This window comes from Kribbella sp. NBC_00382 (assembly GCF_036067295.1).
In the GTDB taxonomy this organism is placed as follows: domain Bacteria; phylum Actinomycetota; class Actinomycetes; order Propionibacteriales; family Kribbellaceae; genus Kribbella.
Genome location: NZ_CP107954.1, coordinates 842664 through 899630 on the forward strand (window position 1 = coordinate 842664; position 56967 = coordinate 899630).

The window sequence follows — 56967 nt, forward strand, 5'->3', positions numbered from 1 at the left end:
TGCGAACGGGCCCGACGCTCTGGGGGAGGGAGCGCGCGGGCCCGTTCGGGGCGGTTCGTCGACGGGAGGGTGTCGGCGGACCGGGTCGGTGGTCGGCTAGGAGGTTGTCAGCAGACCGGGTGGGTGGTTGGTTCGGTGGGTGTCAGCGGACCGGGCCGGTGGTTAGTTCGATGGTTTTGGTGTGTTGGGTGCCGGACTGGTCGGTCCAGGTGACTGAGACCTTGTCGCCGGGGTGGTGGGAGTTGAGGGCGGTGGAGAGGGCGTCGGGCGAGTCGATCGTCTTGTCGTCGAACTTGGTGATCACGTCGCCGGCTACCAAGCCCGCCTCGGCGGCCTTGCCGTTGGCGATCACGTCGCTGATCACCGCGCCGGCGGTGCCGTTGGCGTTCGAGAGGACCGAGACACCGAGCATCGCGGAGCTGCCGATGTGGACGTTCGCTGACTCCTTGCCGGACTCGATCTGCTTGACGACGTCCATCGCCTGGTTGATCGGTACCGCGTATCCGGTGGTGGTCTGTCCCTGACCCTGCCCCTGACCTTCACCGCCCTGGCCCTGGTCGCCCTGGCCCTGGTCGCCCTGGCCGTTGCCGAAGCCCTGGCCGGGGAGGCCGCTGCCGTCGCCGAACGGTCCGTTCCCGTCACCGAAGCCGGAGCCATTGCCATTGCCATTGCCATTGCCGTAGTCGGTCAGCGTTGCGATCGCGGTGCTGGGAGTCTTGCTGTTGTTGACGTTCGGGTTGTAGCCGGTCTGGGATCCGCTGCCCGGGTTGCTGGTGCCGCCCGCGGTGTCGACGCCGATCACCTCGCCGGCCGAGTTGGCCAGCGGTCCACCCGAGTCGCCGGGCTGGATGTTCGCGTTGGTCTGGATCAGTCCGGCCAGGTTCTCCGGGTTGGTACCGGACTCATCCGTCGCGGTGATCGCCTGGTCCAGCGCGGTCACGGCGCCTGCCGCGTAGCTCGGCGTACCGCCCTTGCCGCCCGCGTTGCCGATGCCGACGACCTGGTCGCCGACCTTCACCTTGGACGAGTCGCCGATCTTCGCCGTCTCCAGCCCGGACGCGTCCTTCAGCTTCAGTACCGCGATGTCGTGCGCCGTGTCGTAGCCGACCACGGTCGCCGTGTACGTCTTGCCGTTGCCCTTGTCGACGACGGAGATCTCGGTCGCACCGGCGATCACGTGGTGGTTGGTGAGGATCTCACCGTCGGACGTCAGCACGATCCCGGTACCGGCCGCCCGAGCGCCCTGGTAACCGAGCACGGTGTTGATGTCGACCAGCCCGGGCGTCACCTTCGCCGCCACCGCAGACGGAGTCATCACCTGCGACATGGTCGAGCTGTTCGCGTTGGAGTGCTGATCGATGCCCCAGGCAACAGACCCCGCGGCGACGACCGCCGCCAGGCCGAGCGCCCCGATCACCATCGGCAGCCGCTTGTGCTTCTTCGGCGCAGTCGCCTGCGGCCCCCACTGCGGCCCGTACGCCGGCGGCCCGTACTGCTGCCCGTACTGCGCCGGCCCGAACTGCCCGTTCCCATAAGGCGCCCCGAAAGGCATCTGCCCGTGATTAGCCTGCACATGAGGCGCCGGGCCGTGTGGTGCCGGCCCCTGAGGCGCATGCCCCTGCGGTGCCTGGCCGCGGGGGGCTTGGCCGTACTGCGGCTGGCCCTGCGGTCCGTTGCCCAGGTATGCCGGGCCGTAGTGCGGCTGCCCGTCCGGCATCCATCCCTGCTGCGGGTACCCCTGTCCTGGCTGGGGATTCGCCGAAGGCTGCGCCGGCCCAGGCGTATGCGCCTGCGGTGCGGGCGGCTGCGGCGCCGGCCCACCGGCCGCCTGCGCGGCACCCTCCGGCTGTACGCCCTCTGTTTGCGCCGGCTGCCGGTTGTCCTGGTTGTCCGGCTCCTGCTGTCCTTCGGTGGTGTTCATTGTCCCGTTGCCTCCTCAGCCCTTCCTGCCTGACAACGAGTAGACATCGGCAGTCTGAGAACTCCATCGACTGAACCGATGAATCACCTGAGAATCCGAAGTGACCTGGCACACGCCCGTGAATTACCGATGAAGAAGCAGTTCGACCACCTTCACAACCGCCTACCGACGGGCTGCCCGACCCGGCTCCACCATGAATGACCTACCTCCGTATCGCGGCGATGGCGTCGGCGAGCAGGTCGATGCCCTCGGCAACATCTCGCTCGGTCAGGCTGCCATAGCCGAAGACCAGACCCTCAGGACCCGCATTCTGCATCCAGTACGGCCGGAGCCCATAGACCCCGACGCCCCGCTCGCGTGCGGCCTGCATCACGTCGCGCTCGGTCAGGTCCGGCGGCAGCCACGTCATCACATGCAGCCCCGCCGACACCCCGATCGGCCGCAGATCCGGTACCTTCTCAGCCAGCTGCCCGACGAGCGCGTCACGCAATGCCCGGTACCGCGGCCGCATCCGTCGCAAATGCCGGTCGAACTCACCCCGGGCCACGAAGTCCGCGAAGGTCAACTGGTCCAGTACCGACGACCCGCGATCGTCCACGAACTTCGCCGCCGCCATCGGTTCGACCAAACGCTCCGGCAGGATCAGCCAGCCCAACCGCAGCCCCGGCGCCAGCGTCTTGCTCGCCGTCCCCGCATACGCCACCCGGTCCGGCGCCAGCCCCTGCATAGCCCCGATCGGCTCCCGGTCATACCGGTACTCCGCGTCGTAGTCGTCCTCGATGATCAAGGCCTCCCGCCGCGTCGCCCACTCGATGAGCGCCGCCCGCGTCGCCGCCGATGTCACCGCCCCAGTCGGGAACTGATGCGCCGCCGTCACCAGTACGACGTCCGCCCCGGACCGCTCGAGCGCCTCGACATCAAGCCCGGCCTCCAGCACCGGTACGCCGACCGCCTCCAACCCAGCCGCAGCTGCAACACCGCGAAGCTCGTCATCCGACGGGTCCTCGACCGCCAACCGCTTGTACCCGGCAGCGGCGAGCACTTGGAGCAGCAACCGCGATCCTTGCGCAAACCCGTTGCAAACAAGCATGTTCTCGGCCCGGGCCGAGGTCCCGCGAACCCGGTTGAGATAGTCGGCCATCGCCTCGCGCAATTGAAGAGCGCCTTGCCCGTCCAGGTAGGCCAGCGACCGGTGCGGCGCCTCGTTCAGCACCTTCCGGATCGACCGCAACCAGGCAGCCCGCGGAAACTGCGTGACGTCCGGCCGGCTGTACCGAAAGTCGATCCGCGGCTGTCCATCAACCTGCTGGGAAACAGCACCTTCCGTCCTGGTTCTAGAAGAAGGTGACGCTAGCTGCTCGCGGACAGCGGCCGGCGCGACCTGGGTGTACCCACCCGCCCGACTGACCAGATAGCCCTCGGCTACCAACTGCTGGTACGCCTCAACCACTACACCTCGCGACAGCCCGAGGTCAGCGGCGAGCGCCCGCGTCGCCGGCATCACCGTATCGGCGCGCAGCAGCCCCTGCCGGATCCGCTCCCGGATCCCACTCTCCAACTGCTGGTGCAACGGTACGGAACCGTCCCGGCGGAGCTCCACCAACAGCTCCCCGGCACCGGAATTGGTCCTGGATCGGCTCATACAACTGGACCTTATCCGGGTACCGCTTCGCTGTCAGGGTGGAGACAACAGCAAATCCACGCAGAGGAGCAGCACGATGACCGCCACCGACACCCTGACCCTGCTGCACCCAGGCGACTCCGGGTACGACGAGGCGCGCACCGTCTGGAACGCCATGGTCGACCGGCGCCCAGCCGCGATCGCCCGCTGCCGTAGTACGGACGAAGTCGCTGCCGCGGTCCGGTACGCCCGGGCCAACGACCTGGAGATCGCCGTCCGCTGCGGCGGGCACAACATCGCCGGGCTCGCGGTCCCCGAGGGCGGCCTGATGATCGACCTCACCCCGATGGGCGACGTCGAGGTCGACCCGGATGCCAAGGTCGCCCGGGTCCAGGGCGGCGCGCTGCTCGGCGAGCTCGACCGCGCCGCTCAGCAGTACGGGCTGGCGACGACGGCCGGCAATGTCTCGCACACCGGCGTTGGCGGACTCACGCTCGGCGGCGGCATGGGCTGGCTGGCCCGGCAGTACGGGCTCGCGTGCGACAACGTCACGGAGTACGAGCTGGTCACCGCCGACGGCGACGTGGTGACAGCCTCTGCACATGAAAACCCGCAGCTGTTCTGGGGGCTGCGCGGCGGTGGCGGCAACTTCGGCATCGTCACCGAGTTCGTCTTCCGGCTGCACCAGATCGGCACCCGCGCACTCGTTGCCGAGTTCACCTATCCCACTACCGAGGCCTTCGAGGTACTCCGGGCCTGGCGCGACCTGAACGCCACGGCCCCACGGCAAGCGACCTTCACCGCGTACGTCAACGGCGACCAGGTCACCATCGGCTTCGTCTGGGTCGGTGCCCCCGGCAACCCGGACGAACTGCTCGCAGCCTTCCGGGCGCTGGGCAACGCGACCAGCGAGTCCGTCGAAGAGATGTCCTACCTCACGCTGCAGACTCGGGACGACAGCATCCAGGGCCACCGCTTCCGCCGGTACTGGAAAGGCCACTACTTCAAGAGCCTGCCGGACGAGGCGATCCGTACGCTCCTCCGCAACCCCGGCATCGGCGCGAGCCTGCAGGCCTACGGCGGCGCGATCTCCGAAGTACCGGATGAGGATGCGGCCTTCAGCCAGCGGGACACGCTGTTCGAGTTCGTCACCGCCACGCGCTGGGAGGACGCCGAGGACGACGCCGAACGCATCGCCACCATCCGCGCGTACGCCGCGACCCTCGACCAGTACGCCGGTGGTGCTTACCTCAACACCTTGAACGGCGAGACCGTGAGCCGCGCCTTCCCGCCCGCCAAGCTGGCCCGCCTGACCACCCTGAAGACCGTCTGGGACCAGGCGAACATCTTCCACCTGAACCAGAACATCAAGCCGGCTTGCTAGTGGTCGCCGCTGTCAGCCGCGCAGCCAGCAGATGCGAGCGCTCGATCAGTTCTGGTGGGTGCTGGATCGTGAAGTCATAGCCGAGCGACCCGGTGTGCATCAGGATCTCGTCGAGGGAGTTGGCGCCGACCTTCAGCAGGCAACTGGTGGCGTCGATCGACTCGACTGTGCCTACGGTGCTGGGGATTCGGTCGGCGATCTGGTCTGCGGGGGCCTGGATGATGAACTCGGCGTGGTACCGGTAGCCGCCTGAAGCGACGCCCTGCATCGTCCGGTCCAACTCGGGTGCTTCGCGGGGAGTGAAGCGTGGGCCGGTGGGGATGCGGGGTTCCAGGCGGTCGAGGCGGAAGGTTCGCCAGTCGTCGCGGTCCAGGTCCCAGGCGACCAGGTACCACCTTCGCCCGGTATGGACGAGGCGGTGCGGCTCCGTAGTACGGACTGTGGAGGTGCCGTCGTGGCTGCGGTAGTCGAAGCGGAGTCGCTGGTGGTCGCGGGAAGCCGTTGCGACGGCCATCACGACCTCGGGCGAGACCGACGCCATGCCAGACGGGGCCACCGCGACCGACTGCAGCAGCCGGACCCGATGGCGCAGTCGCGACGGCAGCACCTGTTCGAGCTTGGTCAGCGCACGGACCGACGACTCCTCGATCCCGGCCACGCTCCCGGACGCGGCCGCGCGCAACCCGATGGCGACGGCGACCGCCTCCTCGTCGTCGAGCAAGAGCGGTGGCAGGGCGGCGCCCGCGCCGAGTCGATAGCCGGCCACACCCGGCAGGGCGTCGACCGGGTAGCCGAGGTTGCGGAGCTTGTCGACGTCGCGGCGTACGGTCCGTACGCCGACGCCCAGCTCCTCGGCGAGCGCGGCGCCGCTCCAGTCGCGCGGGGACTGCAGCAAGGAGAGCAGCTTGAGGAGCCGGGCCGAGGTTTCCAACATGTCCTGCAGTCTGCCATCCAGCTAGGACACAAGCTGTCCTAACTGGGTGACAGAGTCGGAGACATGAAGCCTTTCACCATCGACATCCCGCAGAGTGCCCTCGACGACCTCAAGTACCGGCTCGACCACAGTCGGCTGCCTGCGCCGCTGCCCGGCGACGGCTGGGACACCGGCGTACCGGTCGGCTGGCTGAGTGAGCTGGTCGAGTACTGGCGGAGCGAGTACGACTGGCGTGCGGCGGAGAAGCAGCTGAACAGCTTCCCGCAGTACACGACCGAGATCGACGGTCAACGGATCCACTTCCTGCACGTGAAGTCGCCCAACCCGGATGCTCTTCCGTTGATCCTCACCCATGGCTGGCCGGGCTCGATCGCGGAGTTCCTGGACATCATCGGACCGCTGACCGATCCCGCTGCGCACGGTGGCGATGCGGCCGATGCCTTTCACCTGGTGATTCCTTCGCTCCCTGGATTCGGCTTCTCGGGGCCGGTCTCCGAGAGCGGCTGGACTCGCGCTGGGATCGGGCGGGCGTGGGCGAAGTTGATGGCCGAACTCGGGTACGAGCGGTACGGCGTACAGGGTGGGGACATCGGTGGAGCAGTGTCGCCGGAGGTCGCCCGGTCGGCGCCGGAGCATGTCGTCGGCGTCCACACGAACGGTGGGCCGAACCTGCCGCCGATGCAGATGTCGGACGAGGAGATCGCGTCGCTGACTCCGCTGGAGCAGGACCGAGTGGCGCGGATCAAGGCGTTCCAGCGCGAAGAGTTCGGCTACATCCAGATCCAGATGACCCGGCCGCAGACGATCGGGTACGGGCTGGTCGACTCACCGGTCGGGCAGCTGGCCTGGATCATGGACAAGTTCCGCGAGTGGACGCATCCGCGCGGCACCCTGCCCGACGCGATCATCGACCGGGACCGGTTGCTCACCAACGTGATGATCTACTGGCTGACCGGTACGGCGAGCTCGGCGGCGTACGTCGGGTACGCGCAGAACTCGTGGGGCGAGCAGCCGGTGAACTCCGGCGTACCGACGGCTGTGCTCGCCTTCGCGCACGACGTCTGCATCCGGAAGTACTGCGAGGACGCGAACAACATCACCCGCTGGACCGATGTGGACCGTGGTGGGCACTTCGCGGCGCTGGAGGAGCCGGAGATCCTGGTCAGCGACGTGCGCGAGTTCTTCCATTCGCTGCGCTGACGCTTGCGCTCGAGCAGTCAGGCGGCCGGGTCGGGATCGATGCCGAGGGCACGCAAGATGTAGGTGCCCTCGGCAAGCTGTTGCCGGCCGCGCCGCTGGTCTCCCAGCGCCAGCGCGGCCTGGCCGAGCGCCCGATGGCTGTAGCCCTGCGACATCCAGTCCCCGAGCCGGACCGCCATCGCGAGCGCAGCCTTCTCCCGGGCGACCACGCCGAGCCAGTCGACGGCCGCCGGCTCGGCCGTCTCGACCCGGGGCTCCAGAACACTCAGTGACACGGTCACATCTTAGAGCGACCGCATCCCAGCCGGATCACAAACTACTGACGTTCGAGGATCACGATCGGGATGACCCGGTCGGTCTTCTTGGTGTACTCGTTGTAGTCCGGCCAGACCTCGGCCATCTTCGGCCAGATCTTGGCGCGCTCCTCGTCGGAGGCGACCCGGGCCTTGGCGGCGAACTTGTCGGCCTTGATCTGGACCTTCACGTTCGGGTCGGCCTCGAGGTTGAAGTGCCAGCCCGGGTGCGCCGGAGCGCCGCCGGCGGAGGACACGATCGCGTAGCCACCGTCGACCTCGCGGAAGATCAGCGCGTTCTTGCGCTCCTCGCCCGACTTGCGGCCGACCGTGGTCAGAATGAGGATCTCCGCGCCGTGGTCGCCGAAGTCGTAACCTTCCGCGCCGTCAGTCGCCTCGTAGCGCTCGATGTGCTCTGCTCCGTACAGCATTCGTTCTCCTTGCTTACGCGGGTTATAAAACCTAGAACCATCATCGGGCACCCGTTGTTCCCGGTCCGCCACCGGGGGTCAGCGGCGGGTCGGGACCGGCGTACGGGCCAGATCGGTGGCGACGACGATCTCGCCGTCGAACTCCTCGGCCGCCTCGGCGTGGAACGGGGTGAGGTCGGTGTAGCGCTGGGAGAAATGGGTCAGGACGAGCTTGCGTACGCCGCACTCCTGCGCGATCCGGGCTGCCTGGCGGGCGGTCAGGTGGCCGAAGTTCCTGGCCAGCTGGGCCTCCGAGGACAGGTACGTCGACTCGATCACCAGCAGGTCGGCCTGATCCGCGAGCTTGAAGATGCCGTCGCAGAGGCGGGTGTCCATCACGAACGCGAAGCGCTGGCCTCTTCGCGGCTCGCTGACCTGCTCGATGGTGACTGTCCGTCCGTCGACGACCAGCGACCCGGCCTGTTGCAGGCGGCCGACGGCGGGTCCGCTGACGCCGTACCGGCTGAGTTCGTCGGGGAGCATCCGGCGGCCGTCGGGTTCGATCAGTTGGTAGCCGAAGGACTCGACCGGGTGCTCCAGTCTGCGCGCCCAGAGTTGGCCGAAGCTGCCGACGGAGAGCAGGCCGTCCTCTTCCACTGGCTCCTCACGCAACTCGGCCCGCTCGTAGAACGAAGCGGCGTACCGGAGCCTGGTGAAGTACTCCTGACCGGACTGCGGGTAGTGCGCGTGGACGGGGTGCTGCACGTCGTCGAGTGAGAGCCGCTGGATGACACCCGGTACGCCGAGGCAGTGATCGCCATGGAAATGGGTGATGCAGAGTCGCGTGATCGCGGTCGCGGGGACTCCGGCGTACAGCATCTGCCGTTGCGTACCCTCGCCCGGATCGAACAGGAAGCCTTCGTTGTCCCAGCGTAGGAAGTAGCCGTTCTGGTTGCGCTCGCGCGACGCGACCTGGCTACTGGTGCCTAGTACAACCAGTTCTCGCACCTGGTCAGGCTAGTGCCTTGGCCAGGGTTGTCGAGGAGATATTTCCGCCGCAGCTGACGATCGCTACTCGCTTGCCTTGGAGTTCCTTGTGTCGGGCGCGGGCGGCGGCGAAGGCCATTGCGGCGGAGCCTTCGATCAATTGGTGTTCTGTGTCGATGACTGTTCGGAGGGCTTGTTTGATGGCGTCCTCGCTGACCAGGACCCAGTCGTCGACGAGTTGGCGGCACAGGTCGAAGGTGATGCTGCCCGGTTCGATGCTGCCCGCCGTGCCGTCCGAGAGGGTTTCCTGGCCTTCGATCGCGATGATCTGGCCGGCGGCAATCGACGCTGCCATCGCGGCGTCACGCTCGGGGGAAGCGCCGTAGACCTTGAGGTCTGGTCGGTGTTCTTTGAGCACGGCCGCGATGCCGCTGATGAGGCCGCCGCCGCCTACTGCGACAACTACTGCGTCGAGGTCGTTGCCTTGTAGCTGCTCAAGGATCTCGACCGCGGCTGTGCCCTGGCCGGCGATGATGTCGGGGTCGTTGTAGGGCGAGATATAGGTCAGGTCGTGCTCGGCGGCGTAGGCGCGGGCCTTCGGTTCCAGTACGCCGGAATCGGTGCCTTCGGCGCGGATCTCGAGGCCGAACCGCTTGAGCGCGGCCACCTTGCTGGGCGACGCGTTCTCCGGCAGGTACACGATGCCGCGACCGCCGAGCGTTGCCAGCGCATTGCCGACGCCCAAGGCGTGATTGCCGGTCGATGCGGTCACCACGCCGCGCTCGCGTTCTTCTGCTGTGAGGGTGAGGAGCTTGGCCATCGACCCGCGCGCCTTGAACGAGCCGGTGCGCTGGCGGTGCTCGCTTTTCACCAGTACGTCGGCGTCGAGCTCCTCGCCGAATGCGGCGTACCTCTCCAGCGGTGTTGGCGGGAGGTGCTGCCTCAGCTTCGGCGCTGTTTGCTCGGACCTGGCTGCGATCTCGGTGGGGGATGGAGCCTTGCTCATCCGGTTCTCCTCACGTCGGTCCCAGCAGGCTATCCGTCGGCTGGCGAGGCGGCTCCGGGTGAATCTGTCGGTGGCGTCCGCAAGGATGAATTGATGAGTGGTTCATTGCGTATCGGACTCGTGTTCCCACCGTCGTTGCGGCCGGAGACGCTGCGGTCGGTCGCGGCGTCGGTCGACGCTGCCGGGCTGGACGACTTCTGGCTGTCGGAGGACTGCTTCAAGGAGAGCGCCGTCGCCAGCGCAGTGGTCGCCTTGGCTGCCACCGAGCGGGTGCGGGTGGGGATCGGGCTGCTGCCGGTGGCGCTGCGCTCGGTGGCGCAGGCGGCGATGGAGTTCGCGACGATCGACCGGCTGTTCCCGGGGCGGTTCGCGGGTGGGATTGGGCACGGCGTACAGATGTGGATGGGGCAAGCCGGCGTACGGGCCGAGGCGCCGCTCACCTTGCTGCGTGAGTTCGCTACCGCGCTGCGACGACTGCTGGACGGGGAGACCGTCACGGTGTCGGGGCGGTACGTCACCCTCGACGAAGTCGCGCTGGCCTATCCCCCACTGCAACCACCGCCGTTGTTGATCGGTGCCGCTGGTCCGCGATCGCTCGCCGCCGCCGGCGAACTCGGCACCGGTACCCTGCTCTCCCTCGGCTTGCCCGTCTCCGCCGTGAAAGAGTCGGTCGCGACTGTCCTGGCCGGCGCTGGTGATCAGCCGCACGAGGTGTACGCCAGCCTGCCGGCAGCAACAGGCCCGGATGCTCGCGCCCGCGTCGATGCAGAGCTGGCCGCGTACAGAATCCCAGGCGGCCCGGACACAGGCGCCGCCGGCGACGCCCGCGCAATCGCCGACCGCTTCCTGGAACTAGCCGACGCCGGCGTCACCGGCATCTCGGTCCAACCCTGCACCGACGAACCGGACATCGGCGCCTTCGCCCACTTCCTCGCCCAAGAAGTCAGACCACTCCTCAACTGATCCTGCCCGGATAGGCGAGAATGCGGGGACTTGTCGGTTTTGAGTAGAGGTGGTGCGCGGTGGGCAATGATCCGCTTTGGACCGGCTACCGGCATCGCGTCGTGGACGCAGACGGCTGGCAAACCTTCTGGCGCCTCGACCCACGGGAGCAGCCCTTCGAACTCCACGACTGGCTAGGCCGCCCAGACCGCCCCGGCCACCGCCTCTGGTTGCGCGCAGCAACCCCCGCCGGAGTACGAGCCACTTGGCGTACAACGGCATCCTCGGTAACCCTGGAAATCCGATCCGAGCCAACCATCTACTCGGAATCCGCCCCCGTCGACTTCCTCGTCAACGGCAAACTCCACCACCGCCACCCCGTCGACCTCGGCGAACAACAATTCACCGTCGCCCTACCCAGTACCGGCGAGCCGGTCGGGTTGGCCGGTGCCGGCGAGCCGGTTGAGTTGGAGATCTGGTTGCCGCAGGCGGGCGCGATCGGCGTACGGGACGTGACGTTCGAGGGCGAAGCCGAGCCGCTCCCCCCGACCGGCCCGCGCTGGATCACCTACGGCAGCTCAATCACCCAATGCGCCGGCGCCTACGGCCCCTCCGAAACCTGGCCCGCCCTAGTCGCCCGCCAACACGGCTGGGACCTAGTAGCCCTAGGCCTCGCAGGCGAATGCCACCTAGACCCAATCGCCGCCCGAACCATCCGCGACACCCCCGCCCGCCTGATCTCCCTCTGCCTAGGCATCAACATCTACGGCGGCGAAACCTTCAACGGCCGAACCCTCCCCGGCCAGGTAGAAGCCTTCCTCCGCACAGTCCGAGAAGGCCACCCCCACACCCCCATCGTCGTCATCACCCCGCTGGTCGCCCCCAACATCGAAGGCAAACCCAACGCCGTAGGCCTAACCCTCGACGACATCCGAGCCTGCGTAGAACTAGGCGCCCGAACCCTCGCCGACCCAGACCTCCAACTAATCGACGGCCGCACAATCCTCACCCCCGAAGAAGCCCAATCCCACTACACCGACGACGTCCACCCCAACCCCGACGGCTACCGCCTTATAGCCCAACGCCTAGCCCCACTCCTAACTCTCCCGCTCTAACCCACCAGCGAAAGCAGCGTGACCTCCCTCGGCCCTTATCGTGCGGACGAGTGCGGCTTCGCAGGGAAGCACCGCACCAGCGAAGGGGGCTTCATGCTTACTCGGAACGGAATCGGCCGGCTGACGCGGACGGTGGGCGCGCTCGGCGTCGCCACCATGCTCGCCACCGGCGGCACAGTGACCGCGAGCGCCGCCTTGCCGAAGGTCACCGGTCCGACCCTGGCGGGGACCGCCAAACCGACCTCGGCCAAGTACACGGCGCTCAACGGCGGTGTCACCGATGGCACGTACTGGTACAGCGTCGTGTCGGAGCACGCCAAGTCCGGCACCAAGGTCTACGACTCCACCCAGCTGATCAAGACCAAGCTGTACGCGTCCACGCCGACCAAGATCGCGACCTTCCGGATCCGTTCCGGTCACGCCACGAATCTGCTCGGGCACGGCAACGACATGGCCTACAACGCCGACACCAAGCGGTTGATGATCCCGGCCTGGACCAACGACGACTCGGTCCAGGGTGCCACCCAGGCACGAGCCATTCGGATCATCAACCCCAGCACACTCGCGATCGAGAAGACCGTGCTGTTGCCGCACACAACGACCGGCCTGTGCTACGACGCGGTCAACAACCGGTACGCCGGCGGCACGCTGAACCAGTACTACGCCTACAACAGTGCGTTCAAGGAGACCGGGAAGTCGGCGAAGCTGACGATGACCGGCCTCGGGCAGGGTATCGACTGCGACCAGAGCTACGTCTACGTGATCACCAGCCCGAAGGGCACGCAGAAGACCAACCGGATCTTCGTCTACGACTGGTCCTTCAAGCTGGTGCGCACCTACGAGCACGCCTCCGGCTCCGAGAGCGAACACCTCACCCACCAGCGCGGCACCTACTACCTGGGCTTCAACATCGGCGCCGGCCGGCTCTACCGCCTGGACAACTTCCAGTTCACGGTGACGTACGCCGCCGCGGGTGGTACCGGCTCGATGTCGTCCACCGTGGTGCTCTACGACCGGTCGACGGCCCTGCGGAAGAACGCCTTCACCCGCTCCGGCTACACCTTCGCGGGCTGGACCGCGAAGCGTTCCTACGACGACAAGACCCGCTACCAGAACCCGAAGGACACCAGCAAGACCGGCTGGTACGCGGCCGGCCACCAGCCGAGCGGCTGGAAGCCGTACCTCTACAAGAACGGCGCGACCGTGCTGCACACCACCCCCCGCGGAGCCGTCGCCCTCACCGCGGTCTGGCGCGCGGCGTAACACCAGCCCCACCAAGAAACTAGAGCGATCAGCCGCCCAGGTGTGTGCGCAGAACGGGCCGATAGTGCGCGCGCACATCTGGGCGGGGATCGGCGCCGGGATCGTTCAGGAGCCTGGCGAACGCAACTATTGCCTCTAACTGGGCAACCCCGCATCTCCCAAGCGCTGCCACAAGCTGCAACTCGATACTGATAACCGCCCAGGCGGGGCACTGTGCACTCCATGCGCACCTGGCTCACCGGGATCCTGTCCAGCCTTCTGTACGGCGTGCTGTTTGCGCTGGGCACGCACTATCTGATGCACCTCAGCTGGACCGCGGCGCTGGTCGCCGGCGCGGTGAGCGGTCCGCCCTTCGGCGTCTTGATGGCGATCATGCAACGGCGAACGGACCGTCTTTTCTCGTCGCTGCCCGGCGACCTGTCCCGGCAGCAGGGCCGGGCCGCCGCGCGAGCTTCTCGCCGTGGCTCAGTTCCGACCGATCCGGCGGTCCGGGCGGCAGCGCTGGATTTTGCTCGCCGGCAACTGGAGCGGTATCAGTCTCGCTGGATGCGCCTGCTGCTGATCGTGGTGCCGATCCTGTTCGTGCTGATTGCGGTGTCGACGCTCCTCGACGACGATCGGCCATGGTGGAGAGCAGTCCCGCAGCTCCTCGGTGCTGCCACGTTCGGATTCATCGCCTTCGAGCCTCGCCGCCTCCGCCGCCGCGTCGCTGTGCTGTCGGCTGCCGACAACACCGACCGGCGGGTACTACCAGGTGAGTCCATCTAGATGGTTGTGGCCGGAAAGCAGGCGGGCGATGCGGTACTGCGCCGCTTCGCGGATGTCAGCCTGCGGGTGGTGTGCGTACAGAGCGAGCTCCCCGTACATGTCGTAGAAGTTCGACCGCTCGCGCAGCTGCTCGCGCTCGAACAGCTCCGGGTACGCGCCGCGCAGCCATCCGGGGACCTCTGCGAGCGTGGTCTCGTCGAGCCCTTGTTCATCGGGTGTGGGTGGGAACTCCCGCGCCCTCGCACACCAGCGCAGGATGGTGTCGAGCTCGACATCCGCCGGCTGAGCCAACGCCTCCGCGAAGTCGATAAGACCGCTGACGCGTCCGTGGTCCACGATCACATTGGATCCATGTAAATCACCATGGACCAGGACGGGTACGTCGGCGGCGAACAACGGCAGCCGTTCCTGGATCCAATCGGAGACGTCCGCGAGCAGACGCGAGTCATGACCGGGCACTCGACTGGCCGCCTCGACCTGCTGAAGCGTCGCACTCACCACGGGCGGGTGGAACGCAGGCCACGGCTTGCCGGCGAGCGCGTCGACCAGCCAGGGCGGGAGCAGGTCCGCCGGTACAGGAACGCGGTGAAGTGCGCGCAACGCAGCGCCGAGGCTCTCGATCATCGCTTGACGCGTACGCGAGTCCGCCGCCGGCCATGCGTCGTACAGGGTTCGGCCAGGCAGACGCTCGGAGACGTACCACGGCCCGTCCGGCCCGTCGCCGTGAGCGAGATGCTGGGCATGCGGCACCTCACTGCCGGCAAGCAACTCGACAACTGCAGCCTCGTGCCGATACGCGCCACGGAACTGCCCGTTGTTGTTCAGCCGTACGACGTACTCATCGCCAACCCACACACGACTAACCCAGCCCGCCTTGGGAACAAAGCGCCCGGTCGCCGACAGACCAGCCGCCGCCAGCGTCCTCCGCAACGCCGGATCGTCATCTCTCCAGTCGCCGTCGGTCATGAGCGCGAGCCTATTCGCCAGGTGGCTGCGGCGACACGGGTTTCGGTCAGCAGGGTGCGGCTACGCCGGTGGAGGGGACTCGGACGGACTTCTTGAGGGTGCGGATGCGGTCGATCATCGCCTTGGTGGCCGGGTCCTGTTCGAGTTCGGCGTACAGGGGCTCGACGGCCTTGTCGAAGGCTTGGAGGTTCGCAGGCGTCGCACTGATGATCTTGCCGCCGCGGTTGTAGTACACCGCTGCGGTGGCGGCCCCAACCCAACTGCCAGACGAGTCCGTCTAGATGGTTACGGCCCGACAGCGGGTTGCCCTGGCAAAACCATTGGTGAGCCGGCTTGCTCCGCTGATGTACTGATGTGCGACCGTGAGTCTGCCCCGTGTCGGAGGTAGTAGTTGTGACGAGCTATAACGCGCTTGCCGAGGTGTACGAGTGGCTCATCTCGGATGCGAAGCTGGCCCCGGCCGAGTTCGCTGCGTCGTTCGACGACGTCCTCGGTCTCCTGCCGCCGAACGCTCACGTCCTCGACTGTTCATGCGGAACCGGACAGTTGGCGGTCGGCCTCGCCGGTCGTGGCATGCAGGTCGTCGCAACGGACGCCAGCGAAGCGATGGTTCGTCGGACTGCAGAGTTGGCCGAGGAATTCAGGGCACCTGTCCGGACAGTACGGGCGGACTGGCAAGAGTTGCCCGACCATTTCGAGGACAACACCTTCGACATGGTGTTCTGCGTTGGCAACTCGCTGCACCATGCCGCGGGCGCGACAGGCAGGATTGCTGCCCTGGAGTCGATGTCACGCCTTCTGCGCCCGGGCGGGCGCTTGGTACTCACCTCCCGCACCTGGGAACTCGTGAGGGCCAGAGGTTCCCGGCTCGACATCAGTGACCGACTAGTCCGCCGGAACGGGCGCAATGCCGTCGTGATCTACCGCTGGGAGATTGCGTCACAGTGGGAGGAAGAGCACCACATCGAGATTGCGATCGCGCAAGTCGATGCGACTGAGTCGGTTCTTGTCCGCTCAGAACTCCTGTCCTGCTGGCCCTACCGACACGACCAACTCACAGCCGAGTTGCACCAGGTCGGACTCCGGACGGAAAGAAGCACGTACAACCCCGAGGCCGAGAACTACCTGGTGGTGGCGAGCAAGATATAGAAACAGGCTCACGGACAGGTGGCTACCTATCAAGCACACCGGAGCGCCTCGAGAACTCTAAAAGTAACTGTTGGCTGTTACTATTGAAGTATCGAGGAGGTGATCGTGGTGCGCGCAGTCGACGTGTTGGAGTCGTTGGAGCTTCTGGGGTCCAGCCAGTGGGGCCTGGTGACCACGGTCCAGGCGGCTGCCGCGGGTGTCTCCAAGATGCAGCTGTCCCGCCTCGCCGAGCGTGGCACTTTGCAGCGTGTACGTCATGGCGTCTACGCACTCCCTTCCGCCGACACCGGACCGTCGCAAGGCCTGCGTGCAGCTTGGCTCGCCACCGGCAGCCAGCCAGCGGGAAACCAGTCGCTGGCTGTCGTGTCTGGTGAGTCCGCGGCGGCCGTCCACGGGTTCGGTGACCTGCTGCCTTCCAAGTACGAATTCACGACAGCAGTACGTCGGCAGACCACGCAACCCGACATTCGGTACCGCAAGCGCGATCTGCCGGATGGAGATGTCACCCGAGTCAACGGACTACCGGTGACCACCGCCGCCCGCACCATCAGAGATCTGGCCACCGGCGGCACTGACTTCGATCATCTTGCCGCCGTGGTCCGTGATGCGGTCACCAGCACAGACGTCACTTCCGCAGCCCTCGTTCAAGCGCTGGAGCCCGCCGCAGAGCGGCTCGGATCTCCAGACGGGAACACCCTGCTCACCGCAGTACTGAAAGCTTCTGGGTACCAACCTGATACCCGGGCCCTGGAACTGCTGTCTCCGGCTTTGCGAGACAGCTTCCTCCGAACACTCGAGCCTCAACTCAAGAACGCCGTCAGCCAGGCCGTCGCCGAGCACCTCCGCCAACTGGCACCGAAACCGCGCCGCCCAGTGACGCATGAACACGAACCACGAAATGCCGCGCGTCGGCTGAACAGAAAGGCCGACGGTGGCAGAACGACTCACCCAGCTGGATGCGAACCGCCTGCGGAGGTCTCTGGGCACCAAGCTGGCCGCTGAGGCCAAGAGCCGCGGCGTCGCGGCCGACCCGGTCCGCCGCGGGGTTCGCAGAGTACTCGCGGGATTTCTGGAATCTGGACGCAGCACTCACGTTCTGCGGTACCTGCCTGGACGAGATCCTCAACGGCCGAAGAACCAACGGCACTTGGGATCCCCACCTCCGCTCCTGGCAGTAGCTGCAGCCACCAAGTATGCCCATGGCTGCGGGTGGAGGCTAGAGCTGTTAGAACGGCATGGGAGCCAACGAGACGCAGCGCGGGGCGACTACCTGACGCCGGACATCGACCCGCGTACGCACGGGCAGCCTCACCGCTCGGGGCTATGCAACAACCAGGGTGCTTTCATCAAGCGGGCGACGCAGGAGCCCGCGCCCAGGGCCGGTGGGAGCTAGCGCCGTGGGAGCGACGGAGGAGCGAACGAGGTGCCGGCGTGGGGTGAGTGCCCCACGCCGGACGGTAGCTCGGGTTAGTTTTCTTTGGTGAGGCTGGTGCCTAGGGCTTGCCAGTCGAGGACGGGGGCCGCTAGGTCGCGGATGGTGGCTAGGAGGCCTAGGCGGGCGGCGCGGAGGTCGGGGTCCTCGGCCATGACCAGGATCTCTTCGAAGAAGGTGGTGATGGGGGCTACCAGGGGCTGGGTGGCGGTGACGAAGTCGGCTAGGCCGGTGGGGGCGGTGCCTACCTTTTGGACGGCTTCGTGGAGGGCTACCTCAGCCGGTTCGGTGAGCTTGGTGGCGTCGTACTCCGCGACTGCGTCGGCCGGCACGATCCGTCGAGCTCGCTGGAGTACGGCGACCAGCTCGGCAAACCCTTCGTTCGCGACCTGCCGCTGCAACTCGGCCAGCGTCTCGTCAGCCGTCGCCGGGGCCTCGGCCAGCGGCAATACGGCGGCGACCTGCAGGTGGTCGTCGCCGCGATCGGTCAGCTGCTGCTCGTACCGCCGGACGGTGAAGTCCGCGGCATCGGCCAGCACGGCCTCGGACACCTCGATGCCTTGCCCGCTGATCTCGGCGGCGGCGGCAGCGAGGCCGGTCGACAAGGTGATCGCACGCAGCGACGGGTGCTCGCGCAGGATCGCGACGACACCAGCGGCCGCACGGCGCAACGCGAACGGGTCGGAGCTACCAGTCGGCTTCGCGCCGATCGCGAACAGGCCGGCCAGCAGGTCGAACCGATCCGCCAACGCCAGCAGGGCTCCCGGCACAGAAGACGGGACCGGGTCGCCGGCGGACCGCGGGAGTTCCATGTCAAACAACGCCTGAGCAACGGCTTCGGTTTCGCCGCTGCGGCGGGCGTACTCACGAGCCATCGTCCCGGCCAGGCTGGTCAGTTCGACGACCATCTGCGAGCCGAGGTCGAACTTCGCCAGCTCCGCAGCGCGCCGCAAGGCCACCAGATCGTCACCGGACAGCTCCACGACAGAGGCCAGGGCCAGAGCGACAGCCGCAATACGACCGGCGCGCTGAGCCATCGAGCCGAGCCGCTCTTCGAAGGCCAGCTTCTCCAGGCCCTGCTTCATCGCCTCAGGCGTGCTCTGCAGATCAGCACGCCAGAAGAAGGCAGCGTCCTCGTAGCGGGCACGCAGTACGCCCTCGTTGCCGTTCCGCACGGTCGCCTCGTTGACCGAACCGTTGGCAACGGCAACGAAGTGTGGCAGCAGCTCACCCGAAGCACCACGCACCGGCAGGTAGCGCTGGTGCTTGCGCATCACGGTCGTGAGGATCTCGGCCGGCAGATCAAGGTAGTCGGCCGAGAAGTTGCCGAGGATCGGCGTCGGCTCCTCGATCAGGTTGACGATCTGGTCCAGCAGCGCGGACTCAGCCTCGAAGTCGATGCTGCCGTTGACCTCACGCGCCAGCAGCTCCGAGGCCTCTACAACGCGCTGACGCCGCTTGGCCGGGTCGGCCTCGATGCCGTGGATGCGGAGCAGGTCGAGGTAGCCCTCGGCAGAGGCGATCTCCACCGTCGGCTGCGCGGCGGTACGCAGTACACGCGTGACCCGCCCAGCCGTCAGCGACGACACCGACACCGGAACGACCTGGTCACCGAGCAGCGCGACCAGCCAGCGGACCGGCCGGGTGAACGACAGCTTGGCGTCGTTCCAGCGCATGTTCTTGTCCGACCGCAGACCGCTGACGATCTCGGCCAGTACGCCGCTGAGCACCTCCGCAGCACCACGCCCCGGATCAGGCTTGGTCACCGCGACGTACTCGACACCGTCAACCACCAAGTCGTGCAGCTCCGAAGGATCCACCTTCTGCCCCCGGGCGAACCCAGCAGCGGCCTTCGTAAGGTTGCCCTCGGCATCAAATGCCGCCGCCTTCTTCGGACCACGCGAAACCTTCTCCGCATCCGGCTCACTCGCCTGGACGGCAGCCACAAAGGCGACCACCCGGCGCGGCGTCGCATACGTCGTGACCTCGCCATGCCCAAGACGGGTCGCGGCGAGCTTCTCTTCCAAAGCCTTACGAACGGCGACGGCAGTCTTGGTGACCTCCGACGGCGGCATCTCCTCGGTACCGATCTCGAACAGCAACTGCCGCGTCCCACTCATCACCGGGAACTCGGTAGGCAAAGCAGCGGCCGCAGGCAGCGAGGCGATACCGAGTGGGTGCTCGAGCTCAGTACGCCGCTCCGCCCAAAGCGACGCCACCTCGCGCGCCAGCGTCCGCATCCGCCCGAACGCCTTGGCGCGCTCGGTAGTGCTGACCGCGCCGCGCGCATCGAGCACGTTGAACGTGTGCGAGCAACGCAAGACATAGGTATGAGCCGGAACCGGCAGCCGCAGGTCGAGCATCCGGCGGGCCTCGTTCGCGTACTCCTCGAACAGCCGCTTCTGGCTGTCGACGTCGGCGTCGTCGAGGTAGTACCGGCTCATCTCGTACTCCGCCTGGCCGAACGCCTCGCCGTACGAGATGCCCGGCGCGTAGGCGATGTCCTTGAAGTGCGAGACGCCCTGCAGCGCCATCATGATCCGCTCGATGCCGTAGGTGATCTCCACCGACACCGGGTCGACCGTCATGCCGCCGGCCTGCTGGAAGTAGGTGAACTGGGTGATCTCCAGCCCGTCCAGCCAGACCTCCCAGCCGAGTCCCCACGAACCGGTCGCCGGGTTGGCCCAGTTGTCCTCGACGAACCGGACGTCGTGCGCGTCGATGTCGATACCGAGCGCCTCGAGGCTGCTCAGGAACAGCTCCTGCGGGTTGCCCGGGTCCGGCTTGAGCACGACCTGGAACTGGGTGTGCGTCTGCAGCCGGTTCGGGTTCTCGCCGTACCGGGCGTCGTCCGGACGGACCGAGGGCTCGACGTAGGCGACCCGCCACGGCTCGGGACCGAGGACGCGCAGGATGGTCGCCGGGTTCAGCGTGCCGGCCCCCACCTCGGTGTTGAACGGCTGCACGATCATGCAGCCGCGGTCGGTCCAGTACTTCGTCAGCGCGAGCAGCGCGTCCTGCATCGTGAGCACGAACAACTTCCTCAGGTTCGGTCGACATTCGGGGATCGAGAGCCGCAGTCTATGAGACCGCGACGGGAGTCACGTCATGGATGACCCGGAAGCGTTACGAGCGCACGGCAGGACTGACACCGCGGATAGCCAGGGCGAGCAATCGCTCGGCCCGGACGGGGTCCTGGTCGCTGGCTGAGGAGATCCCGTTGACCAGGCCCAGCAGGTCGCCGATCGTCGCGTCCCGGTCTGCCGCGTGGTGTTGCTGAGCACGGTCGAGGAGCTGCCGGCCGGCCCGGGTGATCCGGGCGTGGAACTCCGAACCGCGCTCGGCGCTCATCATCAGGGCGGCGCCGAGACCGCGGTTCCGAGTGGCGTGGGCGACGACGGCCGACAACCAGCTGCGGAGCGCTTCCCCTGAGTCGTCGTGGTCGAGCAGCTCGTCGGACCGCGCGCAGACGGCGTCGACACTGCTCTTGAACACCGTCTCGAGCATCCTGGTCCGGCCGCCGAAGTGCCGATGCAGGGTCGCCGAGCCGACCCCGGCCCGGCGGGCGATCTCTTCCATCGAGGCGTCCGCGCCCTGCTCGGCGACGACCTCCGCGGCCACTGCGACCAGCCGCTCGAAGTTCCGTCGCGCATCGGCCCGCACAACATCTCCCTTGCTAACTGGGGTGGTCCCCCATATCGTACCCGAGTAGCTAACCGGGGTGACACCCCACTTAAATTCCAGGGAGTACGAGATGCGGATTGGCCTGGCGGTCGGCGAGGTACGCGGTCCGGCGTCACTCGATGACGTCGTTCAGCAGGTACGGGATGCGGCCGGCGGTTTCTCGACCGCCTGGATCTCACAAGCTTTGGGCCTCGACGCGCTGACCGCGCTCGCGGTAGCCGGCCGCGAGGTCGGTGGGATCGAGCTCGGGTCCGCGGTCATCCCGGTCCCCCAACGCCATCCGCTGGCTCTGGCCAGTCAGGCGCTGACCGTCCAGGCGGCAACGGGCAACCGCCTCAGCCTCGGCATCGGCGCTGGTATCGCGGCGATGACTGCCGGGATGTACGGCCTACCGGCGGATCGCCCCGCTCAGCGGACGCGCGAATATCTACAGGTAATAAGCCCCCTGCTGCGCGGCGAGGCCGTCGACTTCGCCGGCGAGACGCTGAGAGCAGTCGGCGCGGTGCAGCAGCCGCCGCCGCTCCCCTCCCTGACGCCGGCCGCACCCCAGGTGCTGGTAGCTGCCTTGGGGCCCGCGATGTTGCGGGTGGCGGGAGAACTTGCGGACGGGGTGGTGACCTGGATGACCGGGCCCCGGACGTTGGCTGAGCACATCGTGCCGTCGGCGCAGAAGGCAGCCGCCCAGGCGAGGCGGAGCGCGCCGCGGGTGGTCGCCGGGCTGGCGGTTTGCGTGACTGATGACGCGGACGAGGTGCGGACTCGGTTCGGCGCGCAGTTCGCGATGGCGGGTCAGGTTCCGGAGTACCGGGCGATGCTCGACCGGGAAGGCGTCACCTCACCGGCGGAGTTGCTGATCACCGGCTCCGAAGCCGAGGTCGCTCGGGCGATCACCCGACTCGCTTCCACCGGGATCACCGACCTGATGCTCGCGCCGTTCGGCACGCCGGAAGAGCAGAACCGGACGACGGCTAGCCTGGGGGCATGACGAGACCGATTCACGCCGCCGTCGTTCGCTAGTCCTCCGTTCCTGCTCACCGGTGCCGCATCGCGGCGATCGGGCGAGCCACGCTGCCCATCTTCAGCTCTCGAAGCAAGCAGGAACGGTTCATGGACAACGTCATCACCGTGGACGATCGACTGTCCGCGCGGCAGGCAGACAGCCTGATCGCCCAAGGCAACCAACTCGTCTGGCAAGGCGACTTCCAGCACGCCAAACAGTTGCTCACCGCCCTCAAACGACCCAGGAAGGCGCTGAACTTCCAGCAGTACCGCAATCACCAGGCCGACCAGGCCCGCCGCCTCAATTCGTTGCTGATAGCAATGGATGACCAGTACGTCATCCCGCTCCGCCGCGCACCGGAGGTCGCGCAAGCCTGTCGCGAGGCCTATGGCGCGAGCGACGGCCCTCGACTCATCCCGTTGCGCGAACTACTCGGCGTCATCGGCGCGCATCAACTCCGCCACAAAGGCATCGAGATCCCGGCGCTGAACGACCGGATCCATCCGCACTACGGCGTTTTCGCGCCGACCAGAGCCGAGTACGTCGAACTCGCAGCGGCTCAGCAGTTGCCTAAAGCAACCATTGCCTTCGACATCGGTACCGGCACCGGAGTGCTCGCCGCACTGCTCGCCGGACGTGGGGCGCGGGTGATCGCGACGGACACGAGCAGCCGGGCGATCGCGTGCGCCCGCGACAACCTCCGGCGGATCGGGCTGGCGGATCGGGTCGAACTGCTCCACCACGACCTCTTCCCGCCAGGCCGGGCGGATCTCGTCGTCTGCAATCCGCCTTGGATCCCGGCCCGCCCGATCACCGAGCTCGACCATGCCGTCTACGACGAGAACGGGCAGATGCTGCAGGCCTGGCTCGACGGGCTGGCCGAACACCTCACGCCGGACGGGGAGGGCTGGCTCATCCTGTCCGACTTGGCCGAGCATCTGGGGCTGCGAACCCGGGCCGAGTTCCTCAGCAAGATCACGCGAGCCGGGCTCAGGGTGGCCGGGTGCGATTCCGTAGTACCGGGGCATCGAAAGGCCAACGACAGCAGGGATCCGCTGCACTGGGCCCGGGCGAAGGAGGTGACCTCGCTCTGGCGGCTGAAGGTCAGCTGATCTCGTGGAGGTGGGCTTCGACCCAGGTGCGGAGGCCCGCTAGTGGGGTCGAGACGCTGTGGCCGAGGGCGGTCAGCGAGTACTCGACGCGGAGCGGGACCTCGGCGTAGATCTCGCGGTCGATGAAGCCGCTGTCCTCGAGCCGGCGCAGGGTATTGGTCAGCACCTTCGGACTGATGCCCTGCAGCCGGCGCTGGAGCTCGCCGAACCGGACCGGGCCGTCCTCCAGCGCGCCGATCGCGAGGGCGGCCCACTTGTTCGCGAGCAGGTCGAGGACGTCGCGGCACGGGCACTGGATCGCGTACACATCGTGCTTGTCGTGCACTCCGGTCGAGCAGATGACGGTCACGGAAGGCCCTTCTGAGCTGATCACTTTCCGAAAGATAGTAGCAGCCCTTGCGGGAAAGTACGGCTCCGCAGATAGCGTCCGGCCCATGAAAGCCATCACACAGAACAAGCTGGGCGGACCCGAGGTCCTGCACGTCGCCGAGGTTGAGCGACCCCAACCACTACCGACCGAGGTCCTGGTCCGCGTGCACGCGGCCGGCGTGAACCCGGTCGACTACAAGACCCGCGAGGGCGGCGGCATGCAGGGCGTGCTCGGTGAGCCGCCGTTCATCCTCGGCTGGGACGTGTCCGGCGTGGTCGAGGAGATTGGGTTCGGCGTGCACACGCTCGAGGTCGGCGATGAGGTCTACGGGATGCCGTGGTTTCCACGGGCCGCTTCCGCGTACGCCGAGTACGTCACCGCGCCGTCTCGGCAGTTCGCGAAGAAGCCTGCCAACTTGAGTCATGCCGAGGCGGCGGCGCTTCCGCTGGCCGGGCTGACGGCTTGGCAGATCCTGACGGCTGCGGCTGAGCTTCAGCAAGGGCAGCGGGTGCTGATCCATGCGGCGGGTGGCGGGGTCGGGCATCTTGCGGTTCAGTTCGCGAAGAACCTTGGCGCCTACGTGATTGGGACGGCGAGCAAGGCCAAGCACGATTGGCTGCTGTCGCTGGGGGCGGATGAGGTCATCGATTACCAGACGACCGACGTCGAGTCGGCGACGAGTGGGCTGGATCTGGTAGTGGATCTGGTCGGTAGCGAGACGACGCTCGACCAGTCGATCAAGGTGCTCAAGCCGGGTGGGCTGCTGGTCGCAGTACCGTCCGGTACTTCACCTGAGCTGCTCGCCAAGGCTGCGGCGGCCGGTGTCCGGGTGCGGCCGTTCCTGGTCGAGCCGGACGGGTACGCGCTCGGGGAGATCGCGGTGCTGGTGGAGCACGGCGAGGTACAGGTGGAGGTCGAGGAGACCTTCCCGCTGGCCGAGGCGGGCGAGGCTCACCGCCGGATGGCGAGCGGTAGGACGCAGGGCAAGCTCGTGCTGGACGTGCACAACGACAGGAAGTAGTCGCCTCGATCGTCCGGCGCTCGGCTCAGGGGATCGTGCCGGACGGTCGATCTGCGGACTACCTCCTGTCGTTATGCCCGCGGCCCTCGGGCTCAGGCAGCCAGGCGTTCTCGGGGACGGCGAGCCAGTCGTCAGTGGCGAGTTGGTCGATCGCCGCGTTGAGGGCGTCGAGCGCGGGGTGAGCGAGGTCGGCCCGCCAGATCATCGACCACGGATAGAGGATCACGGGGTCGACGACCGGGCGCAGTACCGCGCCCGGGACCGGCGGCTGGGTGCTCATCGTCAGGATCGGGGAGTTCCGGTCGCGGATGTGCTGCGCGAGCTCATCCGCGCCGCCCTCGACATGCGGATGCGCGAGCGTCCGGTCGACACCCCATGGCGCGAGCAGCTGCAGGATCGCGTGATCCCAGGCGGGGGTGGCGTGATTCCCCGCCCGGTAACACAATCCGGTCCCCTGCAGGTCCTGCAGCGATATCTCGGCGCGGGCGGCGAGCGGGTTGCTTTCAGGCAGCAAGACGGCCAGTGGTTCGTACCGGACGACACGCTGACGCAGACCTTCGGCCGGCCCGGGATGCCGGCCGAAGGTGACGTCGAGACGGTCGGCCTGCACCAGCGGTACGGCCGCCTCGGTACCGGTGTGGAAGCGAACGAAGAACTCCAGCTCCGGCGCGATCCCTCGGGCAGCCGCGAGCACGAGCGTGGGCGTGAGCCCCGGGCCGACCACGTCGACTGTCATCGACGGGGCGAAGCCGCGCAACTCATGCACGGTGAGGTCGTGCAAGCTGATCAGCTCACGGGCCCTGGCGAGCAGCTTCTGCCCGGACGGCGTCAGTTCGACCCGGCGAGTGGTGCGATCGAAGAGCCGCGCGCCGAGGCGATCCTCGAGCCGGCGGATGTCGCGACTCAACGCCTGCTGCGCGATGAAGAGCCGCTGGGCCGCACGGCTGAAGTGCAGTTCCTCCGCCACGACGACGAAGTACCGCAGCATCCGGATCTCCAGGTCATCGGGCACCCGACCTTATTAACACACTTGGGGTGTTAATAACGGTCGAACAGGTGTTGGAGTCCGCGGCCCGGTCTCCCGCATGGTCGAGACATGACTACACAGACCGTTTTGACCCTCGACGTCGACGATGCCCGCCTGTACTACGAACTGCGCGGCACCGGCCCACTCGTCGTACTGGTCGGCGCTCCGATGGATGCCGACTCCTTCGCGCCACTGGCCGACCTGCTGGCCACCGACTACACCGTGCTGACGACCGACCCGCGCGGGATCAACCGCAGCCCGCTCGACAACCCCGACCAGGACTCGACTCCCGCGCAGCGGGCTGCCGACCTGGCTGCTCTGATCACCCACGTCGGCGCCGGGCCCGCCATCGCGCTCGGGTCGAGCGGCGGGGCGGTCAGTGTGCTCGCGCTCGCGGAGCTCTACCCCGACTCGGTCAGCAGGGTGATCGCGCACGAGCCGCCGCTGCTCAACCTGCTCGACGACCGGGTCGAGCAGAACGCGCTGTCAGAGGACCTCCGCGCGACCTACCTGTCGGGCGACGTGGTCGGTGCGTGGGAGAAGTTCTTCGCGCAGGCGAACATCTTCCTGCCGCCGGGCATGGCCGCGGAGATGTTCGGCGGCGAGCGCGACACGCAGTCGATGGTGGACGAGCGGTTCTGGTTCGGGCACGAACTCGGGCCGAGCGTCAGCTGGGAGCCCCGGCTCGACACCCTGCGAGACGGGCCGGTCCGCATCGTGGTCGGCATCGGCGAGGAGTCGGGCGGCCAGCTCTGCGAGCGCACCTCGACCGCGCTCGCGGCTGGTTTGGGGGTCGAGCCGACCCGTTTCCCAGGCGGGCACACCGGGTTCGCCGATGACCCGGCGACCTTCGAGCCGGTACTTCGGGCAGTGCTCGCCGAGGGGTGAGGCGGGGCATCACGTAGTACCGGGGCGACCAGCGGGTGAACTGTTGCGAGGCGGCCTACGGACCGGTGGAGGGACGGGGCAGACTAGGTCCTAGCCGGAGCGGGTCGGGTAGGCGCAGGCGTCTTCTTGACCTCAACACTGGTTGAAGTTTCAAGGTAGAGCCTGGAGGGTGGGTTGACCGGGGCCGGAACGGGCACCGGGTCGGCACATCGTCGAAGGATCTCGCAGCAGACCGGCCCCTCGGGGCCCTGACGAAGGAGCAGAGTTGACCACGAAGTACACGCTTCCGGACCTCGGCTACGACTACGGCGCGCTGGCGCCGAGCATCGCGGGCGAGATCATGGAGCTGCACCACTCGAAGCACCACCAGACCTACGTCAACGCCCTGAACGACACCCTGGAGAAGCTGGCCGCGGCCCGCGAGAGCGGTGACTTCGGCTCGATCGTCGGGCTGGAGAAGACGCTCGCCTTCAACCTCGGCGGGCACGTCAACCACTCCATCTTCTGGAAGAACCTCTCCCCGGACGGCGGCGACAAGCCGGACGGCGAGCTGGCCGCGGCGCTGGACGAGTCGTTCGGTTCGTTCGACGCCTTCCAGGCCCACTTCACCGCTGCCGCGACCACCATCCAGGGGTCCGGCTGGGCCATCCTCGGCTGGGACGCGCTGCAGGGCCAGCTGCTCATCCACCAGCTGTACGACCAGCAGGGCAACCTGCCCGCCGGGCAGATCCCGATCGTGATGCTGGACATGTGGGAGCACGCCTTCTACCTGCAGTACAAGAACGTGAAGCCGGACTACGTCAAGGCCTGGTGGAACGTCGTCAACTGGGCCGACGCCCAGGCCCGCTTCGACGCGGCCCGCACCAACGCCGGCGGCCTGATCACCGTCGCCTGACGCACGCCTAACCGTCCGAAGAACCTCCTCTCAGAGGTTCTTCGGACTGTCAGCGCTGGCCGCGGCCGGAGGCTAGGCGTTCAACTGCTTTGGTGATCCGGTTGGCGCGGGTCTCCGGCTTCTTCGCCTCCTCGATGCCGAGGACGAACCAGCTGCGCTGGCTGTAGGACAAACCGTCGAAGAACGCCCGGGCCTTCGGCTCGGCGTCGAGAGCGGCAGCGAAATCCGCCGGTACTTCGACCTCGCGCGGCTGATCATCGAGCGCGATCTCCACGTCGACCTCATCGCCCCCGGCCACACCCGCCGCCTCGCGGTGCTTGACGCTCAGCGCGACCATGTACCGTCCGCCCATCACCGCCACCGAGTTGCGGTACGTGTAGCCGTTCAAGGTCACCACCACCGGCGGCTTCTTCCCCTGGCCGAGCGCCTCGATCACCTCGGCCGGCACCTCGATCCCGGTCACCGTCGTACCGGCGATCGTCGTCGTGAACTTCATCTCGACCTCCCGAAGAACTCGGTCAGCACCGGCGCGATCGCCGACGCCTTGATCATGTGGTTCTGCCCTGGGATCTCCCGATGCACAGCCCCCGGCACCGCCTCCGCGACCGCCTTCACCGATGTCCGCATCCAGGCAGGACTCTTCCCGCCGCCCACCACGAGCACCGGCAACTCCACGCCGGCCCACTGCGACGCATCGAGCGGCTTGCCGAACGCGTTGTCCCCGACCACCGCAGCGTCGTACGGGAGCGTATGGGCGACCGCCTTCAGCCCCTTCCACGCCGGCATCAGCTTCATCAGCGTGACGACGATCCCGGGCAGCCCGATCCCCTTCGTCATGAAGTACCTGATCGCGTCCCCCGGCCGATCCGACAACGCCTCGAGGTCAGCCACCCACGTCCGCGGGATCGCCTTCCGGCTGTCGTCGACCACGTACGGCGCCTCGAACACCACCAGCTTGCTGATCGGTACCCCCGCCGCCGCGGCCCGCAACGCGAGCGCCGCTCCCGACGAGGACCCGTACACGTACGCCGACCCGCCCGCCGCCTCGATCACCGCGGCCAGATCCTCGATCTCCCGCTCCACCTCGTACTCCGCTGCGTCGCCGCTGTCCCCGCGTCCGCGCCGGTCGTAGGTGTAAACCGTGAACCCAGCGGCCAGCAACCCGGCCAGCTCAGGCATCGGCCCCTGCGCGCGACTGCACAGCGCGCCGTCGACAAGGATCACCACTGGACCATCGCCGGCCCGGTCGTACGCGATCGTGGTTCCGTCTTTGGATTCGACGGTATTCATACCCAGAACTCCTTCAGCGCGGGAGCCAGTACGGCCGGGTCGACATTGTGCTGCTGCTCAGCCAGTACTACGTGACTGCCATCCTCCAGCAATTCCGCCACAACCTTGTTGCTCTCGGCCATCCACGGCCAGGCGATTCCTCCGGTCAGCACCCGGGTCGGCTGGTGGATCGCCTTGATCGCCTCGGCCGGTACCGAGTAGTCGCCCATCACCGTCGCGTCGTACGCGAGCGTGTGCGCGATCGCCTCCTGCGCCGGCCACCACGGCGACGCCTTCGCCTGCGCCACGAACTCGGCGGGCATCCGGACCACCTCGGCCATGAAGTACTCCGCCGCCTTGTCGCGGCGTCCCTCGGCGACGAACCCGCGGTAGATCGACGCGGTGTCGGGCCGCGGACGACCTTCGGCACCTTCGAGGAAGTACGGCGGCTCCCAGAGGGCCAGCTTGTTGACCGGCCGGCCGGCCGCGGTCGCGAGGAGGGCAAGCGCGGCACCGGAGGACGTACCGTACAGGTGGGCTGAGCCGCCTGCGACGGCGAAGATCGCGTCGAGGTCCTCGAACTCGCGCTCGATCGCGTAGACGTCGGCGTCACCGCTGTCGCCGCGACCCCGGCGGTCGTAGTTGTAGACGGTGAAGCTCTGCGCCAGAAGCGCGGCGAGTGGGGCGTTCGACATCCGATCCACCGATCCACCGCAGACCAAGACGACGGCGGGGCCGTCGCCGAGCTGGTCGTACGCGATCTGAGTGCCGTCGGCCGAGGTGACTTTCTGCATGATGTGCTCCTTCAAACGGCCGATGCCTCTCATCTGGCCTCACCGCTGCGTCGAACCACCAACCCTCAGATCGACACCCCTGCCCAAAAGATTTCTGACGCGGTGTCGGGGTGGGTGTTCAGGCCCAACCCGACTCGCATGTCGAGCTGGAGAGCTGCTGCCTGGAAAGAAATTTGCACCTGGTAACGAAAAGTTTCCGTTCGGACACCAGCCGTTGATCCGGCAGCCCCGCCGCCAGGGCAATGTCGGCCATGCAAACACCGTCTACCTGGCTTGTGGTTCGCGCGGTGCAAGGCGTCGATCCGACGAGCGAGTCGGGGTGGGTCTGGGCACCGGCCGGGAGTGAGTCAGGTGGCTAGCAGGCTGCGGCGCGGTCTAGTAGGAACGTTCGCTCGCGTTCGTTGCGGGTCAGGGTGGCCGCTTTCTCGAACTCAGCCCGGGCCTCGTCGAGTCGGCCTAGCTTGAACAGGAGGTCGCCTCGGACGCTCGGCAGGAGGTGGTACTCCTTCAGGGACGGCTCATCGGCGAGCGCGTCGACGGCTGTGAGTCCTCGCTCGGGGCCGAAGGCCATCGAGATCGCGACTGCCCGGTTGAGTTCGACCACGGGTGATGGGGTGACTTGGGCCAGTACGGCGTACAGGCCGGCGATGCGGGCCCAGTCGGTGTCGTCCGCTTCGGCGGCGCGGGCGTGGCAGGCGGCGATGGCGGCCTGGAGGAGGTACGGGCCGGGGGTGCCGTCGAGGTTCCAGGCGTGGTCGATGCTCTCGAGGCCGCGGCGGATGAGGAGGCGGTCCCAGCGGCGGCGGTCCTGATCGAGCAGCAGGACGGGCTCGCCATTAGGTCCGACGCGGGCGTTGGCGCGTGACGCTTGGATCTCCATCAGCGCTACCAGACCGTGTACTTCGGGCTCGGCCGGCATCAGTTCGGCGAGCAACCGGCCGAGTCGCAACGCCTCGTTGCACAGCGTCGGCCGCATCCAGTCGTCGCCGGCGGTCGCCGAGTAGCCCTCGTTGTAGATCAGGTAGATGACTTCGAGCACGGACGAGAGCCGGTTGATCAGGTCCTCACCGGTCGGTACTTCGAACTCGACCTCGGCCTTGGCCAGATTGCGCTTGGCTCGTACGATCCGCTGCGCGATGGTCGCCTCGGGTGCGAGGAACGCGCGCGCGATCTCGTCGGTCTTCAACCCACCGAGCAGCCTGAGCGTCAGCGATACCCGCGCGTCGGTGGTCAGTACTGGATGACAAGCGGTGAAGACCAGCCGCAGGAGGTCGTCCTCGATCGTGTCCTCGAGAATCGCCTCGACATCGTCCTCGACGCTGTCCCCGTCGATCTCGAGCTCGTGCCCCATCTCGGCGAGCTTGCGCTGGTACGTCTCCTTGCGCCGGATCAGGTCGATGGCCCGCCGCTTGGCGATCGCCATCAACCAGGCGCCCGGGTTGTTCGGTACGCCGGATTCCGGCCACTGCTCCAACGCCGCGACCAACGCGTCCTGAGCCAGCTCCTCGGCCAACCCGACATCCCGCACGATCCGAGCCACCCCGGCAATGATCCGAGCCGACTCGATCCGCCAAACAGCATCGATCGCCCCGTGCGTCTCAGTCACCGTCACCCACCCGATAGAACCCCACCCGCAGCCCAACAGCAAGCCAGAATCCGCGACCTTGAACACCCACCGGCGACCTTGAACACGTTATTACCTGTCCAAGGTCGCCGTTTGGTGTTCAAGGTCGCCAGTTGTGGTCAGCTGAGGAAGACGCCGGCGTCGGGGGCGAAGTCGGCTTCTTCCACGACCCGGCGGACCTCTACCTCGTTGCTGAGGGCCTCGGCCAGGCGGGCGGCCCATTCGACGGCTTCGTCGCGAGTGCGGACGTCGACGACGATGATGCCGCCGATCAGCTCCTTGGTCTCGGCGAACGGGCCGTCGGTGACGGTTCGCTTGCCGTCGGCCACCTTCACCCGGGCGCCCAGCCCGCTGCGGTGCACGCCCTCGGCGAACAGCAGCACGCCCGCCTTCGACAGGTCGTCGACGACCTTGCCGACGGCCTCGCCCACCTGCTGGCTCACCATCCGGCCGGCCTCGGTGTCGTCGTCCGCCTTGTTGATGATCATGTAACGCATCGGTCCAACTCCCTCGTCCTGGAGATCCTTTGATCTCACGTCGACCGGGTCACCACCAGATCGACACCCGGCCGAGAAGAACTTTCAGCTCGGCAGGCAGGCACCGGGCAGTCAGCTCGGCGGGCACTCTCCGGGTGATCAGCTCGGCTGGTCGCCCTCGGGGTGGTACGCGCAGGCGTCGGCGAGGTCGACGGTGGCGGGCGGCGGGGTGGTCTTGCCGGCGCCGGGGCGGGCGAGCGTCTTCGGGTCCTTGGTGCTCGGGGTGCTCGGCGGCGTCGTGGTGGCCGGGGTCTCCGGCTTGGGCTCGAGGGCCTTGGCGACCGTTTCGCGCAGGCCTTCGTAGTCCGGGTGGAGGTACTTGAGCTTCAGCTTCGACACGTCCAGCGAGACGTTCGAGACGGTGCCCGACTTCACCTTGAGGGCGAGCTGGATCAGGGCCGGCAGGAGTTCCTGCGGGATGTCGGTACGGAGCAGGTTCTTGCCTGCCTTCGCGATCGCCTGGTACTTCGTGACGAGCGTGCTCGGGTCGGCCGCATCGACCAGCGCCTTGATCGTGCAGCGCTGCCGGATCTGCCGCTGGTCGTCGTCGGCACCGTACCGGCCGCGGGCGAACCACAACGCGTGCGGACCGTCCAGGTGCTGCTTCGGGCCGGGCTCGATCCACTCGGCCGGCGGGATGTGCGCGCTGCTGATGCCACCCATCGCGACCCGCTCGTTCACGTTGACCGTGATCCCGCCGAGCGCGGAGACCAGCTGCGAGAAGCCCTTCAGGTTGACCTGCAGGTAGTAGTCGAGCTTCAGCCCGACCGCCTCGCCGACGGACTGCTTCACCACGTCGGCGCCCTCGTTGTCGGACGGGCCGAGGATGCCGGGGTGCGCGTCCGGGATGTTCTGGTACATCGCGGTCAGCATCCACTCCAGCCGGCCCTCGAGGCTGAGCCCCTCCTGGCCGAAGCCGTTCGGGTAGAACTTGTGCAGCGGCGAGTCCTTCGGGAACGGCATGAAGGTGAGCTGGCGCGGCATCGAGATCAGCGAGGTGTCGCCGGTCTTGGTGTCGATGCTGGCCACGATCACGGTGTCGGTACGGATCCCCGGCCGGCTCGGTGCGTCGTCACCGCCGAGCAGCAGCAGGTTGAGCCGCGGACGGTTCTCCCACGGGTCCTTCACGTTGACCGTCTTCGGCCGGGTCGCGCTCTTGCTCTCGCCCTGCGAGACGAACACGTTCTGGACCAAGTCGCGCTGGGCGAGCACGTTCTCGACCGCGATCGCGGCGGGTGCGGCGATCGCGAAGCAGAGCAGGCCGACCAGCATCGCACCGACGGCCCGGCCGCCTGGCGCAGCCGTTGCCGGACGCAACAACCGGTGCGAGCCGACGATCACGATGATCCAGCCGAGCGCGATCGCGCCGAGCACCACACTGGTGATCAGCAGGCGACTCGATACGACGGCAGCCGACAGCACCTCGTCGCGCCGGGTGAGCCCGACGTAGACACCGAGCGCGATCAGCCCGACCGTCAGCGTCAGGACAAAGGACCCGAGCCGCTTGCGCCCGCCGATGATCAGCCCGAGTCCGGGCAGCAGCGCACTGAGCAGCGTCAGCCCCAACGATCGCGGTACCGACCGAGCCCGCCGAGCAATCCGCTCCGCCGCCCGCCGATCCCGCCGGCTCCCGCTCGCGTTCCCAGCACCGAGCTGGTCCCGTCCGCTCTCGTTTGTCTCCCCCACCACCCGCTCACCGTCCCCCCGGCTCGCAGCTTCCCCAGTTCCACCAGCATCCCCAGCGGCACCAAATGTGGGATCACCGCTCACCCCAGCGGTGTCGCCCAGCCCACGATCGGAGCCCACTCCCCCAGAGTCGGCCGCGCGGGCGAGACCCGCAAGATCCGCTTCATCTCGGGTAGGGCTCGACTGCCCATCGGTGCTCGGATCAGCACTGGGCAGGGGCGCGCCTTTGGCCCGCTTCGCGCGAGAACGACGCCCCATGACCTCCCCTGTCCGCCTGTGGATGCGCGACCAGTACCCAGGCCACACACCCTTCTAGACGCCAAAAAAGGCCGAGAGGTTTACTTTCAGCGGAAATCCACCTGTCCCTGCGGGACCCGCGACGGCTCCAGCGGTCGCAGCAACCCGGCGGCGAACCACGCCTCGACGGACTTCGCCTCCTTCGTGTTCGGCACGTAGACGACCCGTGCCATCCAGTCGTCGGAGTTGTTCCGGCGCCACTCCAGGATCAGCCCGGGCCACGGGCCGCGCTCGTACGCCGTACCGAGAACCCAGCAGTGCCGGCGGCTCCGGTCGGGCGGCGGTTCGCGCGGATAGCGCCGGTTGCTCCCCATGGATCAAGCATCGCACATGCATTCGATTACAGCGCAAATCGGATCTGGTGGACCAGACGGCGACGATTCGGAGGGCTGGGGTCAGACCGGGAGGTGTGCTCCGGTGACGCCGGGGGTCTCGGCGAGCGCGCGCAGTACGGTCGCGATCTGGGCCGGTGGGGTCCACTTGGCGGTGTTCGCGTCCGGCATCGCGCGGCGATTGGTGGGGGTGTCGATCGTGCCGGGGAGGATGGCGTTCACGCGGATGTGATCCTTCGCGTACTCGACGGCGAGCGCGTCGACGAAGGCGAGCACCGCGGCCTTGGCGGTGATGTAGCCGGCCGCTCCTGGGAAAGGCTTCAGCGCCGACATGCTCGAAGTACAGGTGATCGATCCGCCACCCGCGGCGATCAGCAACGGCAGGATCGCCTGGGTGACCAGGTACGTCGGACGCAGGTTGACCGTGAGCTGCGCCTCGAACTCCTCGATCGGCGTCTCGTGTACCCGCGCCCCCGCGGCGAACCCACCCACCAGATTCACCAACGCCCGCACCGGCGCCGCTTCCTCCGCCCCCGCCACCCGCGCGACCTCGGCAGCACCGGCAGGATCGGCGAGATCGACGACGAGCGTCTCCAGCGCCGCGGCCGACCCGAGTTCACCGAGCGACTTCTCAGATCGGCCCGGTACGACCACCCGCCAGCCGGCCGCAAGAAACTCCGCGGTCACCGCCGAGCCGAGCCCACCGGTGCCTCCAGCAACAACCACGGTTCCAGTCATGCGGAGGAGCCTAGTCGGGGAGGGCTAGGGTGCGGCCGGCGTCTCGGGCCGCGGCGATGGTGCGGGAGAGGGTTTGTTTGAGCGAGTCGGCTTCGTCGGTGAAGCCTTGGACGACGGAGGTGTCGCCTGCTGGTTCCGTGCGGGCCAGGAGTTCTATGTAGCGGTCGCCGTCTGCCAGGGCTGCTTCGGCTCGGAGGGCGGCGTCGGCGGAGCGGACTCGGTCGGCGTAGCGCTCCAGTAGCTCGACCTTGTGTTTGATGGCGTCGACTGAGCGGGCCAGGGCACGACGCTGGGGGCCGAGGACCGCTTCGAGTTCGGCGGTGGCCATGCCGCGGGAGACCTCGCGCTGGCGGGCTCGGAGTACGGACTGTTCGTGCAGGACCTGGCCGATGTCCCAGAGTTGCTCGGGCAGGACGAGTTCGTTCTTGACGTCGTCGAGCAGGCCGCGCTGGGTGACCGTTGCCTCTAGCACCGACTTGACGGCGCGCTGGCCGCGGGCGAGCAGGCGGCCGGACTCCTCGTCGAAGTCCTCGGCGAGCAGGTACTTGCCGTGCTGCAGCCGGACCGCCTTCTGCTTGCGGTTCTCGACCGCGGAACCGACCCCGACCGCGCCGGTGGTGATGACGGCGACGATCGCGAGCACGAGCGCCGCCCACGCCGCGACGGCGGTCGGCAGGGTCAGCGCGAAGATGATGAGGGCGAGGATCCAGCCGCCGACGCAGACCGCGAGCCAGACGAGCAGCGAGCCGAAGGTCGCCGCAGGTTCGGTTGACCAGGACGTCTGCCGCTTGGGTTTCGGGTGGCTCGCGGGCACGAACAGCTCGGGTTTCCGCTCGAACAGCCGGCGGACCTCCACCGGCACGTCCGGCGCGAACACCGGTTCCGGGCCCATCGCACCTCCACCTCTGCGCTGCCGTCGCTACTGCGACGCCTCTACTCTGCCGCTACTGCGAACCTGCCGATACTCAGCGTAGCGGCGTCCGCCGCCGTTGCAGCGTGACCGCCAGCCCGTCGAGCACGATTCCGAGCCCGAACTCGAACAATTGGTCCAGATCGAAGTCGAACTCGAACCCGTCCGGGTCCGCCAGCGCGCGGAACCCGGCGAGATCCTGCTCGACGATCAACTCCGCCAGCCGCCCGGCCTGCTGGTCGGCCCACTCGTCGGCCGTCAGCCCGGTGTCCTGCTCGGCCTGCGCCTCGGTCTCCAGATTGAGCGCGACGCCACGGACGTAGCCGAAGACGGTGATCGCCGCGTACATCGACGTGTTCGCGTCCACGCCGAAGCCGCCGACAGCCCGCAGTACGGCGTCGGTATGCGGCAGCAGATTGGGCAACACCTGCGGCCGTCCGATACTCACCGCACTCGCCAACCACAGATGAGCCTTGTACGCCGCCCACTGCGCCCGCGCCGCCGCCTCGATCACCGCCCGCCAACTCCCCGATCGCCGCGGCATCGGAAACTCCCCGATCGCCACATCAACCATCTGCAGTACGAGCGCCTCCTTACCCCCCACATACCGATAGAGCGCCATCGTCGAAACCCCGAGCTCAGTGGCCACCCGCCGCATCGACAAGGCACCGAGCCCCTCAGCATCGGCAATCGAGAGCGCAGTCCGCACAACCTCCTCTTTGCTCAGGAACCCCGGGGGCGCGGCGCTCGCCGGGCGGGCGCGGAGCGGGGAGCTGGGCGGGCGGGTGCCTACGACTGTGCCGACGCCTGGGAGGGAGTGGACCAGGCCTTCCTGCCGGAGAGCGGTTAGGGCCTTGGTGGCTGTGGCCATGGCTACGCCGTAGGTGCGTACTAGTGCACGGGTGGACGGGATGCGGTCGCCTGGCTTGAGTTCTCCGGCGGTGATCTGCCGGCGGAGCTCTGCCGCGATCTCCTGGTAGGGCGCTGCCATGGGTCCTCCGAACTAGTGCACTCAGACGCGGGACAGCGGATCGTGTGACGCTGTCTCGTGTACACCGTACGTGCACTACCCCGATGGAAGGAAACCACCATGAAGGTTCTGATCTCCGGTGCTGGGATTGCCGGTCCGGCGTTGGCGTTCTGGCTGCGGAAGGCGGGGTTCGAGCCGACGGTTGTCGAGCTCGCCCAGGCACCGCGGCCGGGCGGGCAGACTGTTGACATCCGCGGCATCGCCCGCGAGGTGGTTGAGCGGATGGGGCTGATGCAGGTCGTCCGGGAGCGACGGATGCATGAGCGGGGGATGGACTACGTCCGCGCCAACGGTCGCCGGTCCGCCGCATTCCCGGCCGAGATCCTCCACGGCGCGGGCCCGGTCGCCGAGATCGAGATTCTTCGCGGCGATCTGTCCGAGATCCTGCTCAACGCGACGACCCAAGGAGTCGAGTACCTTTACGGCGACTCGATCACCAGGCTAACGCAGGACGACGACGGCGTCCAGGTCACGTTCCAGAGCGGCGTCGAGCGCCGGTTCGATCTGGTCGTCGGCGCCGACGGGGTGCACTCACGGACCCGGGCGCTTGCCTTCGGCAACGAAGCGGGGTACGTCGAGCACCTCGGCGGCTACAGCTCCTTCTTCACCGTCAAGACTCCCGAGCCACTCGACGGCTGGATGAAGATCCACTCCGCGCCCGGCGGCCGGTGGGTCGCGCTGCGGCCGGACCACGACCCGCAGTACGCGAAAGCCCTGCTCAGCTTCCGCTCACCGCTGCTCCCCCGTCTCAAGCAGGCTGAGCAGAAAGCCTTGCTGGCCAAGACTTGCGCAGGAGTCGGCTGGCACGCGCCCCACATCCTCGCCGCGATGCCCGGCGCCGACGACTTCTACTTCGACACCACGAGCCGTGTCGTCGTACCGGAGTGGTCCCGCGGCCGGATCGTCCTGCTCGGCGACGCCGGCTACTGCGGCTCCCCGCTGGCCGGCCACGGTACTGCGCTGTCCCTCGTCGGCGCCTACGTCCTGGCCGGCGAGCTCACCGAGTACGACGGCGACCACGCGCGCGCCTTCCCGGCGTACCAGCGAGAGATGCAGCCGTACGCCGATCAGCGGATGGAACTCCCGCCGGGCGGACTCAAAATGGCGATGCCCATGACCGCAACCGGTATCCGCCTGCGCGACGCCTCGACCCGGCTGATGACCTCGCGCCCGTTCCGTCCGCTGCTCGCCAAGCTGGCCGGCCAGCCCGACGCCATCACGCTCAAGCCGTACCCCGCGATTACTCAGGCCAAGACGACCCGAGGATGACATCGACGAAGTTGGTGCGCTCGAAGCCAGGCACGAACCGGTCGAGCACATCCGCCTTCACGTTGCCGAACGTGGTCGCCGGCCGGTGCTTGATGCCCTCGGTGAACGCGTGCAGGATCCGGTTCTTGAAGTCCGGCCGCGGGTGCGCCGCCACGATGGCGGCGCGCTCGTCGGCCGAGATCCGGTCCAGCCCCAGCCCGAGTACGTCGGCCTCGACGCCGGCCGTGACCAGCGCGATCTCCGGCACCATGTGCGCGGGGACCTCCGGCGTCGTGTGCAACGCGATCGCTGTCCAGACCAGCTGCGTCTCGCCGTCGCCGATCCCGTGCCGGCGCAGGAAGTCGGCGGCCGCGTCGGCGCCGTCGATCTCGAACCGCTGCTGCGACTCGCGGTACCGCTCGGTCAGCCCGAGATCGTGGAACATCGCGCCGACATACAGCAGCTCCGGGTCGTACTTCAGTTCCTTGCCGTTCAGCGAACCGAACAGGAACACCCGCCGGGAGTGGTCGTAGACCAGGTCGTCGGTCACATCGCGGACCAACTCGGTCGCCTCCTGGGCGAGCTTGCTGTCCGGGATCTCGATGCCTGCAATGCTGGACATTCATCCTCCTCGTGATTGATGTCCAGCCTCGCGCGGACGACCCGTGCGCGGTCCGGGCGATCCGGACGGGTATCCCTCCGATCCGGACACCTGACCGAGCGACGGCGACGGCCGGCACCGCATACTCGGGGAGTGCCCGATGTGCTGGTGGTCGTCTACGACGGAGTCCGGCTGCTCGACGTGACCGGGCCGCTCGAGGTGTTCGCGGTCGCCAACGAGCAGGGCGGCGAGTACCGCTCCTGCCTGGCCTCACCCGACGGGCGCGACGTGGTCGCCAACACGGGTACCCGGCTCGGGGTGGACCTCAGCCTGTCGTCGGCAGATGCGCGGGGCGCGACTCTCGTAGTACCGGGTGGGCCCAACTGGCTGCACACCATCAGCGATGCGGCCCTGCTCGACCAGATCCGCCGGCTCTCGGGTCAATCAGCCCGTACTGCGTCAGTCTGCGCAGGAGCATTCGCGCTGGCCGCGGCCGGGTTGCTCGACGGGCGCCGGGCGACGACGCACTGGGAGCTCGCTGACCAGCTGGCGCGGCGGTTCCCGTTGGTCGAGGTGGACAGCGATGCGATCTTCGTCCAGGACGGGCCGGTGATCACGTCGGCCGGGGTGACATCGGGGATCGACCTAGCGCTCGCCCTGGTCGAGAAGGACCTCGGTGCGGAGACGGCGCGGCTGGTGGCCAAGCAGCTGGTGGTGTTCCTGCAACGGCCGGGTGGGCAGTCGCAGTTCAGTGTGCGGCTGAGCGCGGGTCAGGCGCGGCATGAACTGATCCGCAAGGTGCTCGACGCGATCACCTCCGATCCGGCGGGTGACCACAGTCTCGAAGTACTGGCGTCGCGCGCCGGGGTGAGCACTCGGCATCTGACCAGGTTGTTCAACGACGAGGTCGGTACTACGCCCGCCCGGTTCGTCGAGAAGGTCCGGGTCGAGGCGGCCCAGCTCCTGCTCGAGGCGACGGCCGACCCGCTCGACGTGATCGCCCGGCAGGTCGGCCTCGGCTCCCCCGAGACGCTGCGGCGCGCCTTTACGCGGGTGCTCAACACGACGCCTGGGCAGCATCGAGCGCGCTTCAGCGGCGTACGGAAGAACTAGGCGCACGGAAGAACTAGTCGAGCGGGGAGATCCAGTCCGGGTTGCGGCCCAGGAGGGCGAGCAGTGTGGGCAAGTCGTTGGCGTCGCCGGCGGTTTTGAGGCTGCGCTCGAAGGCCGCACCGGGGCCTCGGGACGCCTCGGTGTCGGGGATCCGGCGGGCCAGGCCGAGGGCCATCTCGACCATGTCCTGCGGTGGGTCGTACGGGGCGTCGATGGCGCGGGCCAGGTCCCAGGCGTGGACGACGCAGTCGAGCTGGCGGAAGGTGAGCGCGACCCGGCGCGGGAAGACGCCGAACTCGCGGACCTCCATCGGCTGGTCGAGCGCTCCCCCGTCGGCGAAGGCCTCGGCCACGCGCACGTTGGAACGGCGGTAGGCGCCGGCCGGGTTGTCGCCGAGCCGCCCGCCGGTCCAGGTCTGGACCGGGGCCGAGCCGTCGCGAGCCGCCGCGGCGAAGCCTTCGTTCTCGCTGACGATGTGCCGCAGCAGGCCGCGGACCGTCCAGTCGGGGCAGGGAGTGGGAAACCACAGGTGCTCTGGTCGCACCTGCATGACTACTTCGCCGAGTACCGCGCCGGCTCGCCGATCCAGATCCCGGATGTCCATCCGTGCTCCTCCACGTCGTCGCCCTGCCCTCGCTGAGCATAGGCCGCGATGCCCGGCCCTGCCCGCTTTTCGGCGCGGATCCGGGCCGTCGCAGGGGTTAACCCGCAACCGGTACTGCGCCGGCTCCGCCGGAGCCAGTAGCCTGAGCGCATGCCCGGGACCCTTTACATCACAGGTGACAAGGCCGCCGACGGCCTGCTGAACAAGGACGGCACCGCCCTGCTGATCGGCATGCTGCTGGATCAGCAGGTGCCGATGGAGTGGGCCTTCGCAGGGCCGGCCAAGCTGCGGGAACGCCTCGGGCACCTGGACGCGAAGAAGATCGCCGCGATGGACGTCGACGAGTTCGTCGCGATCTGTTCGGAGAAGCCGGCGATCCACCGCTTCCCGGGCGCGATGGGCAAGCGGATCCACCAGGTCTGCGTCGTGCTGGCCGACGAGTACCGCGGCAAGGCGGCGAACCTCTGGAAGGGCGTCGACACCGGCGCCGAGCTGTACCGGCGGCTGCACGCCCTGCCCGGCTACGGCGAGGAGAAGGCGAAGATCTTCGTCGCCATCCTGGCCAAGACCCAGGGCGTCGCCCCGGACGGCTGGCGCGAGGCCGCCGGCAAGTTCGGCGACGATGTGCCGCGCTCGGTCGCCGACATCGACGGCCCCGAGTCGCTGGCCAAGGTCCGTGAATGGAAGAAGGCTCAGAAGGCCGCCAAGCGCGACAAGCAAGACAACTTAGTCGGCTGACTGATGGCCGCTTCCCGCGACACCGCTCAGGTTGACGGGGTACGGCTGGCGGAGGCACTCGATCGCGGGCCGTTCAGTCTCGCGTTGCGGTTGGCGGTTCGGGAGAGTGGGCTGAGTCTCGAGCGGTTGCAGTTCAAGCTGCGCGAGCGCGGTACGCCGGTGAGCAAGACCGCGCTGAGCTACTGGCAGCACGGGCGCAATCAGCCTGAGCGGGCGGAGTCGATGCGGGCGCTCGCCGTGATCGAGGAGATCCTCGGGCTGGACGCCGGGGCGTTGGCGGCGTTGCTCGGGCCGCCCCGGCCGCGGGGGCGTTGGCTGGTACAGAAGCCGGGAGCGTTGCGGCCGGACGAGGCGTGGGCCCGGCCCGACGGGCTGGCGCGTGCGTTGGAGCGGATGGGCAGCAATCTCGACGCGTTCCACCAGTTCGCGCACCTCGGGCTGCATCTTCAACTCAGCGTCGACGCCGAGCGGAAGCTCGAGTCGATCACCCATCACCTGGTCGCCCGCGCCGACGTCGACGGGATCGACCGCAAGATCGTCGCCGTCCGCAGCGACGCCGGTACCGCCGAACCGCTGGACATCACGAGCACCCGCGGCTGCCGGCTCGGCCGCCAGCGCCAGGACGCCGCCACCGGCTTCACCACCTTCGAGCTGCTGCTCGACCGCCCACTGCGCGTCGGCGAACTCGCAGTACTGCACTACAAGGTCCGTTACGACCTCCCCGACACCCTGCACAACCAGCGCGTGGAGCAGTCGACGCGGGACTTCTCGATGCAGGTGTCGTTCGCCCAGTCGACGCTACCGGCCCGGGTTTGCCGCAGCTACCGTTCCTCGGTCAGCGACAGCGGTAGCGTCACCGATCTCTCCGTCGGCGCGAGCCACACCGCTGCCTTCGCGGTCCTCGACCCGGCTCCCGGCATCCACAGCCTCGGGTGGGACTGGTTCTAGCACCGCGGCAGCCAACGCGGTCGTGATCGGTACTGCGGCCACGATCCCCAAACCGCCGACGAGCGCTCGCACCACCTCGACCGCTACCCGCTCGGTCGACAGCACGTAGCTCTCCGGTACGCCGCTGATGCTGAACAGCATGAGCATCGGCAATGCGGCTCCGGCGTACGCAAGTACCAGCGTATTGACGACGGCAGCCACGTGCGCCCGGCCGACTCGCAGGCCGGCGCCGAACAACTCCCGCCTTGTCGCCGTGGGTTTGGCAGCGGCCAGCTCCCAAACGACGGCCGTCTGGGTGATGGCGACATCGTCGAGTACGCCGAGCGCCCCGATCACCAGGCCGGCGATCAGCAATCCCTTGAGATCCACGCTCGGTACGTACGACGCGACCTCCGAGGCGCCGTCCGAGCTGAGGCCGCTGATCCGGGCCAGGCGGAGGAACACCTCGCCTAAGACAGCCGTCAGCATCAATGCGCCGATGGTGCCAAGTAGGGCGACCGAGGTGTGCACGCTGACGCCGTGCGTCAGATAGAGGGCCAGCACCATGATCGCCGTACCGCCGACAACCGCCACCAGTAAGGGATCCGAGCCCGAAAGGATCGCGGGCAACACGAACTGCGTCAGCACTACGGCTGTCACTGCTAGCGCAACTAGCGCCGCTACTCCACGCCAGCGGGACAGGGCGATCACTGCTACCGCGAACAGGCCGGCCAGTAATAGGAGTGGGCGGCCGCGGTCCTGGTCGACGTACAGGTAGCGATCTGCCGGGTCGGCCTGTTCGACCACGCCCAGGAGGATCCGCTGGCCGGTCTCCACGCGCGGTACCAGCGGATGCTTGACCGCTCGCGCCGTCACGACTGTCCCCTCGCCGACGCCGTCGGTCACCTTGACGGTCGCTCGGTCGCACTCGTCAGGGGCGAGCGGACAGGGCACGACGGCGGTCACGATGCCCTTGGCCTTGGCGCTTTGCAGGGCGTCGACCTTGATCTCGCTGCCTGGTCGCAGTACCACCAGGAGGACGATCGTCAGGCCGAGCAGTGGCAGCAACAAGCCCAGCACCAGCATTCTCGTACGCCGTGCCACCCCGCGGGCAGGGCCGTGGTGGTGCCCCACTACCAGGCCGCCGGGGATGATCCCGCGACAAGCTTCCGCGGCTGGCCCGTCCCATCAGCCGGTACTACGAAAACACCTGGCCCCCCACCATCTTGCTTGCTGTAGGCAATTGTCTTGTCGTTGACCCAGGCCGGCTGGTCGTCGACGTGACTCGTCTCCGCCAGGGCGACGTCGTGCTGGGTGGCCAGGGTGAGGACATGCAATCGCCAGGTCTTGCCGTCGCGGAACTTGTAGGCGATCCGGGTGCCGTCTGGGGACAGCGAGGGGCATTCGACGTTCTCGTGGAGCGCCGTTAGGGTGCGGTTCTGTAGGTTGCCGCGCATCAGCCAGGTCTTGCCCTTCGACGCCATCGTCGCGTAGAAAGTCAGGTCGTCGGCGGCGAAGGTGACGCCCCAGTAGTTCACATCGGTCGATCGGTAGGGCTTGCCGTCGACGGAGGCTGTGAAGTCCTCGAGGGATCCGTAGTGTGTTCCGGTCTTGAGGTCGTAGATCCCTGCTGTCGTCGAGAACGCACCAGCCATCATGTAGCTGTCTCCCGACCGGAACACCGTCCACGCTGCCAGGTGGCCGGACGGAGAAACCCTTACCCTGCTGGGATTCCCCCACAACTGCAGAGTCTTCACAACCTTGCCCGCCGAGTCGATGAGGTCCACCTCAGATGCCATCGGCACCGCGGTCGCCCGCAAGCAGGCCATCGTCCCCCCACTCGCATAGACCCGCTGACAAGCCGGCCCAGTACCGATCGAGGTGGTGGCGCCGTCTCCGAGGGCGATCTGCCGGACTCGGTTGCTGCCGGGCTCGACGTACAGCATCGTTCCCGATCGGCCGAGCTGGATTCCGCTCTGGGCGGCTGCCTGCTGTGTCGTCGCGACCCGCCAGCCGAGGTAGCCGATGCCCGCGGCAACGAACACCGCAATCAAGGTGATACCAGTGATGATTCGACTGCGGCTCATCGGGTGACCCCCGGGCGGCAGAGCCAGGCGCCGGCGGCGATTGCGGCGGCCAGTGCTCCGGCGAAGAGGGTGAAGGTCAGCGACGGCTGCACCCAGGCGGCCATTGCGCCGAACGCCAACGCGCCGGCTGCTCTGGCGAGGGCTTGGGCGGTTTGGACTACCGCCATTCCGGTTGCGCGCAACGGGGCGGGGATGAGCGGACCGGCGTACGCCATCAGGACGCCGTCGCTGGCCGCGTAGAAGAAGCCGTGGAGGAGCAGGATCACGCCTGCTACCACGCGGCCTTGGGTGTTGGCGGCGATCAGGAGGTACGCGGCCAGCAGCAGGCCGTGGCCGAGGAGGAAGAGCTTCCAGCGGCCGATGCGGTCGGCGAGCCGGCCGAAGGGGATGGCGGCGAGCATGAAGGTCAGCGCGGTGCCGAGGGGTAGGAGCGGGAGGATGGCGGGCGGCAGGCCGGCTGTGCGTTGGACGGAGAAGTACAGGAACATATCGCCGACGGTCACTAGGCCGAGCAGTCCGGCAGCGATGATCAGGCGGCGGAGCTCCGGTGCGGTTGCCGCGGCCAGGCCGGCGCGCACGCTCACCGCGGCTTTGCTGACGATGGTGCGGGGTTGGGTGACGAAGAAGACGAGGATGAGTACGCCGATCGCGGCGAGGCAGAAGCTCGTACTGAAGACCACGTCGTACCCACCCGGGATCGCCGCGATGATCGCGAACCCGAGCAACGGGCCCAGCAGAGCGCCTGCCGTGTCGAGCGCCCGATGCACCCCGAACGCGCGCCCGAGATCCTCAACGGGTGTGGACAACGAGATGAGCGCGTCGCGTGGTGCCGTACGAATCCCCTTGCCAGCCCGGTCGACCGCGATGACGGAGCTGAGCCCGGACAACGACCCATCCACAGCCGGCAGCCCAAGCTTCGTCAACGCCGACAACCCATAACCCGCAATAGCCACCGCCTTCGGACGACCGAGCCGGTCAGCCACATGCCCACCAGCCAGCCTCAAGAGCGCGGTCGCACCGGTGTAGAGCGCATCCAGTGCACCCAGTTGCAGGAAGCCGAGCCCCAGCCCGTACATGAGATAGAGCGGCAGAATCGCCGTCACCATCTCAGCCGAGGCATCGGTCACCAGGCTGACGAGGCCGAGCGCCACCACAGTTCCCGACACCCGGCGGACAGGAGAACTTGTTTTTGGGGTCGCAACCCGGGCGGCATCGGCCGCCCGGGTGCTGGAGAGGTACATCATTTGGGGTGGCAGGTGCCTTGGACCGAGTCGGTGAAGGTTCGGCCGGCGACCGGGACGAAGGCGGCGGTGTAGCCGGTGGCGGTGAGGGTCAGTTTGCCTACACCGAAGGTGTTGTAGTCCTTCTTCTCGATCGTCGCCTTGGTGGTGCCGCCGGCGCCGTAGAGCGCGCGGCCGCCGGTGCCGATCAAGAGTTGGCGGACACCGTTCGTCGCGTCCTTGGTGCCGTCCGGCTTCGACGGGGCGAAGCGGATGTAGTTGTGGTCGTGGCCGCTGATCACCAGGTCGGCCTTGTAGTCGTAGAGCGCCTGGAAGAACGGCTGCATCGACGTGTTGTCGCTGTAGTTGCCGGCAGCGAAGCGGGAGTGGTGCCAGTAGGCCGCAGTACAAGGCTTCGTGCTCGCGGCGAGATCGGCGCGCAACCACTGGACCTGAGCACTCGTGGAGGTCTTCGCGATGTTCGAGTTGAGCGCGACGAAGTGCCAGTCGCCGACGTCGTAGCTGTAGTAGCCCTTGGTCCGGTCACCCGCCCGGCCGGTCGCCTGCCCGACACCGTTGAAGTAGTCGAAGTACCCCTTGGCGTTGGCCGTGACGTACTCATGGTTGCCCGGCGTCGGGAACGTCTTACTCTTGAAGACACCCCACTGCGGGTTGTAGCTGTTGTTGTACTCCGAAAGCGTCCCGCTCTCGTAAGCGTTGTCCCCCGCCGTGATCACCGCCGTCGGATTCATCGCCTCCACCAGCGGCCGGGTCTGGTTGCACGCCGACCCGCAGATGTCACCAGCGGCCGCGACCGTGACGGTCGCCAGAATCCCCGCCTGGTAGGCGTCGACCCGGTAGCTGCTCGCCGACGAAGCGAAGTTCGGCTTGACCGTCACGCAGCTACCCTGGAAAGCCCTGGTATAGAAGGCCTTTCCTTGCCAATTGGTTGCCTTGAGCGTGTACTTCCCACCGGCCGATCCGGTCACGGTGACCGTGTCCTTGCCAGCCAGCGTCAGCTCCTTGAAGCGAACCCGGACCCACCGAGAGTCCGAGGCCGCACACACCTGCTGACTCGTCCCGGCCTTCGCCAGAGCGGTCTTGACTGCCACGGTCTTCGCGCCGGTCTCGGCGAGCTGGAGCTGCTCACCGGCGACGATCGTGTCTTGCTGGGTCTCCATCGACGCGGCGACCGGCCGCGCGTCGTCGGACGGGTTGGTGGCGACGACGGTCAGGGCTCCGGCGAGCAAACCACCGGTGATGAGTGCGGCGATCGTGGTACGTCTGGACGGTCTGTTCAGCATGGTTCCACCTTGGGCGATAGGGGTGAAAGCAAAGTAGCGGGCTGAACACAATCAGCAACCACCCCGCAAAGCACCACGCGATGTTCACTGAATGAACACCGCGTGAAGGAGCTACCTGGAACCGTTTTCCGGCGGACTGTTCAGAGTTTTACGGCGCGGGTCCGCCACAGCAGGTACACGAAGTACGGCGCCCCGATCAGCGCGGTCAGCAGCCCCGCCGGGATCTGCGCCGGCGCCAGCAGCGTCCGCCCGAGGCTGTCCGCGACACTCACCAGTACTGCGCCCAGCAGAGCTGCGATCGGAAGCAACCGCGCATGCCGCCCACCCACGAGCGCCCGCGCCGCATGCGGAGCAACGAGACCGACGAAGCCGACCACCCCGATCGCCGAGACAGCCGCGGCGGTCATCAACGCCGCGCCGACCAGCGCGACCAGACGGGTGCGCTCCAGCCGTACGCCGAGAATGCGCGGGACGTCGTCATCCAGCGAGAGCAGGTCCAGCTCACGCCGAGCCAGCACGATCACCGGGGTGAGGACGATCAACGCGATCGCCACCGGGATCACCTGCGGCAGCGTCCGTCCGTAGGTGCTGCCGGACAGCCAGGTCATCGCGAGGCTGATGTTCCACGGGTCGGTGTAGACGATGACGAAGGTGATGATCGCGGTCGTCGCCGACGAGACGCCGACCCCAATCAGCACCAGCCGGTCCGAACTGAGCCCACCCCTCCAGGAGACCAGATAGACCAGCGCAAAGGTGGCCAGCGCGGCCACTGCGGCGACGCCGGACAAGAGCCAGATCCCGGCCGTCGGTACCGCCATCAGGACGACGACGGCGCCGACCCCGGCTCCGCCCGTGATGCCGAGGATGCCCGGCTCGGCCAGCGGGTTGCGGCAGACGGCCTGCACGGTCGCGCCCGCGATCGCGAGCGCCGCTCCGCAGAGGACGGCCGAGAGCACCCGCGGGAAACGCGTGTCGAGGACGTACGTGATCGCCCGCCCGGACCGGCCGTTGATCCAGTTGACGATGTCGCCGGTACGCAGGAAGGCATCACCCGCAAGCATCGCGAACACGAGCGCCGCCACCAGCAGCACGACCAGCGAAACGGTGACGATCCAGAAAGTACGCCGGGTCCGGAGACCGCCACCGGCTCGCCCGGCCTGTTGCCGGCTCGGACCGGAGTCGCGGAACCGGCGGGCCAGCCAGACGAGCACGACCGCGCCGACGAGCATCGTCATGATGCCGGTCGGGATCTCCACTCCTGCTTGGCCGCCGAGGATCGCGCGCAGTACGACGTCCGACGCGATCACCACCAAGATGCCGGACAGCCCGGACAACGGCAGCAGCACCCGGTGCCGCATCAGGCCCGGGACGAGCGGAGCGATCAGCCGGACGAGCACCGGCGCGACCAGTCCGACGAACCCGACGGGGCCGGCGACAGTGACAGCCGCGGCCGACAGCAGCACGGTCACGAGGGTGATCCACACCCTCGTACGGCGAACCCGGACACCCAGTACGGAAGCCGTATCGTCGCCCAGGGCAAGGATGTCCAGCTTCGGCGCCAGTACCATCGCCCCGATGATGCCGACGGCAACAATCGGCGCCATCTGCTTGACCGCGACGAGGTCGGTCTGGACAAGGGTCCCGGCTCCCCAGGCGAAGGTGCCGATCGTCTCCTCGCGATAGAGCAGCATCAGCAACGTGGTCACCCCGGCGAGCGCCATCGCGACCGCCGATCCGGCCAGGATCAACCGCGTCGGCCCGGCGGTGCCACCGGCCGACAAGCTCAGTACCAGTACTGCGGCCGCCAACCCGCCGACAAACGCGATGCCACCCGACGGAAGGGTCGGCAGCGAAATCCCGAAGGCGGCGAAGATGACAACAGCCAAATAGGCACCGGCGTTGACGCCGAGCGTGTCCGGCGAAGCGAGCGGGTTCCTGGCCAAGGACTGCAGACCAGCACCGGCAACACCCAGCGCCAGCCCGACCAGTACTCCGGCCAGCAGCCGAGGCAGCCGCGACGCGACCAGCACGTTCGCCGAGTTGTCCGTGCCTTGGCCGATCACCAGCTTGAGCAGGTCCCCGGCGTTCACCGAGGACGTGCCCTGGGTCAGGTGAATCGCCGCCAGCAGCACGACCGCGACGATCGCGATCGTGAAGACGCCCGCCACGCGCACCCGGCGTACAGGCTCCAGGGGCGCGGTGGCGAGGTCGGGCCGCTGGGCGGTCAGCTGGGTCAAGAGGTGACTGCCTGCACCGTCGCGTCGATGAACTGCTCGGTCGACTTCGGGCCGCCGAACATCCAGATCCCGTCGGCGAGCCGGTGCACGTTGCCGCTCTTCACGAACGGCAGGTTCTTCCAGATCGCGTTCTTGGCCAGGTCGCCGCCGAACACGTCACCGCCGTCGCCGTTGTTGGCGATGTAGAGGAACTCGCCGTCCTTCAGCTTGGTCAGACCCTCGATATCGGTCTGCGCGAGGCCGTAGTCGGGGTCGCCGGCCGCGGTCCAGGCGTTCTTCAGGCCGAGCTCGTTGGTGACGGCGCCGAGCAGCGAGCCCGAGGTGTACATCCGGATCGAGATCGTGCTGCCCTGCTTGTAACCGTCGGCCATCGTGTACGGCGTACCGGCCTTGCCCGCGTCGGCGATCTTCTGCTTGCCCTCGGCAAGCTTCTGGTCGAACTCGGCGAGCGCCGTCTTGGCCTGGTCGGTCTTGCCGACCGCCTGGGCGATCAGCTCGAGGTTCGTCTTCATCTGCGGGATCGCGTTCTTCGCGTCGGCGCCGCGGATGACCAGGACCGGCGCGGCCTTCTCCAGTTGGGTGATGGTGGCCGGGGACTCGTCGGTGGTGGTGATGATCAGGTCGGGCGTCAGGGCGACGATCGCGTCCACACTGGCCTCGCCGCGGGTACCGACATCCTTGGCCGAGCCGTCGAGCTTGCCCGCGCTCACCCAGGCGGTGTAGCCCTTCACGTCGGCGACGCCGACCGGCTGCACGCCGAGGGTGATCAGGTTCTCGATGATCTCCCACTCGAGGCCGACCACCTTGGTGGCGGGCGCCTTGAGGTCGACCTTCTTGTTCCGCGCGTCGGTGACGGAGACCGGCTGGTTCGCGCTCGAACTGTTCGCCTCGGGGGTGATGTTCTCGCTACTGCCGCACGCGGTCAGCACCAAGGCCAGGGTTGCGGCGACTAGGGCGGTGAGTCTTTTCATCAATGACCTCAGTTGGTTTGCTGGAGGGTTTGGCGTTGCAGGTGCTTGCCGACCGGCCGGGTGGTGACCAGGCCGGTCGCCGGGTCGGTACCGATCTCGATCCGGATCCCGTAGGTCTCGGACAGCGCATCCGCCTGCAGGACCTCGGCCGGCGTACCGGTGCTGCGGATCCGGCCCTGGTCGAGCAGGGCGATCCGGTCGGCGACGGCGGCGGCCTGGTTCAGGTCGTGCAGGACGACGCCGACGGCGACCCCGTGGTCGTCGGCGAGGTCGCGCATCAGGTCGAGGATCTCGATCTGGTAGCGCAGGTCGAGGAAGGTGGTCGGCTCGTCGAGCAGCAGTACGCCAGTGTCCTGCGCGAGACAGGTGGCGAGCCAGACGCGTTGGAGCTCGCCGCCGGACAGTTCGTCGACGGCTCGCTCGGCCATTACTGCGACTCCGGTGACGTCCATCGCGTGGGTGATGGCGCGATTGCCGTCGGGGTCGTCGTGCCGCCAGCGACCGCGGTACGGGTGCCTGCCGTAGCCGACGACGTCCCTCACGCTGACACCGTTGGGCGTCGGGCGGGACTGCGAGAGCAAGGTCACTCGCCGGGCGAAGTCCTTCGACGAGAGGGCGAGTGCGTCCGCTCCGTCGGGGAAGCTGATCTCGCCGGCGTCAGGCTTGTGCAGGCGGGCCAGTGCGCGCAGCAGCGTCGACTTGCCGCTGCCGTTCGGCCCGACCAACGCGGTGACCTCGGCGGCCGCGATCTCCAGCGACGCCCCGTCGACCACCTGCTTGCCGTGATACCCGAGAGACAGTTCAGTCCCGGCCAGCCCCACTGACTCCCGCATGGCACGAAGGATAGCCTCACCTAAGTACGGATGTCAGCTTCACAACCAGCGATCGGGTGACTACAGGTTACGCGAGGAGTTGGGCGGCTAGCCACGGGTAGGCGAGGGTGAAGGCCTGGGTGGCGAACTGCCAGTTGTGGCCGCCCGGCCGGACGGTGAGGGTGGAGGTGATGCCTACCTTCTTGCCGGCGGCGATGAACTCCTTGGCCACCCGGATGTGAGTGAGCTCCTCGGTGCCGTCGAGGTACTGGCCGGTGATCGCGGGGTACGGACCGTGCTTGGCCATCACGGTCAGCGGGGCGTGCGCGTCGTACGCGGCCTGCGATCCGCCGAAGAGGTTGGCGACCGTCTGGGCCTGGTCGCCGGTGTTCGGGGCCTCGTCGCCGGAGATGTCGACGAAGTGCCGGAACACCTCGGGATGCTCGGTGACGAGACCGATGGCGCAGGTACCGCCCATCGAGAACCCGGCGATCGCCCACTTCCGCGGATCCGTCGAGGCGCCGAAATGCTTCTCGACGTACTGCGGTACGTCGAGCACGAGGTGGTCCTCCGACTGACCGTGCGGACCGTTGACACACTCGGTGTCGTTGCCGAATCCGCCCGTCGGGTCGACGAAAACCAGGATCGGGCCGTCCCCGTGATGCCGGGCGGCGTACTGCTCGGCGGTCTGGACGGCCTGTCCGATGCGGATCCAGTTCTCGGGCTTGGAGTGCTCGGCGGCGATCATCTCCACCGCTGGGAGGGCTGGTCGCTGCTTCTGGAACCACGCCGGAGGCAGCCAGACCAGCTCGGGCCGGTGCTTGAACCCGCTCGGCGTCGCCGGGATGGTGATCTTGACGAGCTTGCCCGTCTTCTGGGCGACCGGGTCCGGCTTGCTGTTCAGTTGATGCAGTGACACCTCACCCGGGACCTGCTTGTTCTCGATCCCGGCGACTGCGTCAGCGACTGTGGGGAAGTACCCGACGAACTGGTTGATCCCGTTGGCGCAGACGACCGCGGCCAGCGTGGCCGCGACGACCGCCGCTCCCCGATGGCGCCAGTTGACTGTCCGCGACACTGACGCGTGCACCCGGTGAGGTGCGTTCCAGCCGACGGCCAGTACCAGCAGCGCGCAGACCACTACCGCCAGCCACAACCACACGGCGACAGGCAACGGGTCGGTCACCCCTACCGCCGGTACCACCACCCACGCCATCAGGGCCGCGATCCCCACCGACCCCAGCGCTATGAACGGCAGCTTCCGGGTCCGCCAACGTGCGTCCCGCCACCCCACTGCCGTGATCAACGCGACCAGCGCGAACCCCTCGAGGGTCCACGGCAGCCATCCGCTCAGCAGCGATACCTGTGAAGCCACATCACCCTCCGTCGCGCCCGTACCCCCGAAGGTAGACGCCCTGCCGAGCACTATGGTTGCCCCAACCCCGCAGGTTGTCGTGGAACGCCAAGGAGGAGTTATGGGACGCGCCGTTCGTCGCCGCTCGTTGATCGTCGGCGCAGTGGCACCTGGATTGGTGGCTGCTCTTGGGCTGACGGCCTTGGCCAGTCCGATGGCTACTGCCGCGCCGGCCTCGTACTTCTCCCCCGGTGCGCCGGGAGATGGAGATCCGTACTTCCCTGACATGGGCAACGGCGGGTACGACGTCAGCCACTACGACATCAAGCTCGCGTTCAGCCCCACGACGCACGCGATCAGCGCGACGACGACGATCCTCGCTCGCGCCACGCAGAACCTGTCTCGCTTCGACCTGGACTTCCAGGGTCCGCTGAAGATCAGCAAGCTCTCGGTCAACGGTCGGAAGGCGTCCTTCAAGCGCAGCGGTGCGCAGGAACTGGTGATCACTCCGCCCCACGGGCTGCGGCGCGGGACCAAGTTCGTCGTCTCGGTGACGTACGCCGGCGTACCGCAGAAGATCGATGACCCGGCGCTGGGTATCTCCGGCTGGGCCGCGACCAAGGACGGCGCGGTCGCGCTCAACCAGCCCATCGGGGCGGCGACCTACTACCCGGTGAACGACACCACGCGCGACAAGGCGACGTACTCGCAGACGGTTTCCGTGCCGACCGGGCTCACGGTACTGGCCAACGGCGAGCCCGGGCCGACGACGTCGCGTGGCGGCCGGACGACCTTCCGCTGGACGATGAACCGGCCGATGGCCAGCGAGCTGTCGATGCTCGCGATCGGGAAGTACAACGTCACCCGCGGCAAGCTGCGCGACGGCCGCCCGAACATCACCGCCATCGGCCAGTCGGTCGACACCGTGGCCGGCCAGGGCAAGGTCTTCAACCAGACCACCGCGCAGATCGTCGAGTGGGAGCAGTCGCTGTACGGCCGCTACCCCTTCGACTCGACCGGCGGGATCATCGGCGACGTCGGCGTCCACTATGCGCTCGAGACCCAGGGCCGGCCCGTCTACGACCAGCGCAGCAGCAAGGTCAGCGGCGACCTGCTCGCCCACGAACTCGGCCACCAGTGGTTCGGCGACAGCCTTACCCCCGCGCGCTGGTCGGACATCTGGCTCAACGAAGGCTTCGCCACCTACTCCGAGTGGCTGTACCAGGAGAAGTTCAAGGGCATCCCCGCCCAGCAAAGCTTCACCGAGGCCTACACCGGCGAAAAGGACTGGACCGGCAAGGTAGCCAACCCCGGCCGCGACCAAATCTTCGACGACCTCGTCTATACCCGAGGCGCCCTGACCCTCCACGCCCTCCGCCTGAAAATCGGCGACAAAGCCTTCTTCAAGATCCTCAAGCAGTGGCCCACCACCCACCGCCACGGCAACGTCACCACCCAAACCTTCATCCACTACGTAGAACACCAAACCCACCAAAACCTGAGCACCTTCTTCACCACCTGGCTCTACCAACCAGGCAAGCCAAAGCTCTAACCCGATGCCTGGACAGGGCGTTCAGCTCGGCGACCGGAGACGGGCGGCCTGACCGGAAACAAACTTGCACCTGGAGCAAGTTAGTTACCAGATAGCGCCTACCCGCACCGACTTCAGCACCCTCTGACCCGCCCAGCCCTCAGCTCAGACCACCGTCCGCCTCTCCCCCGACAGCGAGCCAGTGGCAGCCCAGCAGCCCCCGTCGGATTTCCCGACCGGGGCTGCTGGGCTTGGGCTTCCCTGATGACCATGCCGGCGGATTGTCGAGATCTAATGCCCGGACTGCGACAACCGCCTGGCATGTCCGCGGTCCAGTAGGCGTGGTGGACCGCGGACCCCGGATCGTGGGAAGGCAGACAGCCGAGGAGATGACCGACCTGCTGATCAGTTCCTCGCCGAGCCTCCAGCGGATTCACCGAAAGGCGGGCGACGACAAAAGACGCCTCGGGACTCCCGCTCCCGAGTAGTCCTGGCGGCCACGGCCACGCCAGAGAGAATCGCCAGCCTTCACAGGGGTGCGACACCGAAGGCATCCGATCACCTGCACGTGCCGCGAGCCGCCGGCTGGCAGGCCGCCGATCTCGGAGCTGAAGCTCTAGCCGAACCGGCGCAACTGCCGACCGAGCCAACGCTCAGCCGAAGCTACCGGCCTCCCGTAGCCCATATTTATATATGTTCTTTGTTCTTGTTCTTGTTCTTGTTCTACAGGGTGGCGGCTAGTTCGGTGCCTTGGAGGATGGCTCGTTTGGCGTCTAGTTCGGTCGCCTGGTCGGCGCCGCCGATTAGGTGGGTGGTGGGGGTGGAGAGGTCGCGGACCGGTTCTTGGCCGGCGCAGATGACGATGGTGTCGACTGCCAGGACGCGGGGGTTTTCGTGTTTGGGGCCGAAGGTCAGGTGGAGGCCTTCGTCGTCTATGCGTTCGTAGTTGACGTTGGTCAGTTGCTCTACGCCCTTGTTTTTCAGGGCGGCGCGGTGGACCCAGCCGGTGGTTTTGCCCAGGGTGGCGCCGATTTTGCCGGGCTTGCGTTGGAGTAGGTAGATCTGGCGCGGGGATGGTTCGGGGTGGGGTTTGGTGAGGGCGCCGGGGGTTGTTTGCGGGTCGGTGACGCCCCATTCGGCTTTCCAGGCGGGGAGGTCCAAGGTCGGGGAGTCGATCGTGGTGAGGAACTCGCTGACGTCCACCCCGATGCCGCCGGCGCCGATGACGGCGACCGTCTTGCCGACGGGGCGGCCGTGGCGGACTACGTCGACGTACGAGAGGACTTTCTCGTGGTCGATGCCGGGGATGGACGGGATGCGCGGGACGACGCCGGTGGCGAGGATGACCTCGTCGAAGCCTTCGAGGTCAGCGGCGACGGCACGGTGGCCGAGGTGGAGTTTGACGCCGGTCAATGCGAGTCGGCGTTCGTAGTACCGGATGGTTTCGGCGAATTCTTCCTTGCCGGGGATCCGGCGGGCGATGCCGAACTGGCCGCCGATCTCGTTGTCTGCTTCGAAAAGCTCCACGTCATGACCGCGTTCTGCCGCGGTGACCGCAGCCGACAAGCCCGCCGGTCCGGCGCCGACCACGGCAATGCGGCGGGTACGCCGAGTTGGCAGCAGCACCAATTCGGTCTCCCGAGCGGCGCGTGGGTTGACCATGCAACTCGCGTGCTGTCGAGCGAACACGTGGTCCAGGCACGCCTGGTTGCAGGCGATGCAGACGTTGATCTCGTCCGCCCGGTCAGCAGTTGCCTTGAGCACCCATTCCGGATCGGCCAGGAACGGGCGAGCCATACTGATCAGGTCGGCGTCGCCGCGAGCCAGTACCTCCTCGCCCACCTGTGGCAGGTTGATCCGGTTCGACGTCACCACCGGGATGGAGACGTGCGGCCGGAACGACGCCGTGATCGACGTGAAAGCAGCCCGCGGCACCGACGTCACGATGGTCGGCACCCGCGCCTCGTGCCAGCCGATCCCGGTGTTGATGATCGACGCGCCCGCCGCCTCGATCTCCTTGCCTAACGCAACAACCTCCGACCAGTCCTGCCCACCCGGGACCAGGTCCGCCATCGAGAGCCGGTAGATGATCAGGAAGTCCGGCCCGACCCGCTCGCGGATCCCCCGGACGATCTCGACCGCGACCCGGCGCCGGTTCTCCGCGCTGCCACCCCAGCGATCGCGGCGCATGTTGGTCCGCTCGGCCAGGAACTGGTTGATGAAGTACCCCTCGGACCCCATCACCTCGACCCCGTCGTACCCGCCCTCCTGAGCCAGCGCCGCACACCTCACGTACGCCGCGATCTGCGACCGCACGCCGCGATCCGTCAACGCCCGCGGTTTGAACGGGTTGATCGGTGCCTTCACAGCCGACGCCGAGACGCTGAACGGGTGATAGGCATAGCGCCCGGCGTGCAGGATCTGCAACGCGATCAGCCCGCCCTCGGCGTGCACCGCATCCGTGACCTGACGGTGCCCACGGGCCTCCCGGCGAGTGGTCAGCTTCGAGGCGAAGGGAGTCAGCCAGCCGGTCCGGTTCGGTGCGTAGCCGCCCGTGACGATCAGGCCGACGCCGCCGCGTGCCCGCTCGGCAAAGTACGCGGCGAGCTTCGGCAAATCCTTGGCCCGGTCCTCGAGACCGGTGTGCATCGACCCCATGATCACCCGGTTCTTCAGGGTGACGTGGCCGAGGTCGAGCGGGGCCAGCAGGTTCGGGTACTCGCTCATGAGGTGCCCTCCGATCGCATCGCCTGGATCACTTCGTCGCACCAGCCGAGGAACGACTCCTCGGCGCGGACACCGCCGCGGAGTACGAGGTACTGGTGTAGTTCACGGCCGTTGAGTTTGTCGGGCTTGGGAAAGTCGCGGCGCTGGATACTCCGGTACGTCTCCAGCCGGATCGCGTGTTCGGCGCGGTGCCGCTCGACTTCCCGCAGTACTGCGGAAGCGTCGCCCAAGGAGGCGCCGCGGAGCTTCACCGCCAACCCGTCACGCAAGATCGCCGGGTCGACGGGCTCGGCGATCCACTGGGCAAGCTCAGAGCGGCCGGCTTCGGAGACCTCGTAGACCTTCTTGTCCGGGCGGCCGTCCTGGGCGACGTCGGTGTGGGTGACCCAGCCTGCGTCGTCCATCCGGCGCAGCACCCGGTAGATCTGCTGATGGGTCGCCGGCCAGAAGAAGCCGATCGACCGGTCGAACCGCCGGGCCAGCTCGTAGCCCGACCCCGCGCGCTCGGTCAGCGAGACGAGGATCGCGTGTTCGAGGGCCATGCCACCGACCATACCTATGCAACGCGTTGCAGTGCACCTGATTGCAAGCCAGTTCACACCGGCCGGTTGGTCTGATGAGGGAGAATGGTTGCAGACGCCAGCTATTGCGGAGCGGAGAAACTTCCATGGAGCACCCGACCAGGACCACGTTGCCCGGGATCGGCACCCGGTACGACCTCACCACCGACGGCGGCAAGCACGTCTCGGTGGTGGTGCACACGGACGGCCGGCGGTTCCTGGGGTTCCACGATCCCGAGGACGACGACAACTGCCAGGCCAGCGTGCCGCTCGGCCCGGCCGAGGCGAGCGCGCTCGGCCAGCTGCTGATCCCCGCGCCGATCGAGCCG

The 56967-nt window shown here is 67.7% G+C and carries 53 protein-coding genes (1 of these 53 cut by a window edge); 18 read left to right on the forward strand and 35 right to left on the reverse strand.

The genetic code is table 11. The features are described from left to right. Positions 1-142: 142 nt before the first annotated feature. Together OHA70_RS04195 and pdxR are read right to left on the reverse strand one after the other, a co-directional pair. Entirely contained in the window at positions 143-1921 is a 1779-nt protein-coding gene (locus OHA70_RS04195; RefSeq protein WP_328328703.1) for a S1C family serine protease, read from the reverse strand. 202 nt (positions 1922-2123) lie between these two features. Further along, a complete protein-coding gene (pdxR, locus tag OHA70_RS04200) occupies positions 2124-3563 on the reverse strand; it encodes a MocR-like pyridoxine biosynthesis transcription factor PdxR (RefSeq protein ID WP_328328705.1) in 1440 nt (479 codons plus the stop codon). Positions 3564-3639: 76 nt separating this feature from the next. Here pdxR and OHA70_RS04205 point away from each other — a divergent pair, with 76 nt between their 5' ends. Beyond that, positions 3640-4926, forward strand: coding sequence for an FAD-binding oxidoreductase (locus OHA70_RS04205; RefSeq protein WP_328328707.1), 1287 nt, complete (start codon positions 3640-3642; stop codon positions 4924-4926). Here OHA70_RS04205 and OHA70_RS04210 read toward each other — a convergent pair. After that, positions 4910-5860 (reverse strand): helix-turn-helix transcriptional regulator, encoded by a 951-nt coding sequence (locus tag OHA70_RS04210; protein WP_328328709.1) that lies wholly within the window; start codon positions 5858-5860, stop codon positions 4910-4912. The genes OHA70_RS04205 and OHA70_RS04210 overlap by 17 nt on opposite strands. 63 nt (positions 5861-5923) lie before the next feature. Between OHA70_RS04210 and OHA70_RS04215 the strand changes: the two genes are divergently transcribed. Beyond that, a complete protein-coding gene (locus OHA70_RS04215) occupies positions 5924-7060 on the forward strand; it encodes an epoxide hydrolase family protein (protein ID WP_328328711.1) in 1137 nt (378 codons plus the stop codon). A 17-nt stretch (positions 7061-7077) separates the two neighbouring features. On the opposite strand, the gene OHA70_RS04220 is transcribed toward OHA70_RS04215, so the two are convergent. From OHA70_RS04220 to OHA70_RS04235, 4 genes are all read right to left on the reverse strand, one after another. Then, entirely contained in the window at positions 7078-7335 is a 258-nt protein-coding gene (locus OHA70_RS04220) for a hypothetical protein (protein WP_328328713.1), read from the reverse strand. A gap of 41 nt (positions 7336-7376) precedes the next feature. Beyond that, on the reverse strand, positions 7377-7784 hold the full coding sequence (locus tag OHA70_RS04225) for a nitroreductase family deazaflavin-dependent oxidoreductase (protein WP_328328715.1): 408 nt from the start codon (positions 7782-7784) through the stop codon (positions 7377-7379). A 78-nt stretch (positions 7785-7862) separates the two neighbouring features. Continuing rightward, positions 7863-8771, reverse strand: coding sequence for a ribonuclease Z (locus OHA70_RS04230; protein ID WP_328328717.1), 909 nt, complete (start codon positions 8769-8771; stop codon positions 7863-7865). A gap of 4 nt (positions 8772-8775) precedes the next feature. Then, positions 8776-9756, reverse strand: a complete 981-nt coding sequence (locus tag OHA70_RS04235; protein ID WP_328328719.1) for a threonine/serine dehydratase — start codon at positions 9754-9756, stop codon at positions 8776-8778. A gap of 93 nt (positions 9757-9849) precedes the next feature. Here OHA70_RS04235 and OHA70_RS04240 point away from each other — a divergent pair, with 93 nt between their 5' ends. From OHA70_RS04240 to OHA70_RS04255, 4 genes are all read left to right on the forward strand, one after another. Beyond that, positions 9850-10719, forward strand: coding sequence for an LLM class flavin-dependent oxidoreductase (locus OHA70_RS04240; protein WP_328328721.1), 870 nt, complete (start codon positions 9850-9852; stop codon positions 10717-10719). Positions 10720-10778: 59 nt separating this feature from the next. Further along, positions 10779-11813, forward strand: coding sequence for a GDSL-type esterase/lipase family protein (locus tag OHA70_RS04245; RefSeq protein WP_328328723.1), 1035 nt, complete (start codon positions 10779-10781; stop codon positions 11811-11813). A 93-nt stretch (positions 11814-11906) separates the two neighbouring features. Continuing rightward, positions 11907-13076: an InlB B-repeat-containing protein gene (locus tag OHA70_RS04250; protein ID WP_328328725.1), complete on the forward strand. Its 1170-nt coding sequence runs from the start codon at positions 11907-11909 to the stop codon at positions 13074-13076. Between the two features lie 222 nt (positions 13077-13298). Continuing rightward, positions 13299-13844, forward strand: a complete 546-nt coding sequence (locus tag OHA70_RS04255; protein WP_328328727.1) for a hypothetical protein — start codon at positions 13299-13301, stop codon at positions 13842-13844. On the opposite strand, the gene OHA70_RS04260 is transcribed toward OHA70_RS04255, so the two are convergent. Continuing rightward, the gene (locus OHA70_RS04260; RefSeq protein ID WP_328328729.1) at positions 13824-14810 is read right to left on the reverse strand and encodes a phosphotransferase family protein; all 987 of its coding nucleotides are present in this window, start codon (positions 14808-14810) and stop codon (positions 13824-13826) included. The two genes, OHA70_RS04255 and OHA70_RS04260, sit on opposite strands and share 21 nt — an antisense overlap. A 46-nt stretch (positions 14811-14856) precedes the next feature. Continuing rightward, positions 14857-15045, reverse strand: a complete 189-nt coding sequence (locus tag OHA70_RS04265) for a hypothetical protein (RefSeq protein WP_328328731.1) — start codon at positions 15043-15045, stop codon at positions 14857-14859. Positions 15046-15203: 158 nt separating this feature from the next. Here OHA70_RS04265 and OHA70_RS04270 point away from each other — a divergent pair, with 158 nt between their 5' ends. Then, positions 15204-15959, forward strand: a complete 756-nt coding sequence (locus tag OHA70_RS04270) for a class I SAM-dependent methyltransferase (protein WP_328328733.1) — start codon at positions 15204-15206, stop codon at positions 15957-15959. Positions 15960-16064: 105 nt separating this feature from the next. Next, complete coding sequence (locus OHA70_RS04275; RefSeq protein WP_328328735.1) at positions 16065-16961, forward strand: type IV toxin-antitoxin system AbiEi family antitoxin domain-containing protein; 897 nt, start codon at positions 16065-16067, stop codon at positions 16959-16961. A gap of 465 nt (positions 16962-17426) precedes the next feature. On the opposite strand, the gene OHA70_RS04280 is transcribed toward OHA70_RS04275, so the two are convergent. After that, positions 17427-20414 (reverse strand): glycine--tRNA ligase, encoded by a 2988-nt coding sequence (locus tag OHA70_RS04280; protein WP_328335027.1) that lies wholly within the window; start codon positions 20412-20414, stop codon positions 17427-17429. A 103-nt stretch (positions 20415-20517) separates the two neighbouring features. Then, entirely contained in the window at positions 20518-21054 is a 537-nt protein-coding gene (locus tag OHA70_RS04285) for a TetR/AcrR family transcriptional regulator (protein WP_328328737.1), read from the reverse strand. Between the two features lie 91 nt (positions 21055-21145). Here OHA70_RS04285 and OHA70_RS04290 point away from each other — a divergent pair, with 91 nt between their 5' ends. Further along, positions 21146-22060 (forward strand): TIGR03564 family F420-dependent LLM class oxidoreductase, encoded by a 915-nt coding sequence (locus OHA70_RS04290; RefSeq protein WP_328328739.1) that lies wholly within the window; start codon positions 21146-21148, stop codon positions 22058-22060. Positions 22061-22182: 122 nt separating this feature from the next. Further along, entirely contained in the window at positions 22183-23187 is a 1005-nt protein-coding gene (locus OHA70_RS04295; protein ID WP_328328741.1) for a class I SAM-dependent methyltransferase, read from the forward strand. Here the strand turns inward: OHA70_RS04295 and OHA70_RS04300 are convergent. Continuing rightward, positions 23180-23560, reverse strand: a complete 381-nt coding sequence (locus tag OHA70_RS04300) for a winged helix-turn-helix transcriptional regulator (RefSeq protein ID WP_328328743.1) — start codon at positions 23558-23560, stop codon at positions 23180-23182. The genes OHA70_RS04295 and OHA70_RS04300 overlap by 8 nt on opposite strands. A gap of 61 nt (positions 23561-23621) precedes the next feature. Here OHA70_RS04300 and OHA70_RS04305 point away from each other — a divergent pair, with 61 nt between their 5' ends. Beyond that, on the forward strand, positions 23622-24578 hold the full coding sequence (locus OHA70_RS04305) for an NADP-dependent oxidoreductase (protein ID WP_328328745.1): 957 nt from the start codon (positions 23622-23624) through the stop codon (positions 24576-24578). Between the two features lie 58 nt (positions 24579-24636). Here the strand turns inward: OHA70_RS04305 and OHA70_RS04310 are convergent, their stop codons facing one another. Beyond that, positions 24637-25590, reverse strand: coding sequence for a LysR family transcriptional regulator (locus OHA70_RS04310; protein WP_328328747.1), 954 nt, complete (start codon positions 25588-25590; stop codon positions 24637-24639). Positions 25591-25674: 84 nt separating this feature from the next. Here OHA70_RS04310 and OHA70_RS04315 point away from each other — a divergent pair, with 84 nt between their 5' ends. Both OHA70_RS04315 and OHA70_RS04320 read left to right on the forward strand, forming a co-directional pair. Next, positions 25675-26493: an alpha/beta fold hydrolase gene (locus tag OHA70_RS04315; protein WP_328328750.1), complete on the forward strand. Its 819-nt coding sequence runs from the start codon at positions 25675-25677 to the stop codon at positions 26491-26493. Between the two features lie 265 nt (positions 26494-26758). Next, positions 26759-27388: a superoxide dismutase gene (locus tag OHA70_RS04320; protein WP_328328752.1), complete on the forward strand. Its 630-nt coding sequence runs from the start codon at positions 26759-26761 to the stop codon at positions 27386-27388. A 49-nt stretch (positions 27389-27437) separates the two neighbouring features. Here OHA70_RS04320 and OHA70_RS04325 read toward each other — a convergent pair whose 3' ends face one another. From OHA70_RS04325 to OHA70_RS04370, 10 genes are all read right to left on the reverse strand, one after another. Next, complete coding sequence (locus tag OHA70_RS04325) at positions 27438-27884, reverse strand: YdeI/OmpD-associated family protein (protein WP_328328754.1); 447 nt, start codon at positions 27882-27884, stop codon at positions 27438-27440. After that, positions 27881-28678 carry an alpha/beta fold hydrolase gene (locus tag OHA70_RS04330; RefSeq protein ID WP_328328756.1) on the reverse strand — a complete coding sequence of 266 codons (798 nt, stop codon included), beginning with the start codon at positions 28676-28678 and terminating at the stop codon, positions 27881-27883. The genes OHA70_RS04325 and OHA70_RS04330 overlap by 4 nt, the downstream gene beginning before the upstream one ends. After that, positions 28675-29451: an alpha/beta fold hydrolase gene (locus tag OHA70_RS04335; protein ID WP_328328758.1), complete on the reverse strand. Its 777-nt coding sequence runs from the start codon at positions 29449-29451 to the stop codon at positions 28675-28677. Before OHA70_RS04335 ends, OHA70_RS04330 begins: the two co-directional genes overlap by 4 nt. Before the next feature lie 355 nt (positions 29452-29806). Further along, entirely contained in the window at positions 29807-31057 is a 1251-nt protein-coding gene (locus OHA70_RS04340) for an RNA polymerase sigma factor (protein WP_328328760.1), read from the reverse strand. Between the two features lie 137 nt (positions 31058-31194). Next, positions 31195-31572 (reverse strand): YciI family protein, encoded by a 378-nt coding sequence (locus OHA70_RS04345; RefSeq protein ID WP_328328762.1) that lies wholly within the window; start codon positions 31570-31572, stop codon positions 31195-31197. Positions 31573-31710: 138 nt separating this feature from the next. Then, the gene (locus OHA70_RS04350) at positions 31711-33297 is read right to left on the reverse strand and encodes an LCP family protein (protein WP_328328764.1); all 1587 of its coding nucleotides are present in this window, start codon (positions 33295-33297) and stop codon (positions 31711-31713) included. Between the two features lie 344 nt (positions 33298-33641). Next, positions 33642-33908 carry a hypothetical protein gene (locus OHA70_RS04355; protein ID WP_328328766.1) on the reverse strand — a complete coding sequence of 89 codons (267 nt, stop codon included), beginning with the start codon at positions 33906-33908 and terminating at the stop codon, positions 33642-33644. 81 nt (positions 33909-33989) lie between these two features. Beyond that, a complete protein-coding gene (locus OHA70_RS04360; protein WP_328328768.1) occupies positions 33990-34664 on the reverse strand; it encodes an SDR family NAD(P)-dependent oxidoreductase in 675 nt (224 codons plus the stop codon). A gap of 10 nt (positions 34665-34674) precedes the next feature. Then, the gene (locus OHA70_RS04365) at positions 34675-35556 is read right to left on the reverse strand and encodes a hypothetical protein (protein ID WP_328328770.1); all 882 of its coding nucleotides are present in this window, start codon (positions 35554-35556) and stop codon (positions 34675-34677) included. 73 nt (positions 35557-35629) lie between these two features. Continuing rightward, on the reverse strand, positions 35630-36565 hold the full coding sequence (locus tag OHA70_RS04370) for a GntR family transcriptional regulator (RefSeq protein ID WP_328328772.1): 936 nt from the start codon (positions 36563-36565) through the stop codon (positions 35630-35632). Between the two features lie 99 nt (positions 36566-36664). On the opposite strand from OHA70_RS04370, the gene OHA70_RS04375 reads away from it, so the two are divergent. Beyond that, on the forward strand, positions 36665-37873 hold the full coding sequence (locus OHA70_RS04375) for an FAD-dependent monooxygenase (protein WP_328328774.1): 1209 nt from the start codon (positions 36665-36667) through the stop codon (positions 37871-37873). On the opposite strand, the gene OHA70_RS04380 is transcribed toward OHA70_RS04375, so the two are convergent. Beyond that, a complete protein-coding gene (locus OHA70_RS04380) occupies positions 37845-38474 on the reverse strand; it encodes an HD domain-containing protein (RefSeq protein WP_328328776.1) in 630 nt (209 codons plus the stop codon). The two genes, OHA70_RS04375 and OHA70_RS04380, sit on opposite strands and share 29 nt — an antisense overlap. Positions 38475-38606: 132 nt before the next feature. Between OHA70_RS04380 and OHA70_RS04385 the strand changes: the two genes are divergently transcribed. Further along, entirely contained in the window at positions 38607-39566 is a 960-nt protein-coding gene (locus tag OHA70_RS04385) for a GlxA family transcriptional regulator (RefSeq protein ID WP_328328778.1), read from the forward strand. 13 nt (positions 39567-39579) lie between these two features. On the opposite strand, the gene OHA70_RS04390 is transcribed toward OHA70_RS04385, so the two are convergent. Beyond that, positions 39580-40170 carry a TIGR03086 family metal-binding protein gene (locus OHA70_RS04390; RefSeq protein WP_328328780.1) on the reverse strand — a complete coding sequence of 197 codons (591 nt, stop codon included), beginning with the start codon at positions 40168-40170 and terminating at the stop codon, positions 39580-39582. Positions 40171-40320: 150 nt separating this feature from the next. Here OHA70_RS04390 and OHA70_RS04395 point away from each other — a divergent pair, with 150 nt between their 5' ends. Then, positions 40321-40908, forward strand: a complete 588-nt coding sequence (locus tag OHA70_RS04395; RefSeq protein WP_328328782.1) for an HhH-GPD-type base excision DNA repair protein — start codon at positions 40321-40323, stop codon at positions 40906-40908. A 798-nt stretch (positions 40909-41706) separates the two neighbouring features. Here OHA70_RS04395 and OHA70_RS04400 read toward each other — a convergent pair. The 8 genes from OHA70_RS04400 to OHA70_RS04435 form a co-directional block, all read right to left on the reverse strand. Continuing rightward, a complete protein-coding gene (locus tag OHA70_RS04400) occupies positions 41707-42921 on the reverse strand; it encodes a YibE/F family protein (protein ID WP_328328784.1) in 1215 nt (404 codons plus the stop codon). Positions 42922-42968: 47 nt separating this feature from the next. Next, on the reverse strand, positions 42969-43922 hold the full coding sequence (locus OHA70_RS04405; protein WP_328328786.1) for a TolB family protein: 954 nt from the start codon (positions 43920-43922) through the stop codon (positions 42969-42971). Then, positions 43919-45088, reverse strand: a complete 1170-nt coding sequence (locus tag OHA70_RS04410) for an MFS transporter (protein WP_328328788.1) — start codon at positions 45086-45088, stop codon at positions 43919-43921. The genes OHA70_RS04405 and OHA70_RS04410 overlap by 4 nt, the downstream gene beginning before the upstream one ends. Before the next feature lie 74 nt (positions 45089-45162). Continuing rightward, positions 45163-46446 carry a metallophosphoesterase family protein gene (locus OHA70_RS04415; RefSeq protein WP_328328790.1) on the reverse strand — a complete coding sequence of 428 codons (1284 nt, stop codon included), beginning with the start codon at positions 46444-46446 and terminating at the stop codon, positions 45163-45165. A 140-nt stretch (positions 46447-46586) separates the two neighbouring features. After that, positions 46587-48683, reverse strand: a complete 2097-nt coding sequence (locus tag OHA70_RS04420) for an iron ABC transporter permease (RefSeq protein ID WP_328328792.1) — start codon at positions 48681-48683, stop codon at positions 46587-46589. Beyond that, positions 48680-49654: an ABC transporter substrate-binding protein gene (locus tag OHA70_RS04425; RefSeq protein ID WP_328328794.1), complete on the reverse strand. Its 975-nt coding sequence runs from the start codon at positions 49652-49654 to the stop codon at positions 48680-48682. The genes OHA70_RS04420 and OHA70_RS04425 overlap by 4 nt, the downstream gene beginning before the upstream one ends. Positions 49655-49662: 8 nt before the next feature. Then, positions 49663-50487: an ABC transporter ATP-binding protein gene (locus OHA70_RS04430; protein WP_328328796.1), complete on the reverse strand. Its 825-nt coding sequence runs from the start codon at positions 50485-50487 to the stop codon at positions 49663-49665. Between the two features lie 67 nt (positions 50488-50554). Continuing rightward, positions 50555-51841 (reverse strand): alpha/beta hydrolase, encoded by a 1287-nt coding sequence (locus OHA70_RS04435; RefSeq protein WP_328328798.1) that lies wholly within the window; start codon positions 51839-51841, stop codon positions 50555-50557. A gap of 100 nt (positions 51842-51941) precedes the next feature. On the opposite strand from OHA70_RS04435, the gene OHA70_RS04440 reads away from it, so the two are divergent. Then, a complete protein-coding gene (locus OHA70_RS04440) occupies positions 51942-53372 on the forward strand; it encodes a M1 family metallopeptidase (protein ID WP_328328800.1) in 1431 nt (476 codons plus the stop codon). A 702-nt stretch (positions 53373-54074) separates the two neighbouring features. On the opposite strand, the gene OHA70_RS04445 is transcribed toward OHA70_RS04440, so the two are convergent. Together OHA70_RS04445 and OHA70_RS04450 are read right to left on the reverse strand one after the other, a co-directional pair. Then, complete coding sequence (locus tag OHA70_RS04445) at positions 54075-56078, reverse strand: NADPH-dependent 2,4-dienoyl-CoA reductase (RefSeq protein ID WP_328328803.1); 2004 nt, start codon at positions 56076-56078, stop codon at positions 54075-54077. Next, positions 56075-56620: a PadR family transcriptional regulator gene (locus OHA70_RS04450; RefSeq protein WP_328328805.1), complete on the reverse strand. Its 546-nt coding sequence runs from the start codon at positions 56618-56620 to the stop codon at positions 56075-56077. The genes OHA70_RS04445 and OHA70_RS04450 overlap by 4 nt, the downstream gene beginning before the upstream one ends. Positions 56621-56745: 125 nt before the next feature. Between OHA70_RS04450 and OHA70_RS04455 the strand changes: the two genes are divergently transcribed. After that, positions 56746-56967 carry the 5' portion of a cation:proton antiporter regulatory subunit gene (locus tag OHA70_RS04455; RefSeq protein WP_328328807.1) on the forward strand. The gene runs 255 nt beyond the window's last position, so 222 of the gene's 477 nt are visible here — the first part of the coding sequence; it begins with the start codon at positions 56746-56748; its stop codon lies beyond the right edge, outside the window.

What these genes read in the sequence shown, in the direction of transcription:
- OHA70_RS04195 (WP_328328703.1), bottom strand. Translation starts at nt 1,921, where the DNA reads ATGAACACCACCGAAGGACAGCAGGAGCCGGACAACCAGGACAACCGG.
- pdxR (WP_328328705.1), bottom strand. Translation starts at nt 3,563, where the DNA reads ATGAGCCGATCCAGGACCAATTCCGGTGCCGGGGAGCTGTTGGTGGAG.
- OHA70_RS04205 (WP_328328707.1), top strand. Translation starts at nt 3,640, where the DNA reads ATGACCGCCACCGACACCCTGACCCTGCTGCACCCAGGCGACTCCGGG.
- OHA70_RS04210 (WP_328328709.1), bottom strand. Translation starts at nt 5,860, where the DNA reads ATGTTGGAAACCTCGGCCCGGCTCCTCAAGCTGCTCTCCTTGCTGCAG.
- OHA70_RS04215 (WP_328328711.1), top strand. Translation starts at nt 5,924, where the DNA reads ATGAAGCCTTTCACCATCGACATCCCGCAGAGTGCCCTCGACGACCTC.
- OHA70_RS04225 (WP_328328715.1), bottom strand. Translation starts at nt 7,784, where the DNA reads ATGCTGTACGGAGCAGAGCACATCGAGCGCTACGAGGCGACTGACGGC.
- OHA70_RS04235 (WP_328328719.1), bottom strand. Translation starts at nt 9,756, where the DNA reads ATGAGCAAGGCTCCATCCCCCACCGAGATCGCAGCCAGGTCCGAGCAA.
- OHA70_RS04240 (WP_328328721.1), top strand. Translation starts at nt 9,850, where the DNA reads ATGAGTGGTTCATTGCGTATCGGACTCGTGTTCCCACCGTCGTTGCGG.
- OHA70_RS04250 (WP_328328725.1), top strand. Translation starts at nt 11,907, where the DNA reads ATGCTTACTCGGAACGGAATCGGCCGGCTGACGCGGACGGTGGGCGCG.
- OHA70_RS04255 (WP_328328727.1), top strand. Translation starts at nt 13,299, where the DNA reads ATGCGCACCTGGCTCACCGGGATCCTGTCCAGCCTTCTGTACGGCGTG.
- OHA70_RS04260 (WP_328328729.1), bottom strand. Translation starts at nt 14,810, where the DNA reads ATGACCGACGGCGACTGGAGAGATGACGATCCGGCGTTGCGGAGGACG.
- OHA70_RS04280 (WP_328335027.1), bottom strand. Translation starts at nt 20,414, where the DNA reads ATGCAGGACGCGCTGCTCGCGCTGACGAAGTACTGGACCGACCGCGGC.
- OHA70_RS04290 (WP_328328739.1), top strand. Translation starts at nt 21,146, where the DNA reads ATGCGGATTGGCCTGGCGGTCGGCGAGGTACGCGGTCCGGCGTCACTC.
- OHA70_RS04295 (WP_328328741.1), top strand. Translation starts at nt 22,183, where the DNA reads ATGGACAACGTCATCACCGTGGACGATCGACTGTCCGCGCGGCAGGCA.
- OHA70_RS04305 (WP_328328745.1), top strand. Translation starts at nt 23,622, where the DNA reads ATGAAAGCCATCACACAGAACAAGCTGGGCGGACCCGAGGTCCTGCAC.
- OHA70_RS04315 (WP_328328750.1), top strand. Translation starts at nt 25,675, where the DNA reads ATGACTACACAGACCGTTTTGACCCTCGACGTCGACGATGCCCGCCTG.
- OHA70_RS04325 (WP_328328754.1), bottom strand. Translation starts at nt 27,884, where the DNA reads ATGAAGTTCACGACGACGATCGCCGGTACGACGGTGACCGGGATCGAG.
- OHA70_RS04330 (WP_328328756.1), bottom strand. Translation starts at nt 28,678, where the DNA reads ATGAATACCGTCGAATCCAAAGACGGAACCACGATCGCGTACGACCGG.
- OHA70_RS04335 (WP_328328758.1), bottom strand. Translation starts at nt 29,451, where the DNA reads ATGCAGAAAGTCACCTCGGCCGACGGCACTCAGATCGCGTACGACCAG.
- OHA70_RS04345 (WP_328328762.1), bottom strand. Translation starts at nt 31,572, where the DNA reads ATGCGTTACATGATCATCAACAAGGCGGACGACGACACCGAGGCCGGC.
- OHA70_RS04355 (WP_328328766.1), bottom strand. Translation starts at nt 33,908, where the DNA reads ATGGGGAGCAACCGGCGCTATCCGCGCGAACCGCCGCCCGACCGGAGC.
- OHA70_RS04360 (WP_328328768.1), bottom strand. Translation starts at nt 34,664, where the DNA reads ATGACTGGAACCGTGGTTGTTGCTGGAGGCACCGGTGGGCTCGGCTCG.
- OHA70_RS04365 (WP_328328770.1), bottom strand. Translation starts at nt 35,556, where the DNA reads ATGGGCCCGGAACCGGTGTTCGCGCCGGACGTGCCGGTGGAGGTCCGC.
- OHA70_RS04370 (WP_328328772.1), bottom strand. Translation starts at nt 36,565, where the DNA reads ATGGCAGCGCCCTACCAGGAGATCGCGGCAGAGCTCCGCCGGCAGATC.
- OHA70_RS04375 (WP_328328774.1), top strand. Translation starts at nt 36,665, where the DNA reads ATGAAGGTTCTGATCTCCGGTGCTGGGATTGCCGGTCCGGCGTTGGCG.
- OHA70_RS04380 (WP_328328776.1), bottom strand. Translation starts at nt 38,474, where the DNA reads ATGTCCAGCATTGCAGGCATCGAGATCCCGGACAGCAAGCTCGCCCAG.
- OHA70_RS04390 (WP_328328780.1), bottom strand. Translation starts at nt 40,170, where the DNA reads ATGGACATCCGGGATCTGGATCGGCGAGCCGGCGCGGTACTCGGCGAA.
- OHA70_RS04395 (WP_328328782.1), top strand. Translation starts at nt 40,321, where the DNA reads ATGCCCGGGACCCTTTACATCACAGGTGACAAGGCCGCCGACGGCCTG.
- OHA70_RS04400 (WP_328328784.1), bottom strand. Translation starts at nt 42,921, where the DNA reads ATGCTGGTGCTGGGCTTGTTGCTGCCACTGCTCGGCCTGACGATCGTC.
- OHA70_RS04405 (WP_328328786.1), bottom strand. Translation starts at nt 43,922, where the DNA reads ATGAGCCGCAGTCGAATCATCACTGGTATCACCTTGATTGCGGTGTTC.
- OHA70_RS04415 (WP_328328790.1), bottom strand. Translation starts at nt 46,446, where the DNA reads ATGCTGAACAGACCGTCCAGACGTACCACGATCGCCGCACTCATCACC.
- OHA70_RS04425 (WP_328328794.1), bottom strand. Translation starts at nt 49,654, where the DNA reads ATGAAAAGACTCACCGCCCTAGTCGCCGCAACCCTGGCCTTGGTGCTG.
- OHA70_RS04430 (WP_328328796.1), bottom strand. Translation starts at nt 50,487, where the DNA reads ATGCGGGAGTCAGTGGGGCTGGCCGGGACTGAACTGTCTCTCGGGTAT.
- OHA70_RS04440 (WP_328328800.1), top strand. Translation starts at nt 51,942, where the DNA reads ATGGGACGCGCCGTTCGTCGCCGCTCGTTGATCGTCGGCGCAGTGGCA.
- OHA70_RS04445 (WP_328328803.1), bottom strand. Translation starts at nt 56,078, where the DNA reads ATGAGCGAGTACCCGAACCTGCTGGCCCCGCTCGACCTCGGCCACGTC.
- OHA70_RS04450 (WP_328328805.1), bottom strand. Translation starts at nt 56,620, where the DNA reads ATGGCCCTCGAACACGCGATCCTCGTCTCGCTGACCGAGCGCGCGGGG.